Genomic DNA, 56171 nt, shown 5'->3' with positions numbered 1-56171 from the left:
GCGCACTTCGCGCAGGCCGGTCACGCCCGCCATGTCCTGCAACTCGCAGTCGCCGTTGGCGGGGCAGGTGAGACAGTCGAGCGGGTGATCGGAGATGTAGAGCTCCATCACGTTGCGGCGCAGCTTTTGCAGGCGGTCGCTTTGCGTGCGCACCTTCATGCCTGCTTCGACGGGCGTCGTGCACGAAGCCGGGTAGCCGCGGCGGCCTTCGATTTCGACGAGGCACAGGCGGCAGGAGCCGAACGGTTCGAGCGAGTCGGTCGCGCAGAGCTTGGGCACGTTGATGCCGGCCTCGACGGAGGCGCGCATCACCGAAGTGCCGGCCGGCACCGTGACGCTTTGACCGTCGATTTCGAGCGTGACGTCCACGTCGGCATGACGCAGCGGCGTGCCGAAATCGGTGTCGTCGAAGGGCGAGCGCTGCTTCATCGCCGCTGATTTGCAGGCGCAATTGCCGGAACCGCAACCACCGGCTTGGGACATGAGCGTGTCGGACATGGTGGTTCCTCGTTCAGGCGTTTGCCGCGTGTTGCGCGACAGATTCGAGACCGAAATCTTCAGGGAAATGGTTGAGCGCGGAGATCACGGGGTAGGGCGTCATACCGCCCATCGCGCACAGCGACCCGGATACCATCGTGTCGCAGAGATCGCGCAGCAGCGTGACCTGCTTCTCCGACGTGTCGCCCTTGCGGATCTTCGCGATCACCTCGACGCCGCGCGTCGAGCCGATGCGGCAGGGCGTGCACTTGCCGCACGATTCGAGCGTGCAGAACTCCATGGCGTATTGCGCGAGTTCGGCGAGATTCGACGTGTCGTCGTGCACGACGAGGCCGCCGTGGCCCACGACCGCGCCCACTGCCGCATACGCTTCGTAGTCCATGGGAATGTCCCACTGGCTTTCGGGCAGATAGGTGCCGAGCGGCCCGCCCACCTGCACGGCGCGCGCCGGACGGCCGCTGGCGGTGCCGCCGCCGTAGTCGACCATCAGTTCGCGCAGCGTCACGCCGAACGCAAGCTCGACGAGCCCGCCGCGCGCGATGTTGCCCGCAAGCTGGAACGGCAGCGTGCCGCGCGAGCGGCCCATGCCGAAGTCCTTGTAGAACGCCGCGCCCCTGGCAAAGATGATCGGCACCGTGGCGAGCGTGATGACGTTGTTGATGACAGTGGGCTTGCCGTACAAACCGGCGAGCGCGGGCAGCGGGGGCTTCGCGCGCACGATGCCGCGTTTGCCTTCGAGCGATTCGAGCAGCGCCGTTTCTTCACCGCACACATAGGCGCCCGCGCCCTTGGCCACGAACAGCTCGAAGCGCTTGCCGCTGCCGAGCACGTCGTCGCCGAGCCAGCCTGCCGCGCGTGCGCGCCGGATGGCTTCTTCGAGCGCCGCGATCGAATGCGGATACTCGCTGCGCACGTAAATATGGCCGACAGTGGCGCCCACCGCGATGCCCGCGATCGTCATGCCTTCGATCAGCACGTACGGATCGCTTTCCATGACGAGGCGGTCGGAGAACGTGCCCGAATCGCCTTCGTCGGCATTGCAGACGATGTACTTCTGGTCGGCAAACGTGTTCGCGACGGTGCGCCACTTGATGCCGGCCGGGAACGCCGCGCCGCCTCGGCCGCGCAGGCCGGACTCGACGAGCGCTTCGCAGATATCGGCGCCGGTCATCTTCAACGCGTTGCGCAATCCTTCGAGCCCGCCGTGAGCAACATAGTCGTCGGTGGAAAGCGGATCGGTGATGCCGATGCGTGCGAACGTCAGACGTTGCTGTTTGCGCAGATACGGGATCTGTTCGACGAGGCCGACGCTGCGCGCGTGCTGGCCGCCTTGCAGGAAACCGGCGTCGAAGAGCGCAGCCACTTCGTCGGCTTCGACGTTTGCGTAGCCGACGCGGCCATCGGCCGTTTCGACCTCGACGAGCGGTTCGAGATAGAGCAGGCCGCGCGAGCCGTTGCGCACGAGTTCGATGCTCGCGCCACGCGCGGCGGCTTCGCGTTCGATCGCTTCGGCGATGGCATCTGCGCCGAGTGCAAGCGCCGAGGAGTCGCGGGGAACATAGACGCGTGTCATGCGGCCTCCTCGGTGCGGGCGACGGCGGCGACAGTGGCGAGTGCAGCAGCCAAGAGCTTGTCGAACTTTTGCGGGGTCACTTTTGCGTGCAGCGTGCCGTTAATCATCATGGCGGGCGAGAGCGCGCATTGGCCGAGACAGTAAACCGACTCCAGCGCGACCGGGCCATCGTGCGCATGCGCATGCTCGCCGTCGTGACCGTGTTGTCCGAAACGGCAGCCGGTATGCGCTTCGACGTGCTGCGCCAGCGCCTCGCTGCCCATGCTGCGGCACGCTTCGGCGCGGCACAGCTGCACGGTGACCGGCGCGGGCGGCGCGGTGCGGAAGTGGTGGTAGTAGGTGATCACGCCATGCACTTCGGCGCGCGAAAGATTGAGCGCTTTCGCGAGCGGCGCGACGGCGGACGACGGCACGAAGCCGGCTTCGTCCTGGATCGCGTGCAGGATGGCAAGCAAGGTGCGGCCTGGCTGCACGTGACGCCGAACGAGATCGTCCGGCGTGCGAACGGTTGTCACGGTTGTCTCTTCCATAGTGGGGCTTCTCCTGGGCATATATGCACTTGTTATTCATAAAGTGTGCATCTATGCTCCGGTTGTCTTGTTGTCTGATCGAACAATAGGCCCGTGGTAAGGCGGACGCAATAGGAAGGATGACTTCATAATGATCAAGGTGGAATGCCAGGCGCAACTGGTCGTGCGCGACGCGGACGGCCGCGAGGCAAGCCTGACGGACGTTGTGCCGTTGCTTGCGCTCGTCGCGGAAGAAGGCAGCATTGCGCAGGCCGCGCAACGTAGGGGTTTGTCCTATCGGCATGCATGGGGCGTTTTGCGGGAAGTGGAAGAACGCCTGGGCGGCGCGTTGATCGCGAAGGCGCGTGGGCGTGGCTCGGTGCTCTCCGAACTGGGCGAGGCGGTGCTGCGCTCGCAGCGCCTGTGCGGGGAGCGGCTACAGGGCAACCTCGAGGCGCTGGCGAGCGAAGTGGCGAGCGATCTGAACCGCTGGCTCGCGCCCGCCGCGCAGGATCTGCGCATCCATGCGTCGCACGGCTATGCGGTGGCGGCGCTCGTGACGGCGCTGGTCGCCGACCAGGTGCCCGTGGAGATCAAGTACCGCGATAGCGCCGATGCGATAACCGCGCTGGCTCGCGGCGAATGCGATCTTGCGGGCTTTCACCTGCCGCGCGGCGACTTTCGCGCGGCATGCGCGAATGCTTACCGCAGCTGGCTGGACCCGCAACGGCACGTACTGATCCATCTCACGCAGCGCAAGCAAGGGCTTTTCGTCGGGCGCGGCAATCCCAAGCAGGTCAAGGGCCTCGCCGACCTCGCGCGCGGCGATATCCGCTTCGTGAACCGGCAGCCGGGCTCGGGCACGCGCATGCTGATCGACCTGCTGCTCACGCGCATCGGCGTCGATCCCGAGCGCGTGAACGGCTACGCGTCGTCGGAGCTCACGCATTCGGCGATCGCTGCGTTCGTGGCGAGTGGCATGGCCGACGTAGGCTTCGGCGTGGAACCGGCGGCACACCATTTCGGGCTCGATTTCATCGAGATTGCCGACGAAGACTACTATTTCGCGTGTGATCGCGGTCATCTCGCGCACGAGCCACTGGCGACCGTGCTGTCTTTGCTGCGCGGCGCAGGCTTTCGCGCGTCGGTTGCTCAGCTGGAGGGCTATGAACCGGCCGCGTGCGGCCACGTGGTGGAGCTCGATGCCGCGTGGGGCGGCCCGCAGCAGGCCTGAGCCGTAGTCGCTCCCGTTGTAATGGAAAGCAATCGATAGATTCGGCGGCGATGCAGACTTCGGCGCTTTTTGTGATACTTTCAGTTCGTATTCGTTCTCAAGTTTCAGATGCGCGCCCGTCGCGCCGATCGCCCATGAAATTCGTCCTCAAAGTTGGTGCCGCAGCCGCCACGGCCGCGACGTTGTTCGCTACGTTCAACCTTGCTTTCGCACAGAACTCCCCCGGCGTCCCCGGCGGCATCCTCAGCGATCAGTTCAAGTTCAACGAGCATCCACAGATGCAGTTCGCGGCCTCGGCGCCGACGGGCAAGTATCAGCATGGCAAGCCCACCGCGGCGCGCAAGCGTGGCGATATGGGCGATCCGAATGGCTGCAATTTGCAGTGCCCGCAGGACAATTAACGATGTGAACGCGGCGTAGCGCGATTTTTGCGACGCATGGAGGGAAAAGCTCGCGAAGCCCGAAAAGGCTGTCGCGAGTTTTTTTATGGCCGCACGGAAGGGGGAGTGCTGGCCGTGCTGTTGTCGGCAATCTGCTCGATACCCGAAACAAAAAACCCCGCCTGCCTTGCGGCAGCGGGGTTTCGCCCGGCTCGTCGGGGACGAGCGGGAATGTCTGGTGGAGCCGGCGGGAATCGAACCCGCGTCCAGAAGCAGTCCATAACCAGTTCTACATGCGTAGTTCTGTCATTTGATTTAACCGCAGCGACGCGGACGAACACGCTGCGCTACGGCGATTCACTAAATTTTCGACCTTGGCGTCGTGACGCCGCCCAGGCTTAACTGACGTAAATGACCTCTGGCGGTATTGCTACCGGTCTTGCGACGCTAGCCCGTCAGTGAACTAGGCAGAGGACGGCGGCCCTTAGGCTGCCAGTGCGAACGTATCGTCGTTTGCAGTTACGTTTTTCCCATTGATTAACGAGGTGACGGGTCCTCGGCATGCCCTGATTACTTCATAACCCCTGTCGAAACCAGGTCGGCCCCAGAGGGAGGGACGATTATCCCATAGTTCGCCATATGAGGCGAACCGCGCCCGTTTCAAGGGCGCTTGGCGCGGTGGCCGCTTGTCGCCGCGCAAAAGCCGCGCGGCTTCGCCACGGCTCGCTCAGGCGCCTTTGCCGATGTGCTGGAGCAGGGCGAGGAGCGTCGCGGTGGTATCGGCGAGATATTGCGCGTTCCAGCGCTCGGGCGGCACGTCGTTGCCGCAGTAGCCGTAGGCGGCGGCGATCGTCGCCATGCCGGCCGCCGCGCCGGCCTGCACGTCGCGCAGGTCGTCGCCGACGTACACCACGCGCTGCGGCGCAATGCCGAGCGCCTCGGCCGCGTGCAGGAGCGGCGCGGGATGCGGCTTGGAGTAGGGGGTCGTGTCGCCGCTCACCACGCAGCTCGCGCGCGTGTCGAGGTGCATGAGTTTCACCAGCGGATCGGTCAGGCGCGCGACCTTGTTGGTCACGATGCCCCAGCGCACGCCGCGCGCGTCGAGGTCGTCGAGCACCGCGTCGACGCCGGCGAAGAGCGCCGTTTCGACGCGCAGGTTCGCTTCGTAGTTGGCGAGGAATTCCTCGCGCATCGAGGCGAACTCCCGATCGTCGGGACCGATGCCGAATGCGCCGCCGATCAGGCCACGCGCACCCGCCGAGGCGAGCGGACGCAGCTTCTCGAGCGGCGTGGGCGCAAGGCCGCGCGCATGGCGCATCTGGTTGACGGCGGCCGCGAGGTCGGGTGCCGTGTCGGCGAGGGTGCCGTCGAAGTCGAATAGCACGGCGTCGCAGGCGGCAAGCGCCGCGCCGCCGTCCGCGGCAGGTTGAGCGTGGAGGGTTGGGTTCATGTCGGGCAGGAAAGGGCGCGCCGGCCAGCGGCGCGCCGTTGCGGGCTTCCGGTCAGGCGTCGCGCCGGCAGGCGATCATGTAGTTGACGCTCGAATCGTTCGAAAGCGCGAAGTGCCGCGTGAGCGGGTTATACGTGATGCCCTTGATTTCAGCGACCCGCAGGCCGGCCTCGCGCGCGAACGCGGCAAGCTCCGAGGGTCGGATGAAGCGCGCGTAATCGTGCGTGCCCTTGGGCAGCATTTGCGCGATGTATTCCGCGCCGATCACGGCCAGCAGATAGGACTTCACGTTGCGATTGAGCGTCGAGAAGAACACCCAGCCGCCAGGCTTCACGAGCGTCGCGCATGCCTTCACCACTTCGGCGGGCTGCGGCACGTGTTCGAGCATTTCCATGCAGGTCACGACGTCGAACGACGCGGGCTCTCGCGCGGCGATCGCTTCGGCCGCGATCAACTCGTAGTCCACGGTCACGCCGCTTTCCAGGCTGTGCAGGTCGGCCACGCCGAGCGCTTCGCGCGACAGGTCGATACCCTTCACATTGGCGCCAAGCCCCGCCATCGACTCGGAGAGAATGCCGCCGCCGCAGCCGATATCGAGCACGCGTTTGGATGGCAGATGCGCGTGGCTGTCGATCCAGCCAAGGCGAATGGGGTTGAGTTCGTGCAGCGGCTTGAATTCGGCGTTCGGGTCCCACCAGCGATGAGCGAGATCGCTGAACTTCTGTAGCTCGTGGGGATCGGCATTCGTCATGTCGTGGCAGCCTGAAGCGCGGTGCGGGTCAGAAAGAATAAACCCCGAGTATATAGGCGGGTGCGCAGGGCGGCAAAATGCCACGCCATACGGCAAAACTTTCAGGAATGATAAACGCGCGCGGAAACAGGCGAAATGAAAGGAGGGGAAAAGGGTGGAAAAGGGTAAGGCGCGGGATAAAAAAAGCCCCGCCGAAGCGGGGCTTTGAGACTTGCTGTCGCGGCTCGCGATTACTGCTTTTGCGTGCCGACGACTTCGACTTCCACGCGACGGTCCGGTGCGAGGCAGGCGATGAGAGCCTTGTGGTTCTTCTGGTTGCAGCCCGTCGTAACCGGGTTGCGCTTGCCCTTGCCTTCCGTGTAGATACGCTCTGCCGGAACGCCCTTGCTGACCAGGTACGACTTCACGGCTTGCGCACGGCGCAGCGACAGACGGTCGTTGTAGGCAGCCGAACCGATACGGTCCGTGTAGCCCGTCGCAACGACGACTTCGAGGTTCAGCGCCTGGATCTTGCTTGCCAGGTCGTCCAGCTTTTCCTTACCAGCCGGCTTCAGGATGGCCTTGTCGAAGTCGAACAGGGCATCAGCCTGGTACGTGATCTTCTGGCTGGAGATGGCCGGCGGCGGCGGAGCGACCGGCGGTTGCGGTGCCTGGGCGACCAGGGCGCCATCGCACTTGGCGTTGGCGGTGGCCGGCGTCCAGAATGCATCGCGCCAGCAAAGCTCGTTCGTGCCGTTCATCCACACGTATTCGCCGGTACCATTCACCCAGTTGTCATTGACGGCTTGTCGCGACGCCGGCACCGATTGTGCCTGAGCGGATGCAGCCACAACTGCGGTAGCTGCAATGAACGCGAGCTTTGAAAGTTTATTCATATTTCTCCTCTCGAAATTGAGATTACCGCAGGTTTACTGCGAGCCATATGACGAAGACAAGTCATACATTGCTCGAAGTATAACATTGGCAAGTTGTGGGGAACGTTTTGCGTTGTGTAGACTTCGAGCAGTGTCTAACTTTGTGCGTTGGCATTTTGCCATATCGTTCCCGTCCTACGATAAAAAAAATCTGCCCCTTTCATCGGGGCTAGTCGAACGTGGTACGCCCGCAACAAAAAAGTTCCCTCAATTTTACCTGGTAGTGCGCCTGGGTGGCGGGTGTGAGGCACATTGTCATCCAAATCGTTTGCGGTGCATCTGATTCTGGTTCGCACTGCGGCGTTTGCGCCACGCTCAGGGCGTTTTTGAGCGCTTCGGGCTCACCCCTCTAATAGGTATACGCAGTCAGCGGGCGGGGGTGCCGTGCGTGGTAGAATCGCGTGATGCGCTGCGTCCGCGGCGTCCATGCGACAGCTGGGCTTTCGGCGGTGACCGTTCGTGACCCCGCTTCTCCTTTGAAGCGGGGCGCTGGCACACCGCGTGCCCAAATAAGACATCGATAATGGATCAATTCGCCAAAGAGACTCTGCCAATCTCCCTCGAGGAGGAAATGCGCCGCTCGTATCTCGATTACGCGATGAGCGTGATCGTCGGGCGAGCACTTCCGGATGTTCGTGACGGCCTGAAGCCGGTTCACCGGCGCGTGCTCTACGCGATGCACGAGCTGAACAACGACTGGAACCGCGCGTACAAGAAGTCGGCGCGTATCGTCGGCGACGTCATCGGTAAGTACCACCCCCACGGTGACACGGCGGTCTACGACACGATCGTGCGCATGGCGCAGGACTTTTCCCTGCGCTACATGCTGGTCGACGGCCAGGGCAACTTCGGTTCCATCGACGGCGACAACGCCGCCGCCATGCGTTACACCGAAATCCGCATGGCGAAGATCGGCCACGAGCTGCTGGCCGACATCGACAAGGAAACGGTCGACTTCGGGCCGAACTACGACGGCAGCGAAAGCGAGCCGCTGATCCTGCCTGCGCGCATCCCGAACCTGTTGATCAACGGTTCGTCGGGTATCGCGGTCGGCATGGCCACGAATATTCCGCCGCACAATCTCAACGAAGTTGTCGACGCCTGCCAGCACCTGCTGAAGAATCCGCAGGCGACGATCGACGAGTTGATCGAGATCATTCCCGCACCCGATTTCCCGACCGCCGGCATCATCTACGGCGTGGCGGGCGTGCGCGACGGCTATCGCACCGGCCGCGGCCGCGTGGTGATGCGCGCGGCCACGCACTTCGAGGAAATCGATCGCGGCCAGCGCATGGCGATCATCGTCGACGAGCTGCCGTACCAGGTGAACAAGCGTTCGCTGCTCGAGCGCATCGCCGAGCTCGTGAACGAGAAGAAGCTCGAAGGCATTTCGGATATCCGCGACGAGTCGGACAAGAGCGGCATGCGTGTCGTGATCGAGCTCAAGCGCGGCGAAGTGCCCGAGGTGATTCTCAACAATCTATACAAGGCGACGCAGCTTCAGGACACGTTCGGCATGAACATGGTCGCGCTGGTGGACAACCAGCCGAAGCTGCTGAACCTGAAGGAAATGCTCGATCATTTCCTGTCGCACCGTCGCGAAGTGCTCACGCGGCGCACCGTCTACGAACTGCGCAAGGCGCGCGAACGCGGCCACGTGCTCGAAGGTCTCGCCGTTGCGCTCGCGAACATCGACGAATTCATCGCGATCATCAAGGCGGCACCCACGCCGCCTATCGCGAAGCAGGAGTTGATGAACCATTCGTGGGATTCCTCGCTCGTGCGCGAGATGCTCGCGCGCGCGGAGCAGGAGAATTCGGCGGCAGGCGGCCGTGAAGCCTACCGTCCGGAAGGTCTGAATCCGCAATATGGTATGCAGACCGATGGTCTCTACCGGTTGTCCGACACGCAGGCGCAGGAAATCCTGCAAATGCGCTTGCAGCGCCTGACCGGCCTGGAGCAGGACAAGATCATCGGCGAGTACCGCGAAGTCATGGCGCAGATTGCCGACCTGCTCGACATCCTTGCGCGCCCCGAGCGCGTAACGGTCATGATCTCCGACGAACTCACCGCGATCAAGAGCGAATTCGGCGACGCCCGCCGCTCGAAGATCGAGCTGAACGCCACCGAGCTCAACACCGAAGACCTGATCACACCGCAGGACATGGTGGTGACCATGTCGCACACCGGTTATGTGAAATCGCAGCCGTTGTCGGAATATCGCGCCCAGAAGCGCGGAGGTCGCGGCAAACAGGCGACTTCGATGAAGGAAGACGACTGGATCGACACGCTTTTCATCGCCAACACGCACGACCACATCCTGTGCTTCTCGAATCGCGGCCGGGTGTACTGGGTGAAGGTGTATGAAGTGCCGCAGGGCTCGCGCAATTCGCGCGGCCGTCCGATCGTCAACATGTTCCCGCTCCAGGACGGCGAAAAGATCACGGTCGTGCTGCCGGTCAAGGAGTTCTCGGCAGACAAGTTTGTTTTCATGGCCACCGCGCTGGGCACGGTCAAGAAGACGCCGCTCGAAGCCTTTAGCCGCCCGTTGCGCAAGGGTATTATTGCGGTCGGTCTCGACGACGGCGACTACCTGATCGGCGCCGCCATCACCGACGGCGAGCACGACGTGATGCTGTTCTCCGACGCTGGCAAGGCGGTGCGCTTCGACGAGAACGACGTGCGCCCGATGGGCCGCGAAGCGCGCGGCGTGCGCGGCATGCAACTGGAGGAGAGCCAGCAGGTCATCGCGCTCCTCGTGGCGGGCGACGAGCAGCAGTCGGTGCTCACCGCGACCGAGAACGGTTACGGCAAGCGCACGCCGATCACCGAGTACACGCGTCACGGCCGCGGCACGAAGGGCATGATCGCGATCCAGACTTCGGAGCGCAACGGCAAGGTGGTTGCGGCCACGCTCGTCGACTCCGAAGCCGAGATCATGCTGATCACGACTACAGGTGTCCTGATCCGCACTCGTGTGTCGGAGATTCGCGAAATGGGCCGTGCAACGCAAGGTGTTACACTCATCAGCCTTGACGAAGGCACCAAGCTCTCGGGGCTTCAGCAGATCGCCGAGGCGGACGCCGAAGGTGAGGGCGAGCCAGGTGAGGGTGAAGACGAAGCCGAGGCGTGATCCGTCAGATGGGCCCGCGCGAGCGGGCCTTTTAGCAGGTTTTGGCTATTGTCAGGTAAATGAATGGTTTGCCGTGCGGACCGGCCGGCGGGCGCAAAGCGCCCCGCAGTCCCCGCGGCAGCACAGCTCGATTAATTTCTCAAAGGGAGTAATGATGCAAAAACGATTCAAGCAGGTGATGTTGCTGGCCGCTCTCGTGCCGACGTTTGCCATGGCTCAGGCGCTCCAGAACCAGGCGCCCGCCCAGGCACCGGCCGCGGCCGCAGCACCCGTCGATCCGGCCAAGCAAGCCGCGATCAAGGACCTGCTCGACGCGATCGACGCTCAGAAGCTCGTCGGCGCAATCGGCAACAGCGCCCAGATGCAAGCCAAGCAGCTCGTCCCGGCCATCCTGTCGGACGCGCTCTCGGAAAACAAGACGATGACGGACAAGCAGAAGCAAGCTGCCGTTCCGACGCTGCAAAAGAACGCCGTGCCGAAGCTGGTTGACTCGGCAGGCCAGGTCTTCGCGACCGACTCCTTCAAGTCGGACGCCATGCAAGCTCAGTACGACGCCTACGCGAAGTACTACAGCACGCAGGAAATCAAGGATCTGACGACGTTCTACCGCAGCCCGACCGGCCGCAAGTTCATCCAGGTTCAAGACCAGGTTGGCCGCGACGTCGTCAACAGCCTGATGCAGAAGTACATGCCGCAGTCGATCAAGGCAACGCGTGACCAGGCCGACAAGGAAGTCGCATCGGCCAAGGTCGGCAAGTAAGCCTTCTGGCGCAGAGCGCCCGCTGGCCAGCCCCGGTGACGCAAGTTAGCGGGGCTGGATCGGTCGCCTGAAGCAGGCAATGCACCGGGCGGCCCGCGTTGGCGGGTTCCCGGCGACAATGCGATAATGGTCGTTTGCGCGATAAGCGCGAGCGGCCATTTTCTTTTTCCGGCGCGTTTTCCGGCGGTTTTTGCCATAGCGCCTGCCTCGGGGATCTTTTTTACGATGCGCGTCTACAACTTCTCAGCCGGACCGGCAGCATTGCCCGAAGAGGTCCTGCGCCAGGCCGCCGACGAAATGCTCGACTGGCATGGCAGCGGCATGGGCGTGATGGAAATGAGCCATCGCGGTCCGGAATTCATGCAGATCCACAGCGAGGCGCTGCTCGATCTGCGCGAACTGATGCAGGTGCCCGCGAGCCACCAGATTCTCTTTCTGCAAGGCGGCGGCATTGGCGAGAACGCGATCGTTCCGCTCAACCTGTTCGGCACGAAGCAGCGCGCCGACTTCGTGGTCACGGGCTCGTGGTCGCAGAAGTCGCAGAAGGAAGCGCTCAAGTACGGCGAGGCGCATATCGCCGCGACGGGCCGCACCGAGGCCGGCTTCACGCATTCGCCGCCGAAAAGCGAGTGGAAGCTTTCGGACGACCCCGCCTACGTGCACCTGTGCACGAACGAGACGATCGATGGCGTGGAGACCTTCGAGATTCCCGACCTCGGCGACGTTCCGCTCGTGGCCGACGCTTCGTCACACATTCTTTCGCGCCCGATGGACATCGCCAAATACGGCGTGCTCTACGGCGGTGCGCAGAAGAACATCGGCATGGCGGGCGTGACGGTCGTGATCGTGCGCGAGGACCTGCTCGATCGCTCGATGCCGATCTGCCCGTCGGCGTTCGAATGGAAGACCGTGGCCGCGAACAACTCGATGTTCAACACGCCGCCCACCTACGCGATTTATATCGCCGGGCTCGTGTTCAAGTGGCTCAAGCGCCAGGGCGGTCTCGAAGTCATCGAGGCGCGCAATGTCGAAAAGGCGAAGCTGCTGTACGAGACGATCGACGCGAGCAGCTTCTACAACAACCAGGTGGAGCGCCGCGCGCGCTCGCGGATGAACGTGCCGTTCTTCCTCGCCGACGAAACACGTAACGCGGATTTCCTCGCCGGCGCCAAAGCGCGCGGGCTGTTGCAGCTGAAGGGCCACAAGTCCGTCGGCGGCATGCGGGCATCGATTTACAACGCGGTGCCGCTCGAAGCAGTGAAGGCGCTGGTCGAGTACATGAAGGAATTCGAAGCGAAGCACGCGTAAGCGCCGGGCCGCGAGGCCCCCGAGCGCCGCGCGCAACCTTTCAGATTGCCGGTTTCACGCATGGACGACGAACTCAATTCCCAACTCAAGCCGCTGCGCGAACGCATCGATGCGATCGACGCGCAGCTCATCGCGCTCCTGAACCAGCGCGCCTCGGTCGCGCTCGAAGTAGGCGAAGTCAAGAAGCATTTCAACGCGCCGGTGTTTCGCCCGGAGCGCGAGCTTCAGGTGATCGAGCGCCTGCAAAACATGAGCGACGGCCCGCTCGGCAACGATCACATCAGCGCGATCTGGCGCGAGATCATGGCCGCGAGCCGCTCGCTCGAAAAGACGATTTCGGCGGCCTTCCTCGGCCCGGTCGGCACCTATAGCGAGCAGGCAATGTATGCGTACTTCGGTCAATCGATCGAAGGCATGCCGTGTCCGTCGATCGACGAGGTGTTTCGCTCGGTCGAGGCGGGCGCCGCCGAGTTCGGCGTCGTGCCGGTCGAGAACTCGACCGAAGGCGCCGTCTCGCGCACGCTCGACCTGTTCCTCGAAACGCAGCTCGTGATCGGCGGTGAAATCGCGCTGCCGATCCAGCACAACCTGATGACGCTAAGCGGCAACCTGAAGGGCGTGACGCGCGTGTGCGCACACCCGCAGGCGCTTGCGCAGTGCCAGCACTGGCTGACCGCCAACGCGCCGCAGCTCGAGCGTCAGGCCGTGTCGAGCAACGCCGAAGCCGCGCGCCTCGCCGCCGCCGACCCGACGGTCGCCGCGATTGCCGGCGAGCGCGCCGCCACGCACTACGGCCTCCTGATCGCGAACGCACTGATCCAGGACGATCCGCACAACCGCACGCGTTTCGTGCTGATCGGCAAGCAGCCGGCGGGTGCGTCGGGCCGCGACCAGACCTCGATGATCGTGTCGGTGAAGAACGAGCCGGGCGCCGTCTACAAGCTCCTCGAACCGCTCGCACGCCACGGTGTGTCGATGACGCGTTTCGAGTCGCGTCCGGCGCGCCTTGGCAGCACGTGGGAGTACTACTTCTACATCGACTTCGAAGGCCATCGCGACGATGCCGCCGTGGTCGCGGCGCTCGACGAGCTCAGCAAGAAGGCCGCGTATCTGAAGATCCTCGGCTCGTACCCGCGCGCACGATAAGTCGCACGGTAAGGCGCGCGGATCTCGCACCGCGCGCCGTTCCCGATCCGTCTGGATCAGACTGCTGTACGTCACGCGAAGCGCCGGCGCAGGGGATGACCCGCTGCCGCCCGGCGCCTCGAGCCCTGGAAGCCCTGGAGAGACGCATGACCACGCAATTCGGCCCCTCGTACGTGCGCGCGATCGCGCCTTACATCGCCGGCAAACCGATTTCGGAAGTCGCCCGCGAGTTCGGGCTCGACGAGGCGCGCATCGTGAAGCTCGCGTCGAACGAGAATCCGCTTGGCATGCCCGAGTCGGCGCAGCGCGCGCTCGTGCAGGCCGCAAGCGAGCTGGGGCGCTATCCCGACTCGAACGCGTTCGAACTCAAGGCCGCGCTGGCCGCGCGCTACGACGTGCCGGCCGAGTGGATCACGCTCGGCAACGGCAGCAACGACATTCTCGAAATGGCCGCGCATGCGTTTGTCGAGCGCGGACAGGCGATCGTGTATTCGCAGTACTCGTTCGCGGTCTACGCGCTCGCGACCCAGGGGCTGGGCGCGCGTCATGTCGTGACGCCCGCCGTGCGCTACGGCCACGATCTCGATGCGATGCTGGCGGCGATCACCGACGACACGCGTCTCGTGTTCGTGGCGAATCCGAATAACCCGACCGGCACGTTCATCGACGGCGCGACGCTCGAAGCGTTCATCGCGAAGGTGCCCGCGCATGTCGTGATCGTGCTCGACGAGGCGTACACGGAATATCTCGCGGCGGATAAACGCTACGACTCGATCGCGTGGGCAAGGCGCTATCCGAACCTGCTCGTTTCGCGCACGTTCTCGAAGGCGTACGGGCTCGCGGGCCTGCGCATTGGCTTTGCCATCGCGCAGCCGGAGCTGACCGATCTGCTCAATCGTCTGCGCCAGCCGTTCAACGTCAACACGCTCGCGCAGGCGGCCGCGATCGCCGCGCTCGACGACACGGCGTTCCTCGAACGCAGCGCGGCGCTCAACGCCGAAGGCTATCGCACGCTGACCGCGGCGTTCGAGCGTCTCGGGCTCGAATACGTGCCTTCGGACGGCAATTTCGTGCTGGTGCGCGTGACGCAGGACGCAGCCGATGACGGCGCGGGTGCGCGTGTGAATCTTGCCTTGCTCAAGCAGGCGGTGATCGTTCGGCCGGTGGCCAACTACGGCTTGCCGCAGTGGCTGCGCGTGACGATTGGCTTGCCCGAGGAGAACGCGGCTTTCGTCGCGGCCCTCGAACGAGCGCTGGGTGCCCAGCCGGGTGCCTGATGAGCACGCCTTGGGCGCGCACAACATTTTCTTTTCCGGTGGCGTCGTGAGTGCTTTTTCGTTTAACAAACTCGTGATTTTTGGCGTGGGCCTGATCGGCGGCTCGCTCGCGCGCGCGTTGCGCGAGCGCGGTTCGCAGGACCGCGCAGGCGCGCAGGTGATCGGCGTGGGCCGGCACGCGCAATCGGTGGCGCGCGCGCTCGAACTGGGCGTGATCGACGCCGCCGCGACGCTCGACGACGAAGCGGCGCTCGCCGCCGCGCTCGCCGGCGCCGATATCGTGCTGATCGCCGCGCCCGTTGCGCAGACCCAGGCGCTGCTTGAACGCATCGCGCCGCACCTCGGCAGCGAGACGATCGTGACAGACGCCGGCAGCACCAAGAGCGACGTGATCGCAGCCGCGCGCGCCGCGCTCGGCGCGCGCATTGCGCAATTCGTGCCGGGGCACCCGATCGCCGGACGCGAGTCGAGCGGCGTCGACGCCGCGCTGCCCGAACTGTACGTGGGCCGCAACGTCGTGCTGTGTCCGCTGGAGGAAAACGCGCGCGCCTCGGTCGAGCGCATTGCCGACATGTGGCGCGCGACGGGCGCGGTGATCGGCGAGATGCCCGCCGCACAGCACGACCGCGTATTCGCTTCGGTAAGTCATCTGCCGCATGTATTGTCGTTCGCGCTCGTCGATCAGATTCTCGCTTCGCCCGACGCCAGGCTGAAGTTCTCGTTCGCGGCGGGCGGTTTCCGTGATTTCACGCGCATTGCCGCGTCGAGCCCCGAAATGTGGCGCGACGTGTGCCTCGCGAACCGCACCGCGCTGCTCGCCGAACTCGACGGCTACACTGAAGTGCTCGCGAAGCTCCGGGCGGCCATCGACGCCGGCGACGGCGCCGCGCTCGAAACCGTGTTTGCGCGCTCGCGCGCGGCGCGCGAGGCGTGGCAGGAGCGCGGCGGCAAGGCCGCTGCTGCTGCCGTTGATGCGGCGCCAGGCAAGTAAGCCAGGCAAACAAGCACGCAGGACCAGGCCATGCGGCGCGAGCGCCGCAATGACAGGCCGCAACCCAAGGCATTCTCAGGACACGTTCATGGAACACCTCGATCTCGGACCGTTCACCCGTGCGTCCGGCACGATCCGTCTGCCCGGCTCGAAAAGCATTTCGAATCGCGTGCTGCTGCTCGCCGCGCTGGCCGAGGGCGAAACGACCATCACGAACCTGCTCGACTCCGACGACACGCGCGTCATGCTCGCCGCGCTCGAAAAGCTCGGCGTGAAATTGAAGCGCGAGGACGACACCTGCGTTGTGCAGGGCACGCGCGGTGCCTTCCAGGCGGTGCGCGCGGACCTCTTCCTCGGCAACGCGGGCACGGCGGTGCGCCCGCTCACGGCGGCGCTCGCGGTGAACGGCGGCGACTACCGCATTCACGGCGTGCCGCGCATGCACGAGCGGCCCATCGGCGACCTCGTGGACGGCCTGCGCCAGATCGGCGCGAAGATCGACTACGAGGAGAACGACGGCTTTCCGCCGCTGCGTATCCGCCCGGCGCCGATTTCGGTCGAAGCGCCCATTCGCGTGCGCGGCGACGTGTCGAGCCAGTTCCTCACCGCGCTGCTCATGACGCTGCCGCTCGTGCGCGCCAAGGACGGCGTGACGATCGTCGAGGTGGACGGCGAGCTGATCTCCAAGCCCTATATCGAGATCACGATCAAGCTGATGGAGCGCTTCGGCGTGAAGGTCGAGCGTCACGGCTGGCATCGCTTCGAGATTCCGGCGGGCGTGCGCTACCAGTCGCCGGGCAAGATCATGGTGGAAGGCGACGCGTCGTCGGCGTCGTACTTTCTCGCCGCGGGCGCGATTGGCGGCGGCCCGGTGCGCGTGGAAGGCGTGGGGCGCTCAAGCATCCAGGGCGACGTCGCGTTCGCGGCGGCGCTCATGCGCATGGGCGCGAACGTCACGGTCGCCGACGACTGGATCGAGGTGCGCGGGATCGGCAACGACCACGGCAAGCTCGACCCCATCGACATGGACTTCAACCTGATTCCCGACGCGGCCATGACGATCGCCGTCGCCGCGTTGTTCGCCGACGGCGCGACCACGCTGCGCAACATCGCGAGCTGGCGCGTGAAGGAAACCGACCGCATCGCCGCGATGGCCACGGAACTGCGCAAGGTGGGCGCGAACGTGGAGGAGGGGCCCGATTACCTGATCGTGCGCCCGCCCGAAAAGCTCACGCCGAACGCCGCAATCGACACCTACGACGATCACCGCATGGCGATGTGCTTCTCGCTCGTGAGCCTCGGCGGCGTGCCGGTGCGCATCAACGACCCGAAGTGCGTCGGCAAGACGTTCCCCGATTATTTCGAGCGCTTCCTTGAGCTCGCCCAACCCTGATTTTGCTGATTTTTCGCAGCCGGACTGTCGCTGGACGGTCCGCTGCATGAGACCGACCGCCGCATGAAACCGACTCGTCCCTTTTATCCGACGCCCGTCATCACGATCGACGGCCCGACCGCTTCCGGCAAGGGCACCGTGGCCGCGCTGCTCGCCGCGCACCTGGGCTTCCACCTGCTCGACAGCGGCGCGCTGTATCGTCTGGCCGCGCTCGCGAGCGTGCGCTATACGATCGCGCCCGACGACGCCGAAGGCCTTGCGAAGCTGATCGACGATCTCCATATCACGTTCCGCGAAGGGCTCGCGCAGCTCGACGGCGTTGACGTTTCGAACGAAATCCGCGCCGAGGAAGTCGGCAACCGGGCCTCGATGATCGCTGCACATCCATCCGTGCGCGCCGCGCTGGTGGCGCGCCAGCGGGCGTTTCGCAAGCTCCCCGGGCTCGTCGCCGACGGCCGCGACATGGGCACGGTGATCTTCCCGGACGCCGGTCTGAAGGTGTTCCTGACGGCCAGCGTGGAGGCCCGCGCGGCACGCCGGTATAAGCAATTGATCCAAAAAGGATTTTCTGCTAATATGGATGACTTGCTCCGGGATTTGCGTGAACGCGACGCGCGCGATAGTAATCGTGCAGCCGCGCCGCTCAAGCCCGCAGCGGATGCGAAGCTGCTGGATACCTCGGCGCTGTCCATCGACCAGGCGGTCGAACAGGTCGTGCAGTGGTATCAGGGCTTGTCAGCGCGTCACGTAGAGGCGCACGGCAAATCGCAGTAAGAAAGCATGCAGTAGAGCAGTTGCAGTAAACGTAGTGGTGCCCTGCTGGGAAGCAGGGCGTGTCTTAACCCTTTAACCCCGTGTGGCTTTTGCATCTGCGCCGCGAACGTAAGCGCTCCGGCCTCAACGCCTAACCAGCCAATACTGGCTGCACCGGCAGCAGAAACCATGCAAATCCAGATTTTTATGTCCGACCTGCAAACCTCCACCCCGAATACCGAATCTTTTGCGGCTCTGTTCGAAGAGTCGCTGACCCGCCAAGACATGCGCGCCGGCGAAGTGATCTCCGCCGAAGTCGTGCGCGTTGACCACAACTTCGTGGTCGTCAACGCTGGTCTCAAGTCCGAAGCCTATATTCCGCTCGAAGAATTCCTGAACGACGCGGGTGAAGTGGAAGTGCAGGCGGGCGACTTCGTTTCCGTCGCGATCGACGCGCTGGAAAACGGCTACGGCGACACCATCCTGTCGCGCGACAAGGCGAAGCGTCTCGCTTCGTGGCTGTCGCTGGAAAAGGCTCTCGACAACAACGAACTCGTGACCGGCACGATCACGGGCAAGGTCAAGGGCGGCATGACCGTCATGGTCAACGGCATCCGCGCGTTCCTGCCGGGTTCGCTCGTCGACACGCGTCCGGTCAAGGACACGACGCCGTACGAAGGCAAGACGCTCGAATTCCGCGTCATCAAGCTCGACCGCAAGCGTAACAACGTCGTGCTGTCGCGCCGCGCAGTGATCGAAGCGACCCAAGGCGAAGAGCGCGCAAAGCTGCTCGAAACGCTGAAGGAAGGCGCGATCGTCAACGGCGTGGTCAAGAACATCACCGACTACGGCGCGTTCGTGGACCTCGGCGGCATCGACGGCCTGCTGCACATCACCGACATCGCATGGCGTCGCGTGCGTCACCCGTCGGAAGTCCTGTCGGTTGGCCAGGAAGTCACCGCCAAGATCCTCAAGTTCGACCAGGAAAAGAACCGCGTTTCGCTCGGTATCAAGCAACTGGGCGACGATCCGTGGGAAGGCATCTCGCGCCGTTACCCGTCGGGCACGCGCCTGTTCGGCAAGGTCACGAACATCACCGACTACGGCGCGTTCGTCGAAGTCGAATCGGGCATCGAAGGCCTGGTTCACGTGTCGGAAATGGACTGGACCAACAAGAACGTTGCGCCGTCGAAGGTTGTCCAGCTGGGCGACGAAGTCGAAGTCATGGTCCTCGAGATCGACGAAGACCGCCGCCGCATCTCGCTCGGCATGAAGCAATGCAAGCCGAATCCGTGGGATGACTTCAGCCGCAACTTCAAGAAGGGCGACAAGCTGCAAGGCGCAATCAAGTCGATCACCGACTTCGGCGTCTTCATCGGTCTGCCTGGCGGCATCGACGGTCTGGTTCACCTTTCGGACCTGTCGTGGTCGGAAACCGGCGAAGAAGCCGTTCGCAAGTACAAGAAGGGCGACGAAGTCGAAGCCGTGGTTCTGGGCATCGACGTCGAGAAGGAACGCATCTCGCTCGGCATCAAGCAGCTCGAAGGCGACCCGTTCAGCAACTTCGTTGCTGTCAACGACAAGGGCTCGACGGTTGACGGCGTGGTCAAGTCGGTCGACGCAAAGGGTGCAGTTATCACCCTGAATGCCGATGTCGAAGGCTACCTGCGTGCTTCGGAAATCGCGCAAGACCGCGTGGAAGATGCTCGCAACGTGCTGAAGGAAGGCGACAAGGTCAACGCGATGATCATCAACATCGATCGCAAGTCGCGTGGCATCAACCTGTCGATCAAGGCGAAGGATTCGGCCGAGACGCAGGAAGCCCTGCGCAGCATGTCGTCGGACACGGGTGCGGCTGCCACCGGCACGACCAACCTCGGCGCGCTGCTGAAGGCCAAGCTCGACGGCCAGAACCAGTAAGCCTCAAACGGGGGCAAGCTGAAGTATGACCAAATCTGAATTGGTCGCGCAGCTGGCTACGCGATTTCCGCAACTTGTCCTCAAGGATGCGGATTTCGCGGTCAAGACGATGCTCGATGCGATGTCCGAGGCGCTTGCCAAGGGCCATCGCATCGAAATTCGCGGCTTTGGCAGCTTCGGCCTGAATCGTCGGCCGTCGCGCGTCGGTCGCAATCCCAAGTCGGGTGAAAAGGTGCTGGTGCCTGAGAAGTTCGTGCCGCACTTCAAGCCTGGCAAGGAGTTGCGCGAGCGCGTGGACCGTAATTCGGGCGAGCCGCTGAAGGCGGACGAGCCGGACGACGACCTGTAAGCGTTCGATCGATTTCGATCGGGCGACTGCGATCGTCGGCGGTCAATGCCAGATGGCCAGAACGCATGGACCGGTAAAAAGCGCCGGGGTGAACAACCCCGGCGCTTTTTTTTCGTCTGCGCCTTTTCGACGCGCTTTGTCCCGGTGTGCCGTTTCGATCCTGCTCCCGGTTTGCGGGCAGGTGCCGGGGCGCGGGCCGTTCAATTACAATACGGGACACTTCGGCGTGGCTTGTGCTGCGGCGCAACAATCCGGCTTGGCCGGTGCTCGCTGGGGTCTTTTGCAACTGCCAAGAGAATCCTTCAATGAGATTGATCGCCTGGGTGATCCGTGTGCTGGTGTTCGTGCTGCTGCTCGTGCTCGCGCTCGCCAACACGCAAACCGCGACGCTGAACTTTCTTGCCGGGTATTCGTGGCAGGCTCCGCTGATCCTGATCGGCCTCGCGTTTTTCGTCGTGGGGCTGCTGGCGGGGCTGCTTTCCGCGCTGCCCGGCGTGTTCCGGTTGCGCATGGAAAATGGGCGCCTCAAACGCGATTTGCGCGCCGTGCGTGAAACGCCCGCGCCGAGCGCGGAGCCGCCGTTGCCGCCGCTCATCTGACTGGTTTTATCGTGCCGCGCGCCTTGAGCGTGCGGCTGTTTTCCCGTTCACACCATCGCTCGCATGGATCTCGATTTCTGGTGGCTCCTCGTCATTCCCGTGGCTTTCGCACTCGGCTGGATGGCGTCGCGCTACGATCTGAAAGCATTGCTTTCCGAAAGCGCCAATTTGCCGCGCTCGTATTTTCGCGGCCTGAACTTCCTGCTCAACGAGCAGCCGGACAAGGCCATCGACGCGTTCATCGAGGTCGCCAAGCTCGACCCTGAAACCGTCGAACTGCACTTCGCGCTCGGCAATCTGTTTCGCCGCCGCGGCGAGACAGACCGCGCGATCCGCGTGCATCAGAATCTGCTCTCGCGCTCGGACCTGCCCGTGAACGAGCGCGATCATGCGCTCTATGAACTCGGCCAGGACTTCCTCAAGGCGGGCATGCTCGACCGCGCGGAGGAAACCTTCGGCAAGCTCAAGTCGGGCGACTTCGCGCTCGGCGCGCAGCGCGCGCTCCTCGCGATCTACGAGATCGAGAAGGACTGGAACCGCTGCATCGAGACCGCGCGCGGGCTCGAAACCATGGGCGCGGCGTCGCTCGACCTGGAGATCGCGCAGTTCCATTGCGAGCTCGCGCAGGAAGCGCTCCAGCAGAAGAAGGCCGACGAGGCGCGGCGCCAGCTCGCGCTCGCGCTCAAGGCCAATGCGCAGAACGTGCGCGCGACGATCCTCGCGGGCGATGTCGATGCGGCCAGCGGTGCGGCCGAAACCGCGCTTGCCCACTGGCGCGCAGTCGAGGCGCAGAATCCCGCGTATCTGCCGCTCGTGGCCGAGAAGGTCATGAAGGCCTATGAGACGCTGGGCCGCGCGGAAGAGGGCGCCCAGCTGCTCACCACGTGGGTCGATGCCTATCCGTCGAACGATCTGCTCGACGTGGCCTATAAATACGTGGCCGAGCTGCGTGGCGCCGATGCCGCGCACGCGCTCGCCCGCACGCAGATGCAGAAGTCGCCGAACCTCGCCGGCATGGCGCGCCTGCTCGAGGCCCAGCAGGCTACGGCCGAAGAGCCGCGCCGCAGCGAACTCGAGTTGATGCGCAAGCTGCTCCAGCAGCGCACCAAGAATCTGCCACGCTATACCTGCCAGAATTGCGGCTTCCGGGCGCGCCTCTTCTACTGGCAGTGCCCGGGATGCAGCGGCTGGGAAACCTATGCGCCGCGTCGCGTCGAGCCGGTGCCCGCTTCGAGCTGAGTCCAGGGTGGGGCGCGCCGAGCCTGGCGCGCCCTCAGTCATTCCATCTCATCAGCATCTGTCACCGGAGCGCCTATGAAGATCACCATTATCGGTACCGGCTACGTCGGCCTCGTTACCGGTGCGTGCCTTGCCGAAATCGGCCACGACGTGTTTTGTCTCGATGTCGATCCGCGCAAGATCGACATTCTCAACGGCGGCGGCGTGCCGATTCACGAGCCGGGCCTGCTCGAACTCATCGCGCGCAACCGCGCGGCCGGACGCATCACGTTCTCCACCGACATCGCGGCCAGCGTCGAACACGGCGACGTGCAATTCATCGCCGTGGGCACGCCGCCCGACGAAGACGGCTCGGCGGATCTGCAATACGTGCTCGAAGCGGCGCGCAGCATCGGCCGCTACATGAACGGTTTCAAGGTAATCGTCGACAAGTCGACGGTGCCGGTCGGCACGGCGCAGCGCGTGCAGGGCGTGCTCGCCGAAGAACTCGCGAAACGCGGCCTCGCGCAGAGCGCGGACCATCGTTTCTCGGTCGTCTCGAACCCCGAGTTCCTGAAAGAAGGCGCGGCCGTGGACGACTTCATGCGCCCGGACCGCATCATCATCGGTATCGACGAAGACGAGAACGGCAACACCGCGCGCGAAAAGATGAAGCGCCTCTACGCGCCGTTCAACCGCAACCACGAACGCACGATCTACATGGACGTGCGCTCCGCCGAATTCACGAAGTACGCGGCCAACGCCATGCTCGCCACGCGCATCTCGTTCATGAACGAGATGGCCAATCTCGCCGACCGCGTGGGCGCCGACATCGAGTCGGTGCGCCGCGGCATCGGCTCCGATCCGCGCATCGGCTATCACTTTCTCTATGCGGGCTGCGGCTATGGCGGCTCGTGCTTCCCGAAGGACGTGCAGGCGCTGATCCGCACGGGTGCGGAGTCGGGCCAGAACCTGCGCATTCTCGAAGCGGTCGAGGACGTCAATCACGGGCAGAAGGAAGTGCTTGTGAGGAAGATCGTCACGCAGTGCGGCGAAGACCTCGCGGGCAGGCATTTCGCCGTGTGGGGGCTTGCGTTCAAGCCGAACACCGACGACATGCGCGAGGCGCCGAGCCGACGCCTGATCGCCGATCTGCTCGCGCGCGGCGCGACGGTGGCGGCGTGGGATCCGGTCGCGGCCGACGAAGCGAAGCGCGTGTTCGCGCTCGATCTCGCCGAAGCGCCCGAGCAGCATGCGCGCCTCACGTTCGCGGCGAACCAGGACGACGCGCTCACGGGCGCGGACGCGCTTGTGATCGTGACCGAATGGACCGCGTTCAAGGCGCCCGATTTCGCACACCTGAAGAAGGTGCTCAAGACGCCGCGTATCTTCGACGGACGCAATCTCTACGAGCCCGACGCGATGGCGGAACTGGGCATTGACTATCATTCGATTGGGCGGCCCCATGTCAATCTCGCTAACTCCGCGGCCTGAAACCACGCTTGCCGCCACGATCGCGCCCGATGTGCGCGTCGTGCCGCGCGAGACGCTCGCGAACTCGCGCGTGCTGGTGGTGGGTGACGTCATGCTCGACCGCTACTGGTTCGGCGACGTCAACCGCATTTCGCCCGAAGCGCCGGTGCCGGTCGTGCACGTGCAGCGCCAGGAAGACCGCCTTGGCGGCGCGGCGAACGTGGCGCGCAACGCGGCGGCGCTCGGCGCCCATGCGGGCCTGCTGTGCGTGGTAGGCCACGACGAGCCCGGCGAGCGCATCGTCGCCCTGCTCGGCGAGAGCCACGTGGATGCGTACCTGGAGCGCGATCCCGCGCTGCCGACCACCATCAAGCTGCGCGTGCTCTCGCGCCAGCAGCAGCTCCTGCGCGTGGACTTCGAGAACACGCCCGCGCACGAGGTGCTGCTCTCGGGCCTCGCACGCTTCGACGCGCTCCTGCCCACGCACGACGTGATCCTCATGTCGGACTATGCGAAGGGCGGCCTCACGCACGTCACGCAGATGATCTCGAAGGCGCGCGCCGCGGGCAAGGCGGTGCTCGTCGATCCGAAGGGCGACGACTGGGAGCGCTATCACGGCGCGAGCCTCATCACGCCGAATCGCGCGGAACTGCGCGAAGTGGTCGGCACGTGGAAGTCGGAAGAGGACCTGCTCGCGCGCGTGACGAAGCTGCGCCGCGAACTGCAACTCGACGCGCTGCTGCTCACGCGCTCGGAAGAGGGTATGACGCTCTTTTCCGAGGCCGGCGTGCTGCACGCGGCGGCCGATGCGCGCGAAGTGTATGATGTCTCGGGCGCCGGCGACACGGTGATCGCAACCGTTGCCGCCATGCTCGGCGCGGGATTGCCGCTCGTCGAGTGCGTGGCGCTCGCGAACCGCGCGGCCGGCATCGTGGTCGGCAAGCTCGGTACGGCCACCGTCGACTACGACGAACTCTTTCAATAACGTTCCGCGCACGGGCGCATGGCGCCCGCGGCTCCGGCCGGGATTTCTGGAGAGTTTTCCCGGTTGTGGGTCAACCTCGTATCAACATCGCGTGAACCTCGTCACCGCAGACCTATCATGACCCTCATCGTCACCGGCGCGGCCGGCTTCATCGGCAGCAACATCGTCAAGGCGCTGAACGAACGCGGCGAAGACCGCATCATCGCCGTCGACAACCTCACCCGCGCGGACAAGTTCAGGAACCTCGTCGATTGCGAGATCGACGACTATATCGACAAGACCGAGTTCGTCGAGCGCTTCACGCGCGGCGATTTCGGCGACGTGCGCGCGGTTTTTCATGAAGGCGCCTGTTCGGACACCATGGAAACCGACGGCCGCTACATGATGGACAACAATTTCCGTTATAGCCGCGCCGTGCTCGACACCTGCCTCACGCAGCGCGTGCAGTTCCTGTATGCGTCGTCGGCGGCGATCTATGGCGGCTCGACGCGCTTCGTTGAGGAGCGCGAGGTGGAAGCGCCGCTCAACGTGTACGGCTACTCGAAGTTCCTGTTCGACCAGGTCATTCGCCGCGTGCTGCCCACGGCGCAAAGCCAGATCGCGGGCTTTCGCTACTTCAACGTGTACGGCCCGCGCGAGACGCACAAGGCGCGCATGGCTTCGGTGGCGTTCCACAACTTCAACCAGTTCCGCGCGGAAGGCCGCGTGAAGCTGTTCGGCGAGTACAACGGTTACGCGCCGGGCGAGCAGACGCGCGACTTCGTTTCGGTGGAGGACGTGGTGAAGGTCAACCTGTTCTTCTTCGATCATCCGGAGAAGACGGGCATCTTCAATCTGGGCAGCGGGCGCGCGCAGCCCTTCAACGACATCGCGACGAGCGTGGTGAACACGCTGCGTGCGATGGAAGGCAAGCCCGCGCTCACGCTCGCGGAGCAGGTGAAGGAAGGGCTGATCGAGTACATCCCGTTTCCCGACGCGCTGCGCGGCAAGTATCAATGCTTCACGCAGGCGGATCAGTCGAAGCTGCGCGCCGCGGGCTACGACGCGCCGTTCCTGACGGTGCAGGAAGGTGTGGATCGTTACGTACGTTGGCTTTCTGGCCAGGTGTAACGCGAAGCCCTGACTTCATAAACTGGACTCTCCTCGCCGGCGATGGTCGCCGGCGTTTTCAGGGAGATCCAGCATGTTCCGAAAAATCCTTGCGGCGGCCGCGCTTCTGGCCGTATTCGGTCACGCCTTCGCGGCCGTGGACGTCAACACCGCCAACGAAGACGCGCTACGCGGCATCAAGGGCATCGGGCCCGCGCGCGCCAAGGCCATTCTCGACGAGCGCGGCGCGCACGGCCCCTACAAGGACGCCACCGACCTCGGCAAGCGCGTGAAGGGCCTGGGCGGCCATACCGTCGAACGTTTGCAGGCCGAAGGATTGTCGGTCGGTCCGGCCAATGCCCAAGCGGCCCAGGCAACCCAGCCGGCGAAGGTTGCACAGGCAACGCCCGCGAAGGCGGGTACCCCGCAGCCGGCCACCGTGACCGTCAAGAAGTAGGCGTCTTCTTGCGTTGTGCCCCCGCGCGTCGTGCATCGCCGTCGCGGGGCGGCAGTCTCCTTCAGGTGTCGCTCAGGTGAGGTTGACCCGCGACGTTGACCCGCGGCCCGGCCGCGGGCTTTTTGCAGTGCCTCGCTGCACGTGCGCAGGCATAGACGGAGGGAATGACGGCGGCTTACGTCCATACCGGCATCAGGGGTCCCCTGCGGCGGCGGCCCGCGTGGTTTAGAATCGACGGATCACGTAATTGCGCCTTACTGCCATCCCATGCCCTACAAGACCATTGAAGACACGATCGGCAACACCCCGCTCGTGCAGCTCGTCCGCCTGCCGGACGACGAAATCCGCGCCCGCAACAACGTCATTCTGGCCAAGCTGGAAGGCAATAACCCGGCGGGATCGGTGAAGGACCGCCCGGCGCTCTCGATGATCCGCAAGGCCGAGGAGCGCGGCCGCATCAAGCCGGGCGACACGCTCATCGAAGCCACGAGCGGCAACACGGGCATCGCGCTCGCGATGGCCGCGGCCATTCGCGGCTACAAGATGGTGCTCATCATGCCGGAGGACCTCTCCGTCGAGCGCCGCCAGAGCATGGCCGCTTATGGCGCGGAAATCATGCTCACGCCGGTGAAGGGCGGCATGGAATATGCGCGCGACCTCGCCGAGCAAATGCAGCGCGACGGCAAGGGCATCATCCTCGACCAGTTCGCCAATCCCGACAATCCGCTTGCACACTACGAGGCCACCGGCCCGGAAATCTGGCGCGACACGGAAGGGCGCATCACGCACTTCGTTTCGTCGATGGGGACCACGGGCACGATCATGGGCACGTCCCAGTTCCTCAAGGAAAAGAACCCGGCCATTGAGATCGTCGGCGCGCAGCCCGAGGAGGGCTCGCGTATTCCGGGCATTCGCAAGTGGCCCGAAGCCTATCTGCCAAAGATTTTCGACCGCAGCCGCGTGGATCGCGTGGAAAACGTGAGCCAGGCCGCCGCCGAAAACATGGCGCGGCGTCTGGCTTCGGTCGAAGGCATCTTTGCCGGGATTTCGTCGGGCGGTGCCTGCGAAGTGGCGATCCGCCTTGCACGCCAGCTCGAAAACGCGACGATCGTGTTCATCGTCTGCGATCGCGGCGACCGCTATCTGTCCACGGGTGTGTTCCCGGCCTGAGCGTTTCGAAGCGCACATGCAAAAACGGCCTTCGGTGCTTCCGAAGGCCGTTTTGTTTTCTGACGACGGGTTGGGCTTTACTGTTCGGCCGGCGCCGTGCCCGAGCCGTTCATGCCGTTGCCATTCCCGTTGATGCCGTTTCCGTTTCCGTTCGACGGACCGACGCCCACGCCCGGTTGCGTCGCCAGCATCTGCGCCTTCACGCGCATGCCCAGTTGATACACCGCGAGCGCGTAGAAGAAGCTGCGGTTATAGCGCGTGAGCACATAGAAGTTCTTGAGCCCGAGCTTGTACTCGGTGGCGCGGCCCGGCGTGGGCAGATCGATCACCGTGATGGGCGTGCCCGCCTCGGCGGCGATATCCACGTCCGGCTGGTCGAGCACGAGGCCCGAACGGAGCAACTGGCTGAGCGGCCAGCGCGGTTCCGGCTTGCCGTCCGCCGCGGCCTGCGCAATGCCCTGGCTGCCTGGGTCGCTCGCGATATTCCACACCACGGGGCGGCCCGTTTCCCAGCCGTTCTGCTTCAGGTAGTTCGCCACGCTGCCGATCGCGTCGGCCGGGCTCGCGCGCAGGTCGATGTGGTTGTTGCCCTCGTAATCGACGGCGTATTGCACGATGCTGCTCGGCAGGAACTGCGGAATGCCGATCGCGCCCGTGTACGAGCCGAGCACCGACGACGGGTCGATCTGCGCGTCGCGCGTCCACACGAGGTAGTCCTCGAGATTCTTGCGAAACGTTGCCATGCGATCGGCGCGGTTCGGCGTATTCGGGTAGTCGAACGCGAGCGTCGTGAGGGCGTCGAGCACGCGGAAGTTGCCCATGTAGCGCCCGTAGATCGTCTCCACGCCGATAATGCCCACGATCACCTCGGGCGGCACGCCGAACTCGTCGGCGGCGCGCTGCAACGTGGCCTGGTTCGCACGCCAGAAGCGCACGCCCGCGTTGATGCGCACCGGGTCGAGGAAGCGCGACTGATAGACGCGCCAGTTCTTGACGCCGGGAACGGGCGAGGGCGTGACGAGCTTCACGGCCGTCGCCGAGTAGTTCGCGCTCGCGAACAGCGCTTGCAGCGCCGTGGGGTCGAAGTCGTAGCGCGCGACCATGTCGTTGATGAACGCGGCGACATCCGGATTGTTCGCATAGCGCTGCGGGACGATTTCCTCCTCGAACGTCTGGCCCTGCTGCGGGGGCGTTTGCGGCTGCGCCTGCGCGAGCGGGAGCGGTTTCTGTCGCATTTTCGGCGCGGATGTTTGCGCGCGCGCCGCGCCGGCGCACAGCGACGCCGCGACGCAAAGCGCGAGTGCGAGAGTCGTGTGGCGTGAGCGGCCGGAGGTGGACAGAGCGGTCTTGAGCGTCATGAGAGAGGAGGGTGAATACGGTCCAGGTTGAACCCGGGCAGTATAACCGGCGCCCTGCGTGAACAGGCCATGCTGTGCCGGGGTGCAGCGTGGGGGCCAGGGCGCTGTGGTAACGTGATGCATGTTCGCGCGCCGGCCGGCGCGCAGCCAGACGAAAAACAGAAGGAGACCCGCGGCCGCGCCCATGCGCGAAGCCCGTGGCAGTGCGACCCATGACGACCGGTTTCTTCACTCACCCCGACTTCCTGCTGCACGAGATGGGCGAATGGCATCCTGAATGCCCGGCGCGGTTGCAGGCGATCGAAGATCAGTTGATCGCGAGCCGCATCGACGCGCTGATCGAGCGCGACGAATCGTCGCCGCTCGCGACCGATGCTGCGCTCCTGCGCGTGCACACCCAGGCGCATATCGACTACATTCGCGCCACCTCGCCCACGGAAGGCTACGCGAGCATCGACTCCGACACGCTGATGAATCCGCACACGTTGCAGGCGGCGCTGCGCGCGGCGGGCGCGGCGATCGCCGCCACCGACGCGGTGCTCGCGGGCCGCTACGAGAACGCGTTTTGCAGCGTGCGGCCGCCCGGCCACCATGCGGAACCCGCGCGCGCCATGGGTTTTTGCTTCTTCAATAACGTGGCGGTCGCGGCGCGCCATGCGCTCGAAGTCCACGGCCTCGAGCGCGTGGCGGTCATCGACTTCGACGTGCATCACGGCAACGGCACCGAGGCGGCCTTCGCGGGCGACTCGCGCGTGCTGATGTGCAGCTTCTTCCAGCATCCGTTCTATCCGTACACGGGCGCGGACAATCCCGCGCCGAACATGGTCAACCTGCCGATCGCGGCGCGCACCAAGGGCATGGAAGTGCGCGAGGCCATCGACATCATGTGGCTGCCGCGCCTGGAGGCCTTCAAGCCGCAGATGGTGTTCGTCTCCGCAGGATTCGACGCGCACCGCGAAGACGACCTCGGCAACATGGGGCTCGTCGAGGACGACTTCGCGTGGATCACCGAGCAGATTCGCGCCGTGGCGAACCGCCATGCGAAGGGGCGCATCGTGAGCTGCCTCGAAGGCGGCTACAACCTCTCGGCGCTCGGCCGCAGCGTGGTCGCGCACCTGCGCGTGCTGGCGGACATTTAAGGGCGCCGCGTGCGCCGCATCGAACGAAGGAGACCCGCATCATGAGCGCAATCCCGTCCGCATCGCCGTCGTCCGCCGACGCGGCGCCGCTAGTCGACATCACGCGCGATGCGTATGGCGTGCCGGGCGTCGTGCGTCTCACGCTGAATCGTCCCGATGCGTTCAACGCGCTTTCCGAGGCGCTCATCGACGCGCTGCATGCCGAACTCACCGCGCTCGCGAAATCCGATGCGCGCGTGGTCGTGATCGCGGCGGCGGGGCGCGCGTTCTGCGCGGGCCACGATCTCCGGGAAATGCGCGCGGAGCCCTCGCGCGGCTACTACGCGAAACTGTTCGAGCGCTGCTCGAAGATGATGCTGGCGATCCAGAAAATGCCGCAGCCCGTGATCGCGCGCGTGCAGGGCGTGGCGACGGCGGCCGGCTGCCAGCTCGTCGCGATGTGCGATCTCGCGGTGGCCGCGGACACGGCGCGCTTTGCCGTTTCGGGCATCAACCTGGGGCTTTTCTGCTCGACGCCGGCCGTGCCGCTGTCGCGCAACGTCTCGCGCAAGGCGGCCTTCGAGATGCTCATGACGGGCGAGTTCATCGACGCGGCCCGTGCGCAGCGCGAGGGGCTCGTGAACCGCGTGGTCGCCGCCGACGAACTCGATGCCGCCGTGACGGCGCTTGCCGCAAGCATCTGCGCGAAGCCGCGCGAGGCGGTCGAGGCGGGCAAGGGCCTCTTCTACCGGCAACTGGAGATGGGCGTCGAAGCCGCCTACCAGCTGGCCGGCCAGACGATGGCCTGCAACATGATGACCGACCCCGCGCTCGACGGCGTGCAGGCGTTCATCGAGAAACGCGGGGCGAAATAGCGATCCCAGGCGCTCAGGCGCTCAGCAATGGTGCTCGATCCAGTCGATCATTGCGCCGATCACGCGCTCGCGGTCGAGATCGTTGAGCGTTTCGTGATAGCTCCCTTCGTAAAGCGTGAGCGTGCGGTCGGGTGATCCCACGTTTGCGCCGAACGCGCGACTGCCTTCGGGCTCGGTGAGCTTGTCCCCGGTGCCGTGCCAGATCAGCACGGGCACGCGCAGATCCGCGCGGCCCGCTTCGATGCGTTTCATCGCTTCCAGCAATTGAGCGCCCGTGCGTGCGGGAATCGCCCCGTGATGCACGAGCGGATCGGCGCGGTTGGCCTCGACCACCGCGCTATCGCGCGCGAGCAGTGCGGCGTCGATCTTCATGGCCGGAAAGCGCGGCCAGATTGCGCTGACGACACGGCTTGCGGCGATCATCCACGCAGGCACGTCGCGGCCGGGCGCGAGCGCGGCGCTGGACAGCAGGAGGCCCGCTAGCGGCACACGCGTTTGCGGCAGGCGTTCGACCGCGTAGAGCGCGGCGATCGCGCCGCCCATGCTGTGACCCATCAGAAAGAGCGGCGTGTGCCGTGTCGCGCATTGCGCGCTTGCGTGAGCGAGCAGCGCGTCCGCATCGTCAAGGTATTCGTCGAAACGGGCCACCCACGCGCGGCGGCCGGGCGCCCGCCCGTGACCGCGCAGATCGATCGCATAAACGTCGATGCCCGCGGCATTGAGCCGCGCGGCGAGCGCCGCGTAGCGGCCCGCATGCTCGGCCAGCCCGTGCACGAGCGCGAGCGCCGCGCGCGGCGGTGTCGGCGCACGCCATGCGTAGAGCGGCAGCTCCACGCCGTCGCGCGTGCGCAGGGTCGAGCGTTCGGCGGCTGGCTCGGCTTGTTCGGCTCGTCCGGCAGGTTGGGCAGGCATCGCCGTGCCGAAGGTCTGACTTGTCTCCATCTCGCTCTCTGGCTGGGTGTGCGGGGTCGGCGTCGGGCTATCGGCAGCAGTGTAGCGGCGGGGCGGCAGAGCGCAGGCTGCCGAAACCCTCTAATGCATATGAGTTATGAAATTATCGAAATTGATTATTAAAAGGAATTTTGCGTGCCAGGGTAAAATGGTGGGCTAAATCCAGTCCAGCAAACGGCGGCTGTCTGCCGGCGCGACGCGTTTTCCGCGATCCATCCAGATGGGTGCGGGCAACGCGAGCGGCGCGCGGCACACCCGCCGTTTCGTTTTTTCCCATGATCGAAATTCGAAACGTGTCCCAGCGCTTCGCCGGCCCACAAGGCTGGATCGAGGCGCTGCATAACGTCAATCTGACGATTCCGCCGGGCGAAGTGTTCGGCATCATCGGGCGCAGCGGCGCAGGCAAGAGCACGCTCGTGCGCACCATCAACCTGCTCACGCGGCCCACCGAAGGCGACATCGTCGTCAACGGGCGCACGCTCACGTCGCTCTCGTCGGCCGACCTGCGCGAAGCGCGCCGCGAGATCGGCATGATCTTCCAGCACTTCAATCTGCTCTCGTCGCGCACGGTGTTCGACAACGTCGCGCTGCCGCTGGAGCTTGCGGGCGTGAAGCGCGCCGAGATCGAAGCGACGGTGCTGCCGCTGCTCGAACTCGTGGGCCTCACCGCGCAGAAGGATCGCTATCCCTCGCAGATCAGCGGCGGCCAGAAGCAGCGCGTGGGCATTGCGCGCGCGCTCGCGAGCAAGCCCAAGGTGCTGCTCTCGGACGAGGCGACCTCGGCGCTCGACCCCGAAACCACGCGCGCCATTCTCGACCTGCTGCGCAAGATCAATCGCGAGCTGAACCTGACCATCGTGATGATCACGCACCAGATGGAAGTGATCAAACAGGTGTGCGACCGCGTGGCCGTGCTCGACGCGGGCCGCGTGGTGGAAAGCGGTCCCGTGATCGACGTGTTCTTGCAGCCGCGCCACGAAGTCACGCGCGCGCTGCTAGGCGACGTGATCGCCCAGGAACTGCCGCCGGGGCTCAAGGCGCGCGTGGCCGAGCATCTCTCGAAGGGCAGCGGCCATCTGCTGCGCCTCGCGTTCACGGGCACAGGCGTCGACCAGCCGGTGTTGTCGGAGACGATTCGCCGCTTCGAACTCGATTTCAACATCCTGCACGGCCAGATCGACGAGATCCAGGGGCAGGCGTTCGGCTCGCTCGCGGTGCTCGCGGGCGGCGAACCGGTGAAGGTGGCGCAGGCCATGGCATGGCTGCGCGAGCAAGGCGTGGTGGTGGAGGAACTGTCCCATGTGGAGTGAAATGTTCGACATGTTCGTCCAGTCGTTCTGGGAAACGCTCGTCATGGTGGGCATCTCGGGACTCGTGGGCGCGGCCATCGGCCTGCCGCTCGGCGTGCTGCTCTATCTCACCGACCGCAACGGCGTGCTGCAAAACATCGCCGCGAATCGCGCGATGGGGGTGATCGTCAACGCCGTGCGCTCCACGCCGTTCATCATCCTGCTCGTCGCCGTGATTCCGTTCACGCGTCTCGTGGTGGGCTCGTCGATCGGCACGGCGGCCGCCATCGTGCCGCTCACCATCGCCGCCGCGCCGTTCATCGCGCGGCTCGTGGAAACCGCGCTGCGCGAAGTCGATCGCGGCCTGATCGAAGCGGCCCAGGCCATGGGCGCGAGCACGAGCCAGATCGTCTTCAAGGTGTTGCTGCCCGAGTCGCTGCCCGGTGTCGTGGCGGGGCTCACCATCACCTTCATCTCGCTCGTGGGCTATTCGGCGATGGCGGGCGCGATTGGCGGCGGCGGTCTGGGCGACCTCGGCATCCGTTACGGGTATCAGCGCTTCGAACCCGAAATCATGCTGCTCGTCGTCGTGATCCTGATCGTGTTCGTGCAAATCGTGCAGTCGTTCGGCGACTGGCTGGTGCGACGCCTGAGCCACAAATAAGCCTTAAAACAAGCGTTCTTTCGATCCACACAACTACACAAGACAAAGGTTTGGTATGCAACGTCGTTTCATGATCCGGCTCGCGGCGGCGCTCGGCGCGGCTTCGCTCATCGCACCGCTGCTTGCGCCCATGACCGCGCACGCGGACGAAACCATCAAGGTGGGCGTGACGGGCGGCCCGCACGAGCAGGTAATGGAAGTCGTGAAGAGTGTGGCCGCGAAGAACGGCCTGAACATCAAGATCGTCGAGTTTTCCGACTACGTGCAGCCGAACGCGGCGCTCGCGGGCGGCGACCTCGACGCCAACAGCTACCAGCACGCGCCGTATCTCGACGCGCAGGTGAAGGATCGCGGCTACAAGCTCATCAAGATCGCGGACACGGTCACGTTCCCGATGGGCATCTATTCGAAGAAGATCAAATCGCTCTCCGAACTAAAGCCGGGCGCTCGTATCGCGGTGCCCAATGATCCGACGAATGGCGGCCGTGCATTGCTGCTGCTGCAAAGCCAGGGTCTCATCAAGTTGCGCGCCGGCGCAGGGTTGAAGGCCACGCCGCTCGACATCGTGGAAAACCCCAGGAAGCTGAAGATCGTCGAACTGGACGCCGCGCAGATTCCGCGCTCGCTCGACGATGTGGACGTCGCGGCGATCAACACGAACTTCGCGATGGAAGCGGGCCTGAAGCCGAAACAGGACGCGATCGCAATCGAAGACCCGAAGGGGCCGTACGTGAATATCCTCGCGATTCGCGAAGCCGATCGCAACAAGCCTTGGGTAGCGAAACTGGTGGCCGCGTACCACTCGCCGGAGGTGAAGCAGTTCATCGAAACCAAGTTCGGCGGCGCGGTCATCTCCTCCTGGTAAGCGCCTCCAGGCGATGAATTTAGAGATATTTATCGGCGCCCGGGCTTGATGCCCGGGTTTTTTCCACCGTAAAATCGCACGATCGTTCGCTACTGACGACCGGGGTGCGGCAGCGGTGGTTCGTGAAAATTGCTGGTGGCAGATCGGCCCGACAGGGCTATCGCTATAATGTCCGCCAGGTTGACGTATTCGTAACTTCGGAGCATGTGAATGAAAGTCCTTGTGCCAGTCAAACGCGTAGTCGATTACAACGTGAAGGTTCGTGTGAAGTCGGATGGCACGGGCGTCGACATCGCCAATGTGAAGATGTCGATGAACCCGTTCGACGAAATCGCCGTGGAAGAAGCGGTGCGCCTGAAGGAAGCGGGCGTGGCGACGGAAGTGATCGCCGTTTCAGCCGGTGTGGCGCAGGCGCAGGAAACGCTGCGCACGGCGCTCGCGATCGGCGCGGACCGCGCGATCCTGATCGAGTCGAATGAAGACCTCCAGCCGCTGGCTGTCGCCAAGCTCCTGAAGGCGCTGGTCGACAAGGAACAGCCGCAGCTCGTGATCCTCGGCAAGCAGGCGATCGACGACGATTCGAACCAGACCGGCCAGATGCTCGCGGCGCTCGCGAACCTGCCGCAAGCCACGTTCGCTTCGAAGGTCGTGGTCGCCGACGGCAAGGCTACGGTTTCGCGCGAAGTGGACGGCGGTGCGGAAACGCTGTCGCTCACGTTGCCCGCAGTCGTCACGACGGACCTGCGCCTCAATGAGCCGCGCTACGTCACGCTGCCGAACATCATGAAGGCGAAGAAGAAGCCGCTCGAAACGCTCAAGCCGGAAGACCTGGGCGTTGACGTCACGCCGCGTCTGAAGACGCTGAAGGTCGTCGAGCCGCCGAAGCGCTCGGCAGGCGTGAAGGTGCCGGACGTGAAGACGCTGGTCGAGAAGCTGAAGACGGAAGCCAAGGTGTTGTAAGGAGCGAGACGAAAATGACGAATCTGGTTATTGCTGAACACGACAATCACTCGATCAAGGCCGCGACGCTGAACACCGTCGCCGCAGCACAGAAGATTGGCGGCGACGTGCACGTGCTGGTCGCGGGCCACAACGCGCAAGCGGCTGCGGACGCAGCAGCGAAGATCGCAGGCGTGGCGAAGGTGCTGCTCGCCGACGCGCCGCAACTCGAACAGGGTCTCGCCGAGAACGTCGAAGCGACGGTCATCGCGATTGCGAAGAACTACACGCACATCCTGGCTCCGGCAACGGCAGCGGGCAAGAACGTCACGCCGCGTATCGCCGCGAAGCTCGACGTCGCACAGATCAGCGATATCACCGCCGTGGATTCGCCGGACACGTTCGAGCGTCCGATCTACGCGGGCAACGCCATCGCGACGGTTCAATCGGCCGATCCGGTCAAGGTCATCACCGTGCGTACGACGGCGTTCGACGCAGTGGCGGCCGAAGGCGGCAGCGCTGCAATCGAAAAGCTCGACGCCGCAGCGGACAGCGGCAAGTCGGCATTCGTCGGCCGTGAAGTCACGAAGCTCGACCGCCCGGAACTCACGAGCGCGAAGATCATCGTCTCGGGCGGCCGCGGTCTGGGCAGCGGCGAGAACTATACGAAGGTGCTGGAGCCGCTGGCGGACAAGCTCAACGCAGCACTGGGCGCATCGCGCGCGGCCGTGGACGCGGGCTACGTGCCGAACGACTATCAAGTCGGTCAGACCGGCAAGATCGTCGCGCCGCAACTGTACGTGGCGGTCGGCATCTCGGGCGCGATTCAGCATCTGGCCGGCATGAAGGACTCGAAGGTCATCGTCGCGATCAACAAGGACGAGGAAGCGCCGATTTTCAGCGTGGCCGATTACGGCCTCGTGGGCGACCTGTTCACGGTCGTGCCGGAACTCGTGAAGGAACTCGGCTGAAGCCAGCCGTAGAACCGAGCGATCGAGCGCTGCGATCATGATTGAACGCACGGCGTGAGACGAAGCAACAAAGGGGCGCCGCGGCGCCCCTTTGTCATTTGAGGAGACTGCCATGTACCACGCGCCCACGAGCGACATGCTGTTCGTCATGAAGGAGCTGGCCGGCCTGGAGGAGATCGCCAGGCTGCCGGGCGGCGAAGACGCCACGCCCGAAACCGTCGAAGCCGTGTTGCAGGAAGCCGCGAAGCTGTGCGGCGAGGTGATCGAGCCCCTCAACACCGAAGGCGACCGCAATCCGAGCCGGTGGGAAAACGGTGTCGTGCACGCCACACCCGGTTTCAAGGAAGCGTTCCGGCAATACGTGGAGGGTGGCTGGCAAGGCGTGCAACATCCACAGGACTACGAAGGACAGGGCCTGCCGAAACTCGTGGGCACGCCGTGCATGGAAATGCTCAACGCGGCGAATCTCTCGTTCGCGTTGTGCCCGCTGCTCACCGACGGCGCCATCGAGGCGCTTCTCACCGCCGGCAGCGAAGCGCAGAAGCAGCGCTTCGTGCCGAAGCTCATCTCGGGCGACTGGACCGGCACGATGAATCTCACCGAGCCCCAGGCGGGCTCCGATCTCGCCGCCGTGCGCACGCGCGCCGAGCCGCAGGGCGACGGCACGTACAAGCTGTTCGGCACGAAGATTTTCATCACGTGGGGCGAGCACGACATGGCGGAAAACATCGTCCATCTCGTGCTCGCGCGCACGCCCACCGCGCCCGAAGGCGTGAAGGGCATCTCGCTTTTCATCGTGCCGAAGTTTCTCGTGGGCGATGATGGCACGCTCGGCGCGCGCAACGACGTGCATTGCGTGTCGATCGAACACAAGCTCGGCATCAAGGCGAGCCCGACCGCAGTGCTGCAATTCGGCGATCAGGGCGGTGCGCTCGGCCAGTTGATCGGCGAGGAGAATCGCGGCCTCGAATACATGTTCATCATGATGAACGCGGCGCGCTTCGCCGTGGGCATGCAGGGCGTGGCCGTTGCCGATCGCGCGTACCAGAAGGCGCTCGCCTATGCGAAAGAGCGCGTGCAAAGCCGCCCCGTGGACGGCTCCGCGAAGCAGGCGGTGACCATCATCCATCACCCCGACGTGCGCCGCATGCTGGGCACGATGCGCGCGTTGACCGAAGCCGCGCGGGCGCTCGCCTATGTTGCGGCGAGCGAGAGCGATCGCGCGCATGGCGCGCCCGACGAGGCCGCCCGCGAGCGGCATCAGGCGCGCTACGAGTACCTCGTGCCGATCGTGAAGGGCTGGAGCACCGAACTCGCGCTGGAGGTGACGAGCCTCGGCGTGCAGGTGCACGGCGGCATGGGTTTCATCGAGGAGACGGGCGCGGCGCAGTTCTATCGCGACGCGCGCATCCTGCCGATCTACGAGGGCACGACGGCGATCCAGGCGAACGACCTGGTGGGGCGCAAGACGCTGCGCGACGGCGGCGCGGCCGCCAGGGCGCTGCTCGGCGATATCGGGCAGACCGTCGATGCGCTCGGCGCGCACGAAGGCGCGGCGTTCGAGTCGATGCGCAAGCACCTGGCGCTCGGTCGCGAGGCGCTGGCCTCGGTCGTGGACTTCGTGCTGGCGAAGGCGAAAAGCGACCCGAACGCGGTATTCGCGGGCAGCGTGCCGTATCTGAAGCTCGCGGGCATCGTGCTGGGCGGCTGGCAGATGGCGCGCGCCATGCTCGCCTCGCAGCGCCTCATGGCGTCCGATCCGAAGTTTCATGGCGCGAAGATCGCCACGGCGCAGTTCTTTGCGCAGCACGTGTTGCCGCAAGCGGTGGCGCTCGAAGCGGCGATCGTCAGCGCGAATGGCGGCGAGGGCGTGCTGGCGCTTTCGGAGGACCAGTTCTGACGCCGCGCATCGCATGAGCCGCGAGAAATGAAACACGGCGCCCGAGGGCGCCGTGTTCGTTCATGCCGCTGGCCAATCAGGCATAGGCCGGGCGATGCGAGCCTTGCGTGTCGCCGAGATAGCGGTGGACCGACAGGTCGTCGGCGCGGATCGCGGGTTGCTTGCCCGAAATCAGGTCGGCGAGCAGTTGGCCCGAGCCGCACGACATCGTCCAGCCCAGCGTGCCGTGGCCCGTGTTCAGGAACAGGTTCGAGATCGGCGTGCGGCCGACCACGGGCGTGCCGTCCGGCGTCATCGGGCGCAGGCCCGTCCAGAAGGTGGCCTTCGACGTGTCGCCGCCGCCCGGGAACAGGTCGTTCACGCACATTTCGAGCGTTTCGCGGCGCGCCTGCTTCAGCGTCTTGTCGAAGCCGACGATTTCCGCCATGCCGCCCACACGGATGCGGTCGTCGAAGCGCGTGATCGCGATCTTGTAGGTTTCGTCGAGCACGGTCGAAACCGGTGCGGCATCCGCGTTGACGATCGGCGCCGTGATCGAGTAGCCCTTGAGCGGGTAGACGGGAATCTTCACGAGGCCCGCGAGCATCTTCGTGGAGAAGGAGCCGAGCGCGACCACATACGAATCCGCGCGCACGAGTTCGCTGCCGCATTGCACGCCGGCGATGCGGTCGCCTTGCATGGCGAGGCCGTCGATCGGCGTGTTGTAGCGGAACTTGACGCCCAGTTCCTCGGCCATCGCGGCGAGGCGCGTGGTGAACATCTGGCAGTCGCCGGTTTCGTCGCCGGGCAGGCGCAGGCCGCCCGTGAGCTTGCCCGAGACCGCGGCGAGCGCCGGTTCGGCGCGGCCGAGTTCGGCGGCGGTGAGCAGCTCATACGGCACGTTGGCTTCCTTGAGCACGGCGATGTCCTTCGCCGCGCCTTCGAATTGCTGTTGCGTGCGGAACACCTGGAGCGTGCCGCCCGTGCGGCCTTCGTAGTGGATGCCGGTGTCGGCGCGCAGCGCTTGCAGGCAGTCGCGGCTGTACTCGGCGAGGCGCACCATGCGGCCCTTGTTGAGCGCGTAGCGTTCGGTGGTGCAGTTTTGCAGCATCTGCCACATCCACTGCAACTGGAACTTCGTGCCGTCGAGGCGAATGGCGAGCGGCGCGTGCTTCTCGAACATCCACTTGATCGCCTTGAGCGGGACGCCCGGCGCCGCCCACGGCGCGGCGTAACCCGGCGAGATCTGGCCGGCGTTCGCAAAGCTGGTTTCGAGCGCGGGACCCGCCTCGCGGTCGATCACCGTGACTTCGTGGCCCGCGCGGGCGAGATACCAGGCGCTGGCCACCCCGACCACACCACTGCCCAACACGACGACTCGCATAGCTGCTCCCTAGAGATTGGTGGGGCTACGCCGCGTTGCCGGGGACCCTGATTGCCGTGTTGCGGCACCGATAGGGTGGAAGGCACGAAATTTCGGATGTAGCCAGTTATTACAGCTATGCTATTGTTGTATCTCTAGGTTTTGTTATCGTATTTCTCTGTTTTTCAGGAATAAATCATGAGAACGCAGCGCCAACCGGTCCGTGCGCTCGACCGGCTCGACCATCGCATCCTGAAACTGCTCCAGGAAGACGGTCGCATGGCCATGAAGGACCTCGCGGAGCAGGTCGGACTCTCAGTTACGCCGTGCATCGAGCGCGTGAAGCGCATGGAGCGCGACGGCGTCATCACGGGCTACTACGCGCGCGTGAATCCCGGCGTGCTGGGCGCGGCGCTGCTCGTGTTCGTGGAGATCACGCTCGACCACAAAAGCGGCAACATGTTCGACCAGTTCCGCCGCGAGGTGCAGAAGATTCCCGAGGTGCTCGAATGCCACCTCGTTTCGGGCGACTTCGACTATCTGATCAAGGCGCGCATTGGCGAGATGGCCGACTACCGCAAGCTGCTCGGCGACATCCTGCTGCAACTGCCGGGCGCGGTGCAGTCGAAGAGCTACGTGGTGATGGAGGAGATCAAGGAGACGCTGACGATCGCGGTGGGCGACTGAAAGCGCCCTGTTTTTAGGACTCGACAACGCGGCTCGATACTGTATATTTATACAGTATCGAGCCGCGTTCTTCATGTCCTTCCCGTTTCAGCCGTGACCGACTCTCATCCCCACGATCCCGACGCCTGGTATCCCGTTGCGCCGCCCACGGCGCGCAAGGGGCGCGGTGCGGTCACGAACCTCCAGGGGCGTTACGAAGTCGACCAGCGCGAAGCGTTCGACGACGGCTGGCAGCAAGCGGGCGGCCGCGAGAACGCGCAGGGCGGAGAGTGCGGGGAGGGGAAAGTGGGCGAAGACGCTGCTGAGCCCACGCTGCGCACCGAAGTCTTCGAGGAGCGCGCGAAAAGCATCCTCACGCGCAACCAGTCGCCCGACATTCCGTTCAACGTTTCGCTCAACCCGTACCGGGGTTGCGAGCACGGCTGCATCTATTGCTTCGCGCGCCCCACGCACAGCTATCTCGGCCTGTCACCGGGCCTCGACTTCGAAAGCCGCATCTATGCGAAGGTCAACGCGGCGGAACTGCTCGCGCGGGAAATCGCGAAGCCGTCGTACGAGCCGGAGCCCATCGCGCTCGGCGTGAACACCGACGCCTGGCAACCCGTCGAGCGCGACTTGCGCATCACGCGCCGCGTGATCGAGGTGCTGGCCGAGCGCCATCACCCGTTCGCGGCCATCACGAAGTCTTCGCTGATCGAGCGCGATCTCGACCTCCTCGCGCCGATGGCGGCGCGCAAGCAGTTCATGGCCGCCATCACCATCACCACGCTGGACGCCGATCTCGCGCGCTCGCTCGAACCGCGCGCGGCTACGCCGGCGCGGCGGCTGCGCACGATTCGCACGCTGGCCGAAGCCGGCGTGCCGGTGGGCGTGAGCATCGCACCGGTGATTCCCTTCGTGACCGAGCCCGACATGGAGCGCGTGCTCGAAGCCTGCGCCGAGGCGGGCGCGACGAGCGCGAGCTATATCGTGCTGCGCCTGCCGTGGGAAGTCGCGCCGCTTTTTCAGGACTGGCTGGCGGCGCATTTCCCGCAGCGCGCGGAGCGGGTGATGAGCCGCGTGCGCGACATGCGCGGCGGCAAGGACTATGAGTCGGCTTTTTCCCAGCGCATGAAGGGCACGGGTCTCTGGGCGGACCTGCTCACGCAGCGCTTTCACAACGCCGTGCGCCGCCTCGGGCTCAACGAGCGCCGCCACGGCATTCTCGACATGTCGGCGTTCGTGCAGGCGAAGACCGTGCGCGAAAAGCCGCAGCTTGACTTGTTCTGAGCGCGCGCCGCGGCGTTACTGCGAGATCGCCTTCGCGGCTTCGACCTGCGATTCGAAGTACGTCTGGAACGAGAGCGCGAGGCCCGTCATGAGCAGGAACGCGCCAATCAGCAGCGAGAAGATCACGACGAAGATCACCGTCCAGCCCGAGCGGCTCGTGCGGCCGTTCTCCGCGAAGGCGGGGTTGAACTGCGCATCCCATTTGGCGTCGGGGCGCAGGCCGTAGACGATCGCCGCAAGAAACGCCGACAGCACGGAAACGGCGCCAATCACGGCGAGCACCCAGCCGGGAATCGAGGCGCGCTCCGTGGCGGCAAGCAGCAGCACGCCGGGAATACCGATGAGCGTGGCGAGCGCGTGCGCCCAGCCCCAGAAGTCGCGCGGCCCGTACAGATAGAAGCGGTGCGCGCCGAGGCTGCCAAACAGGAAGGCGAGCGCGGCAGTGAGCGTCTTGGAGCGAAAGCGTGTGAGGTTCTTCTCGTTGGGCATGGGCTGGTGCGATCGTGGACGGCCGCTGGGGATTGTAGCCGTGCGTCCGCCGCGCGGGACAAGCGTGCGCTTATGCCCGGCACCACGTATGCCGCCGGGCGTAAGCCTGGCGCTGCATCACGGCTTGCTGTAGGTCACGCGATAGATCGCACCCGCGTAGTCGTCGCTGATGAGAAGCGATCCGTCGGGCAACGGCAGCACGTCGGCGGGGCGGCCCCATTGGGTTTCGTCGGAATTGAGCCAGCCTTGCGCGAACACGTCTTGCCTCGCGTTCGAACCGTCGGGGTTGGCGCTGATGCGCACCACGCGGTAGCCGACCTTCTTGCTGCGGTTCCACGAGCCGTGCTCGGCAATGAAGATGCTGTTCGCGTAGGCGGCGGGGAACATCGAGCCCGTATAGAAGCGCATGCCGAGCGAGGCGACATGCGCGCCGAGTTTCGCGACCGGCGGCGTGAAGCCGCTGCAAGGATGGCCTGCGCCGAATTCGGGGTCGGCCACGTTGTCGCCGTGGCAGTACGGAAAGCCGAAGTCCTCGCCTGTGTGCGAAAGGCGGTTGAGCTTGTCGTCGGGGATATCGTCGCCGAGCATGTCGCGGCCGTTGTCGGTGAACCACAACTCGTGCGTTTGCGGATGCCACGCGAAGCCCACGGTGTTGCGCACGCCGCGCGCGATGGTCTCGTAGTGCGAGCCGTCGGCGTCCATGCGTCCGATCATCGCGAAATGCACGCGCTGCGGGTCGTTCGCCGGCAGGCAGACGTTGCACGGCGCGCCTTGCGGCACATAGAGCTTGCCGTCGGGCCCGAAGGCGATGAACTTCCAGCCGTGATGGCGCTCGGTGGGCAGGGCGCTCGTGACGATCGCGGGCCGGGGCGGGTTGTCCAGGTGGTGATCGATGTCGTCGAGCCGCACGATCGACGAGACGGCCGAGACATAGAGCGCGCCGTCGCGCCAGGCCACCCCGACCGGCATCGTGAGCCCCGAGGCCACGACGTGGCGCTTGTCGAGCTTGCCGTTTTTCAGTTCGAGCGCGTAGACGTTGCCTTGAAAGCTGCCGACATAGAGCGTGCCGTTGCTGGAGAGCGTCATTTCGCGCGCGCCGGGAACGTCGTCGGAGAGGACTTCGATGTGGAATCCCGGCGGCAGCTTGATGCGCTCGATGGGAAGCGCCGAATGGGCGAAGGGCGCCGCGAGCAGCGCGGCGGCAAAGGCGAGCCACGCAACGGCACGGCGTCCGGCGGCGCGGCCTGGGCCCGAAAAGAGGGTGGAACCACGCACGCCGCCGCCCCATTGGCGTGGCGTCCACTGCACAAGCTGTCCGAAAATCGCCACAATACGCTCCAAGGCCCGCCCGTCATGGGCATGAGCCGCAGGTTGACCGCCGCTTGACCACGATTTGACCACCGTATTTCGCCGCTTTCCGCGCGAGTGCGCGCAATTTCCTGTTAAGTGTTTGTTATGCCTCCAGATTCGGGCTATAATCGCATGTTTCAGTAGTCCCGAACCCCCGGTTTTCAAGGATTTTAGTATGGTCATCATCCGTCTGGCACGCGGCGGCTCGAAGAAGCGCCCGTTCTACAACATCGTCGCAACCGATTCGCGCAACCGTCGCGACGGCCGTTTCATCGAACGCGTGGGCTTCTACAACCCGGTCGCCACCAAGGGTGAAACGCTGCGTATCGCTCAAGATCGCGTGACGTACTGGAAGGAAAACGGCGCGCAAATGTCGCCGGCCGTCGAGCGCCTCGTGAAGGAAGCGCAAAAGACCGCCGCCGCTGCGCCGGCTGCTTAAGTCTTTAAGCGTCTTTTCAGTCTGTTGTCTGTGTTTTACCCACGTACGCGCTGCATGAGCCGCGTGTGCGATATCAAGCTGGTCGCAAGGGGTGCCGATGTCCGCGCATGACGCTAAATCTGCCGTAGAGGCGAACGACGCGTCGGAGAGCGGGGCGCCCACCGTTGCAACCGGCGCGGCGTCCAGTGGCGCCGGCAAGGCAGCGAGCCGCGGCGCGCCGTCGTTTGGCGCGTTCGTGCGCAAGCCTGCTCGCGAGAGCGCCGCGAAAGCTGCGCCCGCCGCCGAAGGCCTGCACGCCGAAACCGAATCGAGCTGGCCTGCCGACGCAGTCGAGGTCGGCGCCGTGATCGACGCCTATGGCCTCAAGGGCTGGCTGAAGATCGCGCCGCACGCTCAGGACGGACGCGCGTTGCTTTCCGCCAAGCGCTGGTGGCTCCTCAAGGGCCGCGAGGGTCAGCCGCGCGAGCGTCATTCCGCGCTGTGCGTGAGCGCCAAGATTCATGCTGACAGTGTCGTGGGCCAGCTTTCGGGCGTGGCCGACCGCGACGCCGCGCTGCTGTTGCGCGGTGCACGCGTGTACGTGAGCCGGGCCGAATTCCCCGCGCCCGCGGCCGACGAGTATTACTGGGTCGACCTGATCGGCCTCGATGTGGCCAACGAGGCCGGTGTCGAGCTCGGCAAGGTTGCCGACCTGATCGACAATGGCGCGCAATCGGTGTTGCGTGTCACGTACCCGTCCACGGACAAGGAGGGCAAGCCGGTCACCGGTGAGCGCCTGATCCCGTTCGTCGGCGTGTTCGTGAAGACGGTGGACCTGGCGGCGAAGCGTATCGTCGTCGACTGGGAAGCCGACTACTAAGCAACGCGGTGTCCACACCGCGCGCCCTGATTCAATTTCGCTGAACGGAGAGAGCGATGCAGTTCGATGTCGTTACGCTCTTTCCCGAGATGTTCCGCGCGCTGACCGACTGGGGTATCACCAGCCGGGCGGCGAAGCAGCAGCGTTACACGTTGCGCACGTGGAATCCGCGCGATTTCACGACCGACAACTATCGTACGATCGACGACCGCCCGTACGGCGGCGGCCCCGGCATGGTCATGCTGGCCAAGCCGCTCGAAGCGGCGATCGGCGCGGCGAAAGCCGCGCAGGCGGAAGTCGGCGTGAGCGCGCCGCGCGTGTTGCTGATGTCGCCGCAAGGCAAGCCGCTCACGCACGAACGCGTCATGCAGTTCGCGCAGGAGCCGGGTCTCGTGATGTTGTGCGGCCGCTATGAAGCGATCGACCAGCGTCTCGTCGACCGCTGCGTGGACGAAGAAGTGAGCCTCGGCGACTTCGTGCTCTCGGGAGGCGAATTGCCCGCGATGGCCTTGATGGACGCCGTGGTGCGCAATCTGCCGGGCGTGCTCGGCGACGCGCTGTCGGCGGTGCAGGACAGCTTCGTCGACGGTCTGCTCGACTGCCCGCATTACACGCGCCCCGAGGAATACGACGGCGAGCGTGTGCCCGATGTGCTGCTTGGCGGCCATCATGCGGAAATCGAGTTGTGGCGTCGCCGCGAGGCGTTGCGCAACACGTGGAGCAAGCGGCCCGATCTGATCGAGCGGGCCAGGAAGAACAAGATGTTGAGCCGTGCCGACGAGGCATGGCTCGCTAGTCTCGCGAAGGGCGCGAACGAAGCGTAAGGCTTCGGGCGGGCGCGACAAGGGGCGCAAAAGGCGGTGCCGCTTCATGCGTGAACGGCGCCAGTTGTGAATCCATCCTCTATCGGGGCCGTAGTTGCAGAGCGCATCCTGCACAGGTACGAACGCCGACAAGATGGCATACGGAGTCAATCCATGAATCTGATTGAAAAACTCGAGCAGGAAGAAATCCAGCGCGTGCTGGGCGAGAAGACCATCCCCGAATTCGCTCCTGGCGATACGGTGATCGTCAACGTGAACGTGGTTGAAGGTAACCGCAAGCGCGTTCAGGCATACGAAGGCGTCGTGATCGCGAAGCGTAACCGCGGCCTGAACTCGGCGTTCATCGTGCGCAAGATCTCGTCGGGCGAAGGCGTCGAGCGTACGTTCCAGACGTACTCGCCGCTGCTGGCCAGCATCGTGGTGAAGCGCCGCGGCGACGTGCGTCGCGCGAAGCTCTACTACCTGCGCAACCTGTCGGGCAAGAAGGCACGTATCAAGGAAAAGCTGGTGTCGAAAGACCGCGCAGCTGCTCCGGCCGACCAGGCGTAAAAGCTGTGAGAAAGAAGCACCCTTCGGGGTGCTTTTTTCTTTTTGGCCTCAAAATAATCTCGTGTACGTGCAATCCGAGACACCCGTTGATCCGTCCAGTATTTGAACCCGAAAGCTTGCCGATCGAATCGACAGGCGCAAACCTTCCCCAGGTCGCGGCCGATCGCTTGACGCCCGCCGGCCTGCGCACGCGCTTCGAGCAGCCTCTGCCGTGGGATCCCGAGCCCCAGGAAGCCCGGCTCGCCGAGCTGCGCGACCCGCGCGAGGCCGCCGTGCTCGTGCCGATCGCCATGCGCCCGGGCGGCCTGACCGTGCTGCTCACGCAGCGTGCGGACAATCTCAGCAATCACGCGGGGCAGGTGAGCTTTCCCGGCGGCAGCCGCGAGCCGTCCGACCCCACGCCCATTGCCGCCGCGCTGCGCGAGGCACACGAGGAGGTGAACCTCGACCCCGCGCGCGTCGAAGTGCTCGGCGCGCTGCCCGAGTACCTCACCGGCACGGGTTTCAAGGTGACGCCCGTGGTCGGTCTCGTGCACGAGCCGTTCACGCTCGCCGCGGATTCGCTCGAAGTGGCCAGTATCTTCGAGGTGCCGCTGAGCTTTTTGATGAACCCCGCGCATCATCAGGTGCGCGTGTTCCGCTGGGAGGGTGGCGAGCGGCGCTTCTATGCGATGCCTTATCCTGATCGCAATGCGCCGGACCGCATTGCCGCTTCCAGCTTGAATGCCACGCACTTCATCTGGGGCGCGACGGCGGGCATGCTGCGCAACTTCTACCGCTTCCTGCTCGCGTAACACGTCTGGCGGCGCGTGCAAGCGCCGTGGCGCACTGTTGCGAGTTTGCCGCCCGAATGGCCGCCGATGGTCTGGCACATCTGGCCCTGTGATATCGTTGCAACAATTTCTAAAACCTCTTTTGCAACCCGGTTTGCACGGCGCGTCGCATGACCTTCTTTTCCGTATTGCTGGCCCTCGTCATCGAGCAGGTGCGGGCGCTGTCGCCCAATAATCCCGTCATGGCGCTCGTGCGCCTCAATGCGGAATGGGCCGCCCACGGCTTCGACGCCGGCAAGCAAAAGCATGGTCTGATCGCCTGGCTCGTGGTCGTGCTGCCGTGGACGCTCGCCACGGCGCTCGTCTATTACGTGCTCTATCACATCAGCTTCGTGCTGGCGTTCCTCTGGAACGTGGTGGTCGTGTACTTCACGCTCGGCTTTCGCCAGTTCAGCCACTATTTCACCGACATCCACCTCGCGCTGAACAACGACGACGTGCCGCGCGCGCGTGAAATCCTTCACGAATGGACCGGCATCGACGCCGTGGACATGCCCGTGAGCGAGATCGTGCGCCATACGCTCATTCACGCGGTGGTGGCCTCGCATCGCCACGTGTTCGGCGTGTTCTTCTGGTTCCTCGTGCCGATCGGGCCCGCGGGCGCCGTGCTGTACCGCATCGCCGAATACCTCGCGCGCGAGTGGGCGCGTCCGGCGGAAGACCGCACCGAGGCGTTCTCGAACTTCGCGCAGCACGTGTTCTTCGTGATCGACTGGGTGCCGGCGCGCCTCACGTCGCTCGGTTTTGCGATCGTCGGCAACTTCGAGGACGCGATCTACGCCTGGCGCAACCACACCAACCAGTGGCCCGACACCAACGAAGGCGTGCTGCTCGCCACCGGCAGCGGCGCGCTGGGCGCGCGCCTTTCGGGGCCGCTCGCGGAGCAGTCGAGCGTCGACGTGCTCGCGCAGCCGGGCGAGGGCGGTCCGTACACCGTCGGTGACGACTGCACGCCGCGCACGCTGCAATCGGCCGTGGGCCTCGTGTGGCGCGCCGTGATCCTGTGGATGATCCTGCTGCTCATGCTGACGATTGCCGTGTGGCTTTGAGCGGCGCGAAGCCGCTGCGCAACAAAGCCAATGGGCCGCCAGACTGATCTGCGGCCCATTTGCATTTCGGTCGGCGTTGCCTCACTCGTCGCGCACGTCGCGCTCACGCCCGCATTGCCAGCACACGGTGAACTGCGCTTCGAGCACCTCGCCGCAGTGCGCGCAGCGCCAACTGGGCGCGCCTGCGGGCGGCCCGTTCACGGCATCGTCGATCAGGCGGCGAGCCAGCTTCTCGTCGCGCTCGTCCACGAGCCACAGTTCGGGCGCGCACTGCTCGGCGGGAATCTCGCCCATCGCGCCGCTCAGGTAGCGGTTGTGCAGCTCGCACGGCACGCCCGCCGTGGCGAGGATGTTCATCCAGTGCTGGGCGATCAGCAGATTCGGCGCGCGCACGAGCTTGATCATGAGAGCGGGGTGCCGGGCGGTGCGCAGCGCTTCAGCGCACGACCTGGCTGATCTCGTGCATCAACTGCGCGTAGAGCGCCTGGCGCGCGGGCGCGATGCGGCCATCATCGACGGCTTCCAGAATCGCGCAGCCCGGCTCGTGCAGGTGATGGCAGTTATAGAAGCGGCAATGCGCAAGGAGCGGGCGGAATTCGGGGAACGCGCGCTCCAGCTTCCCTTCGGTCAGGTGATAGAGGCCGAACTCCTGAAAGCCGGGCGAATCGATCAGCGCGCCGCCGCTTAGCGTTCCATCGTCAGGCAGCCGGTAGAGCCGCGTAAACGTCGTGGTGTGGCGGCCGCTGTTGAGCGCCGTGGAGATCTCGCGCGTGGCCGCTTCGGCGTCGGGAATCAACAGGTTCACGAGCGTCGACTTGCCCATGCCCGACTGGCCAAGCAGGATCGTCTGATGGCCGTGCAGATGCTCGGCGAGCGCCGCGCGCGCCTCTTCGGGGCGGCCTTTCACCGAAAGCTCCAGCACCGTGTAGCCGAGCGCGCGATAGCGTTCGAGCCGCTGGCGAGCGAGCGGCAGCGCGGCTTCCACGTCGATCTTGTTGAGCACGATGAGCGGTTTGAGGTCGTTGGCCTCGGCGGCCACGAGCGCGCGCCCGAGCAGGTCCTCGCTGAAGTGCGGCTCGGTGGCGAGCACGATCAGCAACTGGTCGAGGTTCGCGGCGAACAGCTTCGACTTGAACTGATCGGAGCGGTAGAGCAGGTTGCGCCGCTCGCCGATCGCGACGATCACGCCCTGGTCGGCGGACGTCGACTGGTACTCCACGCGGTCGCCCACCGCCACCTCGCTCTTCTTGCCGCGCGGGAAGCATTGCAGATGCGCGCCGCCGCCGTCGGGCGCGACGAGATAGTGGCGCCCGTGGGCGGCGATCACCACGCCGTGCAGCGTGGCGCAGGTGGCTTTTGCGGTGCCGGCGGCCTTCGTTGCGCGCCGGTTCATGCGTGCGCGAGCAGTCGGTCGATCCGCTGCGAAGCCGGCGGATGCGAGTAGTAGAACGCGGTATAGAGCGGGTCGGGCGTGAGCGTCGACGCGTTGTCCTCGTAGAGTTTCACGAGTGCGTTGACGAGATGCTGCGCGTCCGTTTGCGTCGCGGCGAAGGCGTCGGCCTCGAACTCGTGCTTGCGCGACGAGAGGCTGCCAAGCGGCGTGACGAAGAACAGGAACACCGGTACGGCGAGGAAGAACAGCACGAGCGCGAGTCCTTCGTTGCCGCCGAGCAGCGACGGCCGTACGCCGAGACCCTCGTAGAACCACACGCGCTGCGAGAGCCAGCCGAGCAGCGCGAGCAGCGCGAGGCTGATCGCGAACGTGACGACCATGCGCTTGATCACGTGGCGGCGCTTGAAGTGGCCCAGCTCGTGCGCGAGCACGGCCTCGATCTCGCTGCCCGAGAGGCGCGCGAGCAGCGTATCGAAGAAGACAATGCGCTTGGCCGCGCCAAAGCCCGTGAAATAGGCGTTGCCGTGCGCCGAGCGGCGGCTGCCGTCCATCACGAACAGGCCCTTGGCCGCGAAGCCGCAGCGCTGCATGAGCGCCTCGATGCGCGAGCGCAGCGCTTCGTCACGCAGCGGTTCGAACTTGTTGAAGAGCGGCGCGATGAAGGTGGGGTAGAGCACGAGCACGAGCATCTGGAACGCGACCCAAACGGCCCACGTCCAGAGCCACCAGAAGCTGCCTGCCTGCCGCATGAGCCAGAGCACGACGAACAGCAGCGGAATGCCGAACGCCGCGCCGATCAGCAGCCCCTTGATGCGGTCCATGATGAAGATGCGCTTCGTCATGCGATTAAAGCCGAAGCGCTCCTCGATCACGAACTGGCGGTAGTAGTCGAGCGGCAGCTCGACCACGCCGGAGATGGCGAGCACGGCCCCGACGAGCGCGATCTGGCCCACATAGTCGCGCCCGATCGCATCCGAGATGCCGAGATCGAGCGCCTGCACGCCGCCGAGCAGCGTGAGCGCGATCAGCACCACGGCGCCGAGCACGATCTCGATCATGCCAAGGCGCGTGCGCGCGACCGTGTAGTCGGCGGCGCGCTGGTGGGCGGTGAGCGGGATGGTGGCGCTGAACTGCGCGGGCACCGCGCCGCGATGCGCGGCGACGAAACGGATCTGGCGCGACGCGAGCCAGAGCTTGGTCGCGACCATGGCGAGCACGGCGACAACGAACAGGGCGCTGAAGCACAGCGCCGGGGAGGGGGACAGATTAGGCATCCAGGAAGTCCGTGGTATCTATGCGACAATTATATGTTCTTGCCGGCCGGGCATCGCATCCTCGCGTTTGCCGCGCACACGCCGCGCTTCCAACGCTTTTCGGGTTGCCCTCATGACTGACATCACCTCCGCCGGCGCGCCGCTCATCGAGCGTACCGACATGAACCTGATCTGGCTCGATATGGAAATGACGGGGCTCGATCCCGACAACGACCGTATCATCGAGATCGCCGTGGTGGTGACGAACTCGACGCTCGACAAGCTCGTGGAAGGTCCCGTGCTCGCGATCCACCAGCCGGAAGCCGTGCTCGACCGCATGGACGAATGGAACCGCAACACGCACGGCCGCTCGGGCCTCACGGAGCGCGTGCGCGCCTCGACGGTGACCGAGGAGAGCGCGACCGAGCAGATCATGGCGTTCCTTTCGCAATACGTGCCGCCCGGCAAGTCGCCGATGTGCGGCAATTCGATCTGCCAGGACCGCCGCTTCATGGCGCGCTGGATGCCCACGCTGGAGCGCTTTTTCCACTATCGCAACCTCGACGTGAGCACGCTCAAGGAACTGTGCCGCCGCTGGCAGCCGGCCATCTACAAGGGCTTCCAGAAGCGCGCGATGCACACGGCGCTGGCCGACATCCACGAGTCGATCGACGAACTCAAGTACTACCGCGAGCACTTCCTGATCCCCGCGCCGGGCATCGTGCCGGACGTGGCGACGGGCGAGGCCGGTCCGGCGCTCTGAGCGCCGCCGGACTTTCCGGGACGCGCAGTGGCGGCGCTGCCGCCGCTGCGCGAAAACGTAGTGTGTGTTGAGTCTTACGCGCGCGGCGCCCGCTGCGCGTTCTTCGGCCGGAACGCCGCCACGACGTTCGGATCGGTTTCGATATACGGGCCGCCGATCAGGTCGATGCAATACGGTACCGCGGCAAAAATGCCCGGCACCTTCACCGCGCCTTGCTCGTCGCGCAGGCCTTCCAGCGTTTCCTTGATCGACTTCGGCTGTCCCGGCAGGTTGATGATGAGCGCCGCGTGATCGTCGTTTTCGCGGATCACGGCGACCTGGCGCGACAGAATGGCCGTCGGCACGAAATTCAGGCTGATCTGGCGCATCTGCTCGCCGAAGCCCGGCATTTCCTTCGTCGCGACCGCGAGCGTCGCCTCGGGCGTCACATCGCGGCGCGCGGGGCCGGTGCCGCCCGTCGTGAGCACGAGATCGCACCCCAGGCCGTCCACCAGCGCCGTGAGCGTGGCGGAGATCGTTGCGGCGTCGTCGTGGATCAGGCGCGTTTCGGCGCGCCAAGGCGTTTTCAGCGCGTTGCCGAGCCACGCCGTGAGCGACGGAATGCCCTTGTCCTCGTAGACGCCGCTCGTCGCGCGGTCGCTGACCGACACGAGGCCGATCACCAGTTCATCCGGATGGCTGCGCTCAGGCTTCGTCATCTTCGCGGTCCTCGTCGGCACGCTCATCGTCGTCGTCAGCCTCGTCGGCGCCCTGGGCGCTCGCGTCCTTGATCCACTGGAACAGCTCGCGGAAATACTTCGGCGGCTTGCCCTGCTCGTGTTCGCGGCGGGCGTTGCGGATCAGCGTGCGGCCTTCCTGCGGGTCGGCGGCCGGGTGCACGCGGATGAATTCGGTGAGCGCGGCGTCGTCGGCGAGCAGCTTTTCGCGCGTGCGCTCGATCCAGTGCAGGCGCGCCGTGGCGGCCTTGTTCACGCCGCGGTGCTCCTCGAACTTCGTGCGCAGCGCGGCGACTTCGGCTTCGGTCAGGCCGCGCATCATGCGGCCCACGTACTGGAGCTGGCGGCGACGGCCTTCGTGGTCGTTGATGCGGCGGCACTCGTGCACGGCGTCGGCGAGGTCTTCCGTCATCGGCATGCGCTTGAGCGCGTCCTTCGGCAGCTCCACGAGCGCCTGGCCCAGTTCCTGGAGGGCTTCCATTTCGCGCTTGAGCTGGGATTTGCTCGGGCGATCGTAACCGTTGTCGTCCGGCTCGGCGACAGCGTCGTTCATCGGTTGAATGCGGGTTTTGCGTTTCATGAGGCGTATTGTAGCGTGCGCGGGCGCGCGGCTCGGGCTGGAAGGCGGCAGGAAGGCAGTGACGCGGCCCGATGCCGGTGCGACGCGGCGGGCGGCGAAAGCGCCTGTGATGCGTGTTCACATACCTTGCTATGATCGCGGGATGCGCTTCGCGAACGCGGCGCGTTCCGAAGCACCCGAATCGCACTCGAAGCGACACCAGCGAAACACGACACCAGCGGGCCGCACCGGCCCAGAACCGGACCGTAACGACAATGGCAGCAGACATCGAAGCCCGGCAACGCTTTTTCCCGCACACGCAGGACGAACTGAAAGAGATCGCGTCTGACATCCTGCGGCACGCCAAAACGCTCGGCGCGAGCGACGCGGCGACCGAGATCTCGGAAGGCGACGGCCTGTCCGTCTCGGTGCGCCGTGGCGAGGTCGAGACGATCGAGCACAACCGCGACAAGATGGTCGGCGTGACCGTGTATATCGGCAACAAGCGCGGCAACGCGAGCACCTCCGACTTTTCGCCGCAGGCGCTCAAGGACACGGTGGCCGCCGCGTACAACATCGCGCGCTTTACCGCCGACGACGACTGCGCGGGCCTGGCCGAGCGCGAGCTGCTCGAAGCCGCGCCGCGCGACCTCGATCTTTACCACCCGTGGAACCTCGCGGCCGACGAGGCCGTGGAAATCGCGCGCCGCGCCGAAGACGCCGCGTTCGCTGTCGACCCGCGCGTGAAGAACTCCGAAGGCGCGAGCGTTTCGGCGCAGCATTCGCAGTTCGTGCTCGCGACCTCGGGTGGTTTCCTGCACGGCTACCCGTACTCGCGCCACTACATTTCGTGCGCGCCGATCGCGGGCGTTGGCCGCAACATGCAGCGCGACGACTGGTACACCTCGCGGCGCAGCGCGGCTGAGCTCGCCTCGCCCGAATCCGTGGGGCGCTATGCGGCCGAGCGCGCGCTGTCGCGCCTGAACGCGCGCAGCCTCGACACGCGCAAGGTGCCGGTGCTGTTCGAGGCGCCGCTCGCGGCGGGCCTGCTCGGCGCGTTCGTGCAGGCCGTGAGCGGCGGCGCGCTCTATCGCAAGACCTCGTTCCTCGTCGACAGCCTGGGCAAGCCGGTGTTCGCGCCGCATATCCAGATCGTCGAAGACCCGCACGTGCCGCGCGCGGCCGGCAGCGCGCCGTTCGACGAAGAGGGCGTGCGCACGCAGCGCCGCGAAGTCGTGAAGGACGGCATCGTGCAGGGCTATTTCCTCTCGTCGTATTCGGCGCGCAAGCTCGGCATGCAGACCACGGGCAACGCGGGCGGCTCGCACAATCTCCATCTGCAAAGCTCGCTGACGAAGCCGGAAGACGATTTCGAGGAAATGTTGCGCAAGCTCGGTACGGGCCTCTTGCTGACCGAGTTGATGGGGCAGGGCGTGAACTTCGTGACCGGCGACTATTCGCGCGGCGCCTCGGGCTTCTGGGTGGAGAACGGCAAGATCCAGTACCCGGTGGAGGAAATCACGGTTGCTTCCACGCTCCAGGAAATGTTCCACCACATCGTGGCCGTGGGCGCGGATACGCTCGCGCGCGGCACGCGCCAGACCGGCTCGGTGCTGATCGAGAAGATGACGGTGGCGGGGCAGTAAGCGGCATTCGCGCGGCGCTTTCGCGGCGCGATGAACAACGGCACGCCTTGGCGTGCCGTTGTGCTTTTGGGCGCGAATCCGGGCACGGATCCACGCGCAGACAATCAATCCCGCCGCACGTACCGCACGAACGCGAAATCGAAGTCGTTCGGCGCGTTCGCGTGCAGCGTTTCGCGCGAGGTTTCGCGCCACACCTCGGGGTCGGGCGCGGGGAACGTGGCGTCGCCCTCGAAGTCGGCGGAGATTTCCGTCACCACCATTTCGTGCGCGAGCGCGAGGCCCTCCGTGTAAAGCTGCGCGCCGCCGATCAGGAAGGCCGCGGGCGCCTGATCCTGCGCCGCGATCGCGAGCGCTTCGTCGAGGCTCGTGGCCGTGTCGCAGCCGGGAAAGCGCTTGCCCGCGTCGCGCGTGACGACAATGTTGCGGCGGCCCGGCAAGGCGCGGCCGATCGACTCGTGCGTCTTGCGGCCCATGATGATGGGCGCGCCCATGGTGGTGCGCTTGAAGAACGCGAGGTCTTCGGGGAGCCGCCAGGGCAGCGCGTTGTCGCGCCCGATCACGCCGTTGCGGGCGCGGGCGACGATGAGGGTGAGCGTTGTCATCGAAAGGGTAGAGGTGCGAGGTTGTAAGCCGTTCGCAGCGATTCTACCTGAGGGCGCCGGGCGCCCCGGCGCGCTCTCCCATGCCGCTGCACGCTTTCGCGCTCACTCCGGCGTGTCGGGCGGCGCGTCCGGCGGCGGTTCCGCCTGGTTCTCCGCTTCGCCGCCAAAGATCGTTTTTTCGTCGCGCAGGCCATGCGCGCCCATGAGCCGGTAGAGCGTCACGCGCGAGATGCCGAGGTCGGCCGCGGCCTCCGTGAGCCGGTGGCGATGGCGCAGCAGCGCCGCTTCGATCGCGCGCCGCTCGGCGGCCTCGCGCGCCTGTGCGAGCGTGACCGTCTGCTGCGCGGTGAAATGCCCGAGGTCGAGATCCTCGGCCGAGATCAGCTTGCTCTCGGCCATGACGATCGCGCGGCGCACCCGGTTGATGAGCTCGCGCACGTTGCCTGGCCAGTTGTAGTTGTACAGAGCTTCGATGGCGTCGGGCGTGAAGCCGCGAATCTTTCTCGCGCTGTCCATCTTGAACTTGTGCAGCACGTGGTGCGCGAGAATTTCGATGTCCTTGCCGCGCGCGCGCAGCGGCGGCTCGTCTACGCGCAGCACGCACAGGCGGTGAAAGAGGTCGGCCCGAAAGCGCCCGTCGCGCATCGCCGACTCGAGATCGACGTGCGTGGCCGAAATGATGCGCACGTCCACGGGAATCTGCTCGTGGCCGCCCAGGCGCTCGATCTTGCCTTCCTGCAAGAAGCGCAGCAGGCTCGCCTGGCTTTCCATCGGCAGGTCGCCGATTTCGTCGAGAAAGAGCGTGCCGCCGTTGGCCGATTCGACGCGCCCGATCTTGCGCTGGTTCGCGCCCGTGAATGCGCCGCGCTCGTAGCCGAACAGTTCGGATTGCAGAAGATGATGCGGGATCGCACCGCAGTTGATCGGCACGAAAGGCGCCTTGCGGCGCGGCGAACGCTCGTGGATCGCGAGCGCGGTGAGCTCCTTGCCGGTGCCCGACTCGCCCGAGATGAACACGGTGGCGTCGGTGTTGGCGACCTTGCGGATCGTGCGAAACAGTTGCTGCATCGCCTCGCAGGTGCCCACCATCTCGTCTTCGTCCTGACTCGCGGGGGTGGCCGGCGTGTCGAGGTCGCACAGCGAGACCATGCCGAACGCGTGGCCCACGAGATAGTCGAGCGTCGGGTGCGCGACCGGCACATGCACGTAGTCGAAGCAGTAGTGGCGGATCAGGCGGCGCACTTCCGGGTCGGCGAGGCGCGAATTGTCCGTGAGCGCGATCCAGCCCA

General features: G+C 65.2%; 55 protein-coding genes and 1 other RNA gene (2 of these 56 cut by a window edge). 37 read left to right on the top strand and 19 right to left on the bottom strand.

Annotated features, from left to right (window positions below):
- The 3 genes in view from fdhF to C7401_RS10780 are tightly spaced (at most 13 nt apart) and all read right to left on the bottom strand, a layout consistent with a single transcriptional unit that may run on beyond the window.
- Positions 1-498: the beginning of a formate dehydrogenase subunit alpha gene (gene fdhF, locus C7401_RS10790; RefSeq protein WP_112171359.1), read on the bottom strand. It extends 2439 nt beyond the left edge of the window; only the first 498 of its 2937 coding nucleotides appear in the window; the start codon lies at positions 496-498; its stop codon lies beyond the left edge, outside the window.
- A 13-nt stretch (positions 499-511) separates the two neighbouring features.
- Positions 512-2071 carry a formate dehydrogenase beta subunit gene (locus C7401_RS10785; RefSeq protein WP_112171358.1) on the bottom strand — a complete coding sequence of 520 codons (1560 nt, stop codon included), beginning with the start codon at positions 2069-2071 and terminating at the stop codon, positions 512-514.
- Positions 2068-2601: an NAD(P)H-dependent oxidoreductase subunit E gene (locus tag C7401_RS10780; protein ID WP_112171357.1), complete on the bottom strand. Its 534-nt coding sequence runs from the start codon at positions 2599-2601 to the stop codon at positions 2068-2070. Before C7401_RS10780 ends, C7401_RS10785 begins: the two co-directional genes overlap by 4 nt.
- A 130-nt stretch (positions 2602-2731) precedes the next feature.
- On the opposite strand from C7401_RS10780, the gene C7401_RS10775 reads away from it, so the two are divergent.
- Both C7401_RS10775 and C7401_RS10770 read left to right on the top strand, forming a co-directional pair.
- Positions 2732-3814: a substrate-binding domain-containing protein gene (locus tag C7401_RS10775; RefSeq protein ID WP_112171356.1), complete on the top strand. Its 1083-nt coding sequence runs from the start codon at positions 2732-2734 to the stop codon at positions 3812-3814.
- 134 nt (positions 3815-3948) lie between these two features.
- Positions 3949-4215 carry a hypothetical protein gene (locus C7401_RS10770; protein WP_112171355.1) on the top strand — a complete coding sequence of 89 codons (267 nt, stop codon included), beginning with the start codon at positions 3949-3951 and terminating at the stop codon, positions 4213-4215.
- A 215-nt stretch (positions 4216-4430) separates the two neighbouring features.
- Here the strand turns inward: C7401_RS10770 and ssrA are convergent.
- From ssrA to ompA, 4 genes are all read right to left on the bottom strand, one after another.
- Positions 4431-4800, bottom strand: a transfer-messenger RNA (tmRNA) gene (gene ssrA / locus C7401_RS10765).
- 121 nt (positions 4801-4921) lie between these two features.
- Complete coding sequence (gene gph / locus C7401_RS10760) at positions 4922-5644, bottom strand: phosphoglycolate phosphatase (protein ID WP_112171354.1); 723 nt, start codon at positions 5642-5644, stop codon at positions 4922-4924.
- 52 nt (positions 5645-5696) lie between these two features.
- The gene (ubiG, locus tag C7401_RS10755) at positions 5697-6395 is read right to left on the bottom strand and encodes a bifunctional 2-polyprenyl-6-hydroxyphenol methylase/3-demethylubiquinol 3-O-methyltransferase UbiG (protein WP_112171353.1); all 699 of its coding nucleotides are present in this window, start codon (positions 6393-6395) and stop codon (positions 5697-5699) included.
- Between the two features lie 230 nt (positions 6396-6625).
- Positions 6626-7270: an outer membrane protein OmpA gene (gene ompA / locus C7401_RS10750; protein WP_112171352.1), complete on the bottom strand. Its 645-nt coding sequence runs from the start codon at positions 7268-7270 to the stop codon at positions 6626-6628.
- Positions 7271-7832: 562 nt separating this feature from the next.
- Between ompA and gyrA the strand changes: the two genes are divergently transcribed.
- The 17 genes from gyrA to cysM all read left to right on the top strand — a co-directional run bounded on the left by gyrA (position 7833) and on the right by cysM (position 27330).
- The gene (gene gyrA / locus C7401_RS10745; protein WP_112171351.1) at positions 7833-10442 is read left to right on the top strand and encodes a DNA gyrase subunit A; all 2610 of its coding nucleotides are present in this window, start codon (positions 7833-7835) and stop codon (positions 10440-10442) included.
- 154 nt (positions 10443-10596) lie between these two features.
- Positions 10597-11202 (top strand): DUF2059 domain-containing protein, encoded by a 606-nt coding sequence (locus tag C7401_RS10740; RefSeq protein ID WP_112171350.1) that lies wholly within the window; start codon positions 10597-10599, stop codon positions 11200-11202.
- A 225-nt stretch (positions 11203-11427) separates the two neighbouring features.
- Entirely contained in the window at positions 11428-12510 is a 1083-nt protein-coding gene (serC, locus tag C7401_RS10735) for a 3-phosphoserine/phosphohydroxythreonine transaminase (protein ID WP_112171479.1), read from the top strand.
- Positions 12511-12570: 60 nt separating this feature from the next.
- Positions 12571-13656 (top strand): prephenate dehydratase, encoded by a 1086-nt coding sequence (gene pheA / locus C7401_RS10730; protein ID WP_112171349.1) that lies wholly within the window; start codon positions 12571-12573, stop codon positions 13654-13656.
- Positions 13657-13802: 146 nt separating this feature from the next.
- The gene (gene hisC / locus C7401_RS10725; protein WP_112171348.1) at positions 13803-14933 is read left to right on the top strand and encodes a histidinol-phosphate transaminase; all 1131 of its coding nucleotides are present in this window, start codon (positions 13803-13805) and stop codon (positions 14931-14933) included.
- Between the two features lie 46 nt (positions 14934-14979).
- Positions 14980-15924, top strand: coding sequence for a prephenate dehydrogenase (locus C7401_RS10720; protein ID WP_112171478.1), 945 nt, complete (start codon positions 14980-14982; stop codon positions 15922-15924).
- An 88-nt stretch (positions 15925-16012) separates the two neighbouring features.
- Entirely contained in the window at positions 16013-17317 is a 1305-nt protein-coding gene (aroA, locus tag C7401_RS10715; RefSeq protein ID WP_112171347.1) for a 3-phosphoshikimate 1-carboxyvinyltransferase, read from the top strand.
- A 63-nt stretch (positions 17318-17380) separates the two neighbouring features.
- Positions 17381-18091, top strand: a complete 711-nt coding sequence (cmk, locus tag C7401_RS10710; RefSeq protein ID WP_112171346.1) for a (d)CMP kinase — start codon at positions 17381-17383, stop codon at positions 18089-18091.
- A 168-nt stretch (positions 18092-18259) separates the two neighbouring features.
- Positions 18260-19990: a 30S ribosomal protein S1 gene (gene rpsA, locus C7401_RS10705; RefSeq protein ID WP_103707055.1), complete on the top strand. Its 1731-nt coding sequence runs from the start codon at positions 18260-18262 to the stop codon at positions 19988-19990.
- Between the two features lie 25 nt (positions 19991-20015).
- Complete coding sequence (locus C7401_RS10700; protein WP_027817382.1) at positions 20016-20339, top strand: integration host factor subunit beta; 324 nt, start codon at positions 20016-20018, stop codon at positions 20337-20339.
- 305 nt (positions 20340-20644) lie between these two features.
- Positions 20645-20938, top strand: a complete 294-nt coding sequence (locus tag C7401_RS10695; RefSeq protein WP_112171345.1) for a lipopolysaccharide assembly protein LapA domain-containing protein — start codon at positions 20645-20647, stop codon at positions 20936-20938.
- A gap of 63 nt (positions 20939-21001) precedes the next feature.
- Positions 21002-22177, top strand: coding sequence for a lipopolysaccharide assembly protein LapB (lapB, locus tag C7401_RS10690; protein ID WP_112171344.1), 1176 nt, complete (start codon positions 21002-21004; stop codon positions 22175-22177).
- Positions 22178-22252: 75 nt separating this feature from the next.
- On the top strand, positions 22253-23650 hold the full coding sequence (locus tag C7401_RS10685) for a UDP-glucose dehydrogenase family protein (RefSeq protein WP_112171343.1): 1398 nt from the start codon (positions 22253-22255) through the stop codon (positions 23648-23650).
- Positions 23622-24614 (top strand): D-glycero-beta-D-manno-heptose-7-phosphate kinase, encoded by a 993-nt coding sequence (gene rfaE1 / locus C7401_RS10680; protein WP_112171342.1) that lies wholly within the window; start codon positions 23622-23624, stop codon positions 24612-24614. The genes C7401_RS10685 and rfaE1 overlap by 29 nt, the downstream gene beginning before the upstream one ends.
- 117 nt (positions 24615-24731) lie before the next feature.
- Complete coding sequence (gene rfaD, locus C7401_RS10675) at positions 24732-25724, top strand: ADP-glyceromanno-heptose 6-epimerase (RefSeq protein WP_112171341.1); 993 nt, start codon at positions 24732-24734, stop codon at positions 25722-25724.
- A gap of 73 nt (positions 25725-25797) precedes the next feature.
- Entirely contained in the window at positions 25798-26160 is a 363-nt protein-coding gene (locus tag C7401_RS10670; protein ID WP_112171340.1) for a ComEA family DNA-binding protein, read from the top strand.
- A gap of 267 nt (positions 26161-26427) precedes the next feature.
- Positions 26428-27330: a cysteine synthase CysM gene (gene cysM / locus C7401_RS10665; RefSeq protein ID WP_112171339.1), complete on the top strand. Its 903-nt coding sequence runs from the start codon at positions 26428-26430 to the stop codon at positions 27328-27330.
- A gap of 77 nt (positions 27331-27407) precedes the next feature.
- Here the strand turns inward: cysM and mltB are convergent, their stop codons facing one another.
- Entirely contained in the window at positions 27408-28565 is a 1158-nt protein-coding gene (mltB, locus tag C7401_RS10660) for a lytic murein transglycosylase B (RefSeq protein WP_258396975.1), read from the bottom strand.
- Between the two features lie 335 nt (positions 28566-28900).
- Between mltB and C7401_RS10655 the strand changes: the two genes are divergently transcribed.
- The gene (locus C7401_RS10655) at positions 28901-29827 is read left to right on the top strand and encodes a histone deacetylase family protein (RefSeq protein ID WP_112171337.1); all 927 of its coding nucleotides are present in this window, start codon (positions 28901-28903) and stop codon (positions 29825-29827) included.
- 41 nt (positions 29828-29868) lie between these two features.
- Positions 29869-30681 (top strand): enoyl-CoA hydratase, encoded by an 813-nt coding sequence (locus C7401_RS10650; protein ID WP_112171336.1) that lies wholly within the window; start codon positions 29869-29871, stop codon positions 30679-30681.
- Positions 30682-30702: 21 nt separating this feature from the next.
- Here the strand turns inward: C7401_RS10650 and C7401_RS10645 are convergent, their stop codons facing one another.
- Positions 30703-31593 carry an alpha/beta hydrolase gene (locus C7401_RS10645; RefSeq protein WP_181565550.1) on the bottom strand — a complete coding sequence of 297 codons (891 nt, stop codon included), beginning with the start codon at positions 31591-31593 and terminating at the stop codon, positions 30703-30705.
- 314 nt (positions 31594-31907) lie between these two features.
- On the opposite strand from C7401_RS10645, the gene C7401_RS10640 reads away from it, so the two are divergent.
- The 6 genes from C7401_RS10640 to C7401_RS10615 all read left to right on the top strand — a co-directional run bounded on the left by C7401_RS10640 (position 31908) and on the right by C7401_RS10615 (position 38260).
- Positions 31908-32942, top strand: a complete 1035-nt coding sequence (locus tag C7401_RS10640; protein WP_112171335.1) for a methionine ABC transporter ATP-binding protein — start codon at positions 31908-31910, stop codon at positions 32940-32942.
- Complete coding sequence (locus C7401_RS10635; protein WP_112171334.1) at positions 32932-33585, top strand: methionine ABC transporter permease; 654 nt, start codon at positions 32932-32934, stop codon at positions 33583-33585. The genes C7401_RS10640 and C7401_RS10635 overlap by 11 nt, the downstream gene beginning before the upstream one ends.
- A gap of 55 nt (positions 33586-33640) precedes the next feature.
- Entirely contained in the window at positions 33641-34450 is an 810-nt protein-coding gene (locus C7401_RS10630; RefSeq protein ID WP_112171333.1) for a MetQ/NlpA family ABC transporter substrate-binding protein, read from the top strand.
- A 210-nt stretch (positions 34451-34660) separates the two neighbouring features.
- Positions 34661-35410, top strand: coding sequence for an electron transfer flavoprotein subunit beta/FixA family protein (locus C7401_RS10625; protein WP_112171332.1), 750 nt, complete (start codon positions 34661-34663; stop codon positions 35408-35410).
- 14 nt (positions 35411-35424) lie between these two features.
- On the top strand, positions 35425-36360 hold the full coding sequence (locus C7401_RS10620; protein ID WP_112171331.1) for an electron transfer flavoprotein subunit alpha/FixB family protein: 936 nt from the start codon (positions 35425-35427) through the stop codon (positions 36358-36360).
- A 112-nt stretch (positions 36361-36472) separates the two neighbouring features.
- Entirely contained in the window at positions 36473-38260 is a 1788-nt protein-coding gene (locus C7401_RS10615) for an acyl-CoA dehydrogenase (RefSeq protein ID WP_112171330.1), read from the top strand.
- 76 nt (positions 38261-38336) lie between these two features.
- Here C7401_RS10615 and C7401_RS10610 read toward each other — a convergent pair whose 3' ends face one another.
- The gene (locus C7401_RS10610) at positions 38337-39623 is read right to left on the bottom strand and encodes a D-amino acid dehydrogenase (protein WP_112171329.1); all 1287 of its coding nucleotides are present in this window, start codon (positions 39621-39623) and stop codon (positions 38337-38339) included.
- A gap of 177 nt (positions 39624-39800) precedes the next feature.
- Between C7401_RS10610 and C7401_RS10605 the strand changes: the two genes are divergently transcribed.
- Positions 39801-40289, top strand: a complete 489-nt coding sequence (locus tag C7401_RS10605; protein ID WP_112171328.1) for an Lrp/AsnC ligand binding domain-containing protein — start codon at positions 39801-39803, stop codon at positions 40287-40289.
- A 93-nt stretch (positions 40290-40382) separates the two neighbouring features.
- A complete protein-coding gene (locus C7401_RS10600; RefSeq protein WP_112171327.1) occupies positions 40383-41558 on the top strand; it encodes a PA0069 family radical SAM protein in 1176 nt (391 codons plus the stop codon).
- 15 nt (positions 41559-41573) lie between these two features.
- On the opposite strand, the gene C7401_RS10595 is transcribed toward C7401_RS10600, so the two are convergent.
- The gene (locus C7401_RS10595) at positions 41574-42047 is read right to left on the bottom strand and encodes an NINE protein (RefSeq protein WP_112171326.1); all 474 of its coding nucleotides are present in this window, start codon (positions 42045-42047) and stop codon (positions 41574-41576) included.
- Between the two features lie 117 nt (positions 42048-42164).
- Positions 42165-43322 carry a PQQ-dependent sugar dehydrogenase gene (locus C7401_RS10590; RefSeq protein WP_373864431.1) on the bottom strand — a complete coding sequence of 386 codons (1158 nt, stop codon included), beginning with the start codon at positions 43320-43322 and terminating at the stop codon, positions 42165-42167.
- A 250-nt stretch (positions 43323-43572) separates the two neighbouring features.
- Here C7401_RS10590 and rpsP point away from each other — a divergent pair, with 250 nt between their 5' ends.
- The 6 genes from rpsP to C7401_RS10560 all read left to right on the top strand — a co-directional run bounded on the left by rpsP (position 43573) and on the right by C7401_RS10560 (position 47950).
- Entirely contained in the window at positions 43573-43836 is a 264-nt protein-coding gene (gene rpsP, locus C7401_RS10585) for a 30S ribosomal protein S16 (RefSeq protein WP_028206744.1), read from the top strand.
- Positions 43837-43933: 97 nt separating this feature from the next.
- Entirely contained in the window at positions 43934-44695 is a 762-nt protein-coding gene (rimM, locus tag C7401_RS10580; RefSeq protein WP_112171476.1) for a ribosome maturation factor RimM, read from the top strand.
- Between the two features lie 56 nt (positions 44696-44751).
- Positions 44752-45519, top strand: coding sequence for a tRNA (guanosine(37)-N1)-methyltransferase TrmD (trmD, locus tag C7401_RS10575; protein WP_112171324.1), 768 nt, complete (start codon positions 44752-44754; stop codon positions 45517-45519).
- A gap of 153 nt (positions 45520-45672) precedes the next feature.
- A complete protein-coding gene (rplS, locus tag C7401_RS10570) occupies positions 45673-46068 on the top strand; it encodes a 50S ribosomal protein L19 (RefSeq protein WP_112171323.1) in 396 nt (131 codons plus the stop codon).
- 86 nt (positions 46069-46154) lie between these two features.
- Positions 46155-46862 (top strand): CoA pyrophosphatase, encoded by a 708-nt coding sequence (locus C7401_RS10565; protein ID WP_112171322.1) that lies wholly within the window; start codon positions 46155-46157, stop codon positions 46860-46862.
- A gap of 149 nt (positions 46863-47011) precedes the next feature.
- Positions 47012-47950, top strand: coding sequence for a CobD/CbiB family protein (locus C7401_RS10560; RefSeq protein ID WP_112171321.1), 939 nt, complete (start codon positions 47012-47014; stop codon positions 47948-47950).
- An 81-nt stretch (positions 47951-48031) separates the two neighbouring features.
- Here C7401_RS10560 and C7401_RS10555 read toward each other — a convergent pair whose 3' ends face one another.
- From C7401_RS10555 to C7401_RS10545, 3 genes are read right to left on the bottom strand one after another with little or no spacing between them, the layout of a single operon-like run.
- Positions 48032-48352 (bottom strand): putative signal transducing protein, encoded by a 321-nt coding sequence (locus C7401_RS10555; RefSeq protein ID WP_112171475.1) that lies wholly within the window; start codon positions 48350-48352, stop codon positions 48032-48034.
- 34 nt (positions 48353-48386) lie between these two features.
- Positions 48387-49343: a ribosome small subunit-dependent GTPase A gene (gene rsgA / locus C7401_RS10550; RefSeq protein WP_112171320.1), complete on the bottom strand. Its 957-nt coding sequence runs from the start codon at positions 49341-49343 to the stop codon at positions 48387-48389.
- Positions 49340-50617 (bottom strand): M48 family metallopeptidase, encoded by a 1278-nt coding sequence (locus C7401_RS10545; RefSeq protein ID WP_112171319.1) that lies wholly within the window; start codon positions 50615-50617, stop codon positions 49340-49342. The genes rsgA and C7401_RS10545 overlap by 4 nt, the downstream gene beginning before the upstream one ends.
- A 112-nt stretch (positions 50618-50729) precedes the next feature.
- Between C7401_RS10545 and orn the strand changes: the two genes are divergently transcribed.
- On the top strand, positions 50730-51359 hold the full coding sequence (orn, locus tag C7401_RS10540) for an oligoribonuclease (RefSeq protein ID WP_112171318.1): 630 nt from the start codon (positions 50730-50732) through the stop codon (positions 51357-51359).
- Between the two features lie 74 nt (positions 51360-51433).
- Here orn and mog read toward each other — a convergent pair whose 3' ends face one another.
- On the bottom strand, positions 51434-52057 hold the full coding sequence (gene mog / locus C7401_RS10535) for a molybdopterin adenylyltransferase (protein ID WP_112171317.1): 624 nt from the start codon (positions 52055-52057) through the stop codon (positions 51434-51436).
- Positions 52044-52655, bottom strand: coding sequence for a ribosome biogenesis factor YjgA (gene yjgA, locus C7401_RS10530; RefSeq protein ID WP_112171316.1), 612 nt, complete (start codon positions 52653-52655; stop codon positions 52044-52046). The genes mog and yjgA overlap by 14 nt, the downstream gene beginning before the upstream one ends.
- A gap of 254 nt (positions 52656-52909) precedes the next feature.
- On the opposite strand from yjgA, the gene pmbA reads away from it, so the two are divergent.
- The gene (pmbA, locus tag C7401_RS10525) at positions 52910-54280 is read left to right on the top strand and encodes a metalloprotease PmbA (RefSeq protein WP_112171315.1); all 1371 of its coding nucleotides are present in this window, start codon (positions 52910-52912) and stop codon (positions 54278-54280) included.
- 104 nt (positions 54281-54384) lie between these two features.
- On the opposite strand, the gene C7401_RS10520 is transcribed toward pmbA, so the two are convergent.
- Both C7401_RS10520 and C7401_RS10515 read right to left on the bottom strand, forming a co-directional pair.
- Positions 54385-54882: a dihydrofolate reductase gene (locus C7401_RS10520; RefSeq protein ID WP_112171314.1), complete on the bottom strand. Its 498-nt coding sequence runs from the start codon at positions 54880-54882 to the stop codon at positions 54385-54387.
- A gap of 102 nt (positions 54883-54984) precedes the next feature.
- On the bottom strand, positions 54985-56171 hold the 3' portion of the coding sequence (locus C7401_RS10515) for a sigma-54-dependent transcriptional regulator (protein ID WP_258396974.1). It continues 370 nt past the right edge of the window; 1187 of the gene's 1557 nt are visible here — the last part of the coding sequence; the start codon falls outside the window, past its right edge; it ends in the stop codon at positions 54985-54987.

This window comes from Paraburkholderia unamae (assembly GCF_003268775.1).
GTDB lineage: Bacteria > Pseudomonadota > Gammaproteobacteria > Burkholderiales > Burkholderiaceae > Paraburkholderia > Paraburkholderia unamae.
Note: the sequence above shows the minus strand (reverse complement) of the source record. Positions and strands in the feature narration are given on the sequence as shown.

Coding starts and splice junctions, on each gene's coding strand:
- C7401_RS10785 (WP_112171358.1), bottom strand. CDS start 2,071: ATGACACGCGTCTATGTTCCCCGCGACTCCTCGGCGCTTGCACTCGGC.
- C7401_RS10780 (WP_112171357.1), bottom strand. CDS start 2,601: ATGGAAGAGACAACCGTGACAACCGTTCGCACGCCGGACGATCTCGTT.
- C7401_RS10775 (WP_112171356.1), top strand. CDS start 2,732: ATGATCAAGGTGGAATGCCAGGCGCAACTGGTCGTGCGCGACGCGGAC.
- C7401_RS10770 (WP_112171355.1), top strand. CDS start 3,949: ATGAAATTCGTCCTCAAAGTTGGTGCCGCAGCCGCCACGGCCGCGACG.
- gph (WP_112171354.1), bottom strand. CDS start 5,644: ATGAACCCAACCCTCCACGCTCAACCTGCCGCGGACGGCGGCGCGGCG.
- ubiG (WP_112171353.1), bottom strand. CDS start 6,395: ATGACGAATGCCGATCCCCACGAGCTACAGAAGTTCAGCGATCTCGCT.
- ompA (WP_112171352.1), bottom strand. CDS start 7,270: ATGAATAAACTTTCAAAGCTCGCGTTCATTGCAGCTACCGCAGTTGTG.
- gyrA (WP_112171351.1), top strand. CDS start 7,833: ATGGATCAATTCGCCAAAGAGACTCTGCCAATCTCCCTCGAGGAGGAA.
- C7401_RS10740 (WP_112171350.1), top strand. CDS start 10,597: ATGCAAAAACGATTCAAGCAGGTGATGTTGCTGGCCGCTCTCGTGCCG.
- serC (WP_112171479.1), top strand. CDS start 11,428: ATGCGCGTCTACAACTTCTCAGCCGGACCGGCAGCATTGCCCGAAGAG.
- pheA (WP_112171349.1), top strand. CDS start 12,571: ATGGACGACGAACTCAATTCCCAACTCAAGCCGCTGCGCGAACGCATC.
- hisC (WP_112171348.1), top strand. CDS start 13,803: ATGACCACGCAATTCGGCCCCTCGTACGTGCGCGCGATCGCGCCTTAC.
- aroA (WP_112171347.1), top strand. CDS start 16,013: ATGGAACACCTCGATCTCGGACCGTTCACCCGTGCGTCCGGCACGATC.
- cmk (WP_112171346.1), top strand. CDS start 17,381: ATGAAACCGACTCGTCCCTTTTATCCGACGCCCGTCATCACGATCGAC.
- rpsA (WP_103707055.1), top strand. CDS start 18,260: ATGCAAATCCAGATTTTTATGTCCGACCTGCAAACCTCCACCCCGAAT.
- C7401_RS10700 (WP_027817382.1), top strand. CDS start 20,016: ATGACCAAATCTGAATTGGTCGCGCAGCTGGCTACGCGATTTCCGCAA.
- C7401_RS10695 (WP_112171345.1), top strand. CDS start 20,645: ATGAGATTGATCGCCTGGGTGATCCGTGTGCTGGTGTTCGTGCTGCTG.
- lapB (WP_112171344.1), top strand. CDS start 21,002: ATGGATCTCGATTTCTGGTGGCTCCTCGTCATTCCCGTGGCTTTCGCA.
- C7401_RS10685 (WP_112171343.1), top strand. CDS start 22,253: ATGAAGATCACCATTATCGGTACCGGCTACGTCGGCCTCGTTACCGGT.
- rfaE1 (WP_112171342.1), top strand. CDS start 23,622: ATGTCAATCTCGCTAACTCCGCGGCCTGAAACCACGCTTGCCGCCACG.
- rfaD (WP_112171341.1), top strand. CDS start 24,732: ATGACCCTCATCGTCACCGGCGCGGCCGGCTTCATCGGCAGCAACATC.
- C7401_RS10670 (WP_112171340.1), top strand. CDS start 25,798: ATGTTCCGAAAAATCCTTGCGGCGGCCGCGCTTCTGGCCGTATTCGGT.
- cysM (WP_112171339.1), top strand. CDS start 26,428: ATGCCCTACAAGACCATTGAAGACACGATCGGCAACACCCCGCTCGTG.
- mltB (WP_258396975.1), bottom strand. CDS start 28,565: ATGCGACAGAAACCGCTCCCGCTCGCGCAGGCGCAGCCGCAAACGCCC.
- C7401_RS10655 (WP_112171337.1), top strand. CDS start 28,901: ATGACGACCGGTTTCTTCACTCACCCCGACTTCCTGCTGCACGAGATG.
- C7401_RS10650 (WP_112171336.1), top strand. CDS start 29,869: ATGAGCGCAATCCCGTCCGCATCGCCGTCGTCCGCCGACGCGGCGCCG.
- C7401_RS10645 (WP_181565550.1), bottom strand. CDS start 31,593: ATGCCTGCCCAACCTGCCGGACGAGCCGAACAAGCCGAGCCAGCCGCC.
- C7401_RS10640 (WP_112171335.1), top strand. CDS start 31,908: ATGATCGAAATTCGAAACGTGTCCCAGCGCTTCGCCGGCCCACAAGGC.
- C7401_RS10635 (WP_112171334.1), top strand. CDS start 32,932: ATGTGGAGTGAAATGTTCGACATGTTCGTCCAGTCGTTCTGGGAAACG.
- C7401_RS10630 (WP_112171333.1), top strand. CDS start 33,641: ATGCAACGTCGTTTCATGATCCGGCTCGCGGCGGCGCTCGGCGCGGCT.
- C7401_RS10625 (WP_112171332.1), top strand. CDS start 34,661: ATGAAAGTCCTTGTGCCAGTCAAACGCGTAGTCGATTACAACGTGAAG.
- C7401_RS10620 (WP_112171331.1), top strand. CDS start 35,425: ATGACGAATCTGGTTATTGCTGAACACGACAATCACTCGATCAAGGCC.
- C7401_RS10615 (WP_112171330.1), top strand. CDS start 36,473: ATGTACCACGCGCCCACGAGCGACATGCTGTTCGTCATGAAGGAGCTG.
- C7401_RS10610 (WP_112171329.1), bottom strand. CDS start 39,623: ATGCGAGTCGTCGTGTTGGGCAGTGGTGTGGTCGGGGTGGCCAGCGCC.
- C7401_RS10605 (WP_112171328.1), top strand. CDS start 39,801: ATGAGAACGCAGCGCCAACCGGTCCGTGCGCTCGACCGGCTCGACCAT.
- C7401_RS10595 (WP_112171326.1), bottom strand. CDS start 42,047: ATGCCCAACGAGAAGAACCTCACACGCTTTCGCTCCAAGACGCTCACT.
- rpsP (WP_028206744.1), top strand. CDS start 43,573: ATGGTCATCATCCGTCTGGCACGCGGCGGCTCGAAGAAGCGCCCGTTC.
- rimM (WP_112171476.1), top strand. CDS start 43,934: ATGTCCGCGCATGACGCTAAATCTGCCGTAGAGGCGAACGACGCGTCG.
- trmD (WP_112171324.1), top strand. CDS start 44,752: ATGCAGTTCGATGTCGTTACGCTCTTTCCCGAGATGTTCCGCGCGCTG.
- rplS (WP_112171323.1), top strand. CDS start 45,673: ATGAATCTGATTGAAAAACTCGAGCAGGAAGAAATCCAGCGCGTGCTG.
- C7401_RS10560 (WP_112171321.1), top strand. CDS start 47,012: ATGACCTTCTTTTCCGTATTGCTGGCCCTCGTCATCGAGCAGGTGCGG.
- rsgA (WP_112171320.1), bottom strand. CDS start 49,343: ATGAACCGGCGCGCAACGAAGGCCGCCGGCACCGCAAAAGCCACCTGC.
- C7401_RS10545 (WP_112171319.1), bottom strand. CDS start 50,617: ATGCCTAATCTGTCCCCCTCCCCGGCGCTGTGCTTCAGCGCCCTGTTC.
- orn (WP_112171318.1), top strand. CDS start 50,730: ATGACTGACATCACCTCCGCCGGCGCGCCGCTCATCGAGCGTACCGAC.
- mog (WP_112171317.1), bottom strand. CDS start 52,057: ATGACGAAGCCTGAGCGCAGCCATCCGGATGAACTGGTGATCGGCCTC.
- yjgA (WP_112171316.1), bottom strand. CDS start 52,655: ATGAAACGCAAAACCCGCATTCAACCGATGAACGACGCTGTCGCCGAG.
- pmbA (WP_112171315.1), top strand. CDS start 52,910: ATGGCAGCAGACATCGAAGCCCGGCAACGCTTTTTCCCGCACACGCAG.
- C7401_RS10520 (WP_112171314.1), bottom strand. CDS start 54,882: ATGACAACGCTCACCCTCATCGTCGCCCGCGCCCGCAACGGCGTGATC.